At 35.9% G+C, this 57,671-nt stretch carries 51 protein-coding genes, 2 pseudogenes and 2 other annotated features (2 of these 55 cut by a window edge); of the genes and pseudogenes, 5 read left to right on the forward strand and 48 right to left on the reverse strand.

Annotated features, from left to right (window positions below; translation table 11 throughout):
- Positions 1-870, reverse strand: the 5' portion of a protein-coding gene (nadB, locus tag AC6CHR_RS04480; protein WP_498247313.1) for an L-aspartate oxidase. Its footprint begins 693 nt before the window's first position; the window shows 870 of its 1,563 coding nt (coding positions 1-870); it begins with the start codon at positions 868-870; the stop codon falls past the left edge of the window.
- A gap of 114 nt (positions 871-984) precedes the next feature.
- Between nadB and AC6CHR_RS04485 the strand changes: the two genes are divergently transcribed.
- Entirely contained in the window at positions 985-2,130 is a 1,146-nt protein-coding gene (locus AC6CHR_RS04485; protein ID WP_498247314.1) for an IscS subfamily cysteine desulfurase, read from the forward strand.
- Between the two features lie 34 nt (positions 2,131-2,164).
- On the forward strand, positions 2,165-2,707 hold the full coding sequence (locus tag AC6CHR_RS04490; protein ID WP_498247315.1) for a transcription repressor NadR: 543 nt from the start codon (positions 2,165-2,167) through the stop codon (positions 2,705-2,707).
- A 190-nt stretch (positions 2,708-2,897) separates the two neighbouring features.
- Here the strand turns inward: AC6CHR_RS04490 and AC6CHR_RS04495 are convergent, their stop codons facing one another.
- From AC6CHR_RS04495 to AC6CHR_RS04550, 12 genes are all read right to left on the reverse strand, one after another.
- Complete coding sequence (locus AC6CHR_RS04495) at positions 2,898-3,617, reverse strand: YebC/PmpR family DNA-binding transcriptional regulator (protein WP_498247316.1); 720 nt, start codon at positions 3,615-3,617, stop codon at positions 2,898-2,900.
- Between the two features lie 202 nt (positions 3,618-3,819).
- A complete protein-coding gene (gene pheA, locus AC6CHR_RS04500; protein ID WP_498247317.1) occupies positions 3,820-4,716 on the reverse strand; it encodes a prephenate dehydratase in 897 nt (298 codons plus the stop codon).
- Positions 4,717-4,730: 14 nt separating this feature from the next.
- Positions 4,731-5,174, reverse strand: coding sequence for a transcriptional regulator ThrR (thrR, locus tag AC6CHR_RS04505; RefSeq protein ID WP_498247318.1), 444 nt, complete (start codon positions 5,172-5,174; stop codon positions 4,731-4,733).
- Between the two features lie 162 nt (positions 5,175-5,336).
- Complete coding sequence (gene obgE / locus AC6CHR_RS04510; protein WP_498247319.1) at positions 5,337-6,620, reverse strand: GTPase ObgE; 1,284 nt, start codon at positions 6,618-6,620, stop codon at positions 5,337-5,339.
- Positions 6,621-6,636: 16 nt separating this feature from the next.
- Positions 6,637-7,188 (reverse strand): Spo0B C-terminal domain-containing protein, encoded by a 552-nt coding sequence (locus AC6CHR_RS04515; RefSeq protein ID WP_498247320.1) that lies wholly within the window; start codon positions 7,186-7,188, stop codon positions 6,637-6,639.
- 372 nt (positions 7,189-7,560) lie between these two features.
- The gene (rpmA, locus tag AC6CHR_RS04520; protein ID WP_498247321.1) at positions 7,561-7,851 is read right to left on the reverse strand and encodes a 50S ribosomal protein L27; all 291 of its coding nucleotides are present in this window, start codon (positions 7,849-7,851) and stop codon (positions 7,561-7,563) included.
- A gap of 16 nt (positions 7,852-7,867) precedes the next feature.
- Positions 7,868-8,203 (reverse strand): ribosomal-processing cysteine protease Prp, encoded by a 336-nt coding sequence (locus tag AC6CHR_RS04525; RefSeq protein WP_498247322.1) that lies wholly within the window; start codon positions 8,201-8,203, stop codon positions 7,868-7,870.
- Positions 8,204-8,214: 11 nt separating this feature from the next.
- Positions 8,215-8,523, reverse strand: coding sequence for a 50S ribosomal protein L21 (gene rplU / locus AC6CHR_RS04530; protein ID WP_498247323.1), 309 nt, complete (start codon positions 8,521-8,523; stop codon positions 8,215-8,217).
- A 12-nt stretch (positions 8,524-8,535) separates the two neighbouring features.
- Positions 8,536-8,614: a sequence feature (ribosomal protein L21 leader region), on the reverse strand.
- Positions 8,615-8,805: 191 nt separating this feature from the next.
- Positions 8,806-10,257 (reverse strand): Rne/Rng family ribonuclease, encoded by a 1,452-nt coding sequence (locus AC6CHR_RS04535; protein ID WP_498247324.1) that lies wholly within the window; start codon positions 10,255-10,257, stop codon positions 8,806-8,808.
- A 183-nt stretch (positions 10,258-10,440) separates the two neighbouring features.
- Entirely contained in the window at positions 10,441-11,307 is an 867-nt protein-coding gene (locus AC6CHR_RS04540) for a M50 family metallopeptidase (protein WP_498247325.1), read from the reverse strand.
- On the reverse strand, positions 11,300-12,094 hold the full coding sequence (locus tag AC6CHR_RS04545; RefSeq protein WP_498247326.1) for a peptidoglycan DD-metalloendopeptidase family protein: 795 nt from the start codon (positions 12,092-12,094) through the stop codon (positions 11,300-11,302). The genes AC6CHR_RS04540 and AC6CHR_RS04545 overlap by 8 nt, the downstream gene beginning before the upstream one ends.
- A gap of 449 nt (positions 12,095-12,543) precedes the next feature.
- Positions 12,544-12,990 (reverse strand): S1 domain-containing RNA-binding protein, encoded by a 447-nt coding sequence (locus tag AC6CHR_RS04550; protein ID WP_498247327.1) that lies wholly within the window; start codon positions 12,988-12,990, stop codon positions 12,544-12,546.
- A gap of 214 nt (positions 12,991-13,204) precedes the next feature.
- On the opposite strand from AC6CHR_RS04550, the gene AC6CHR_RS04555 reads away from it, so the two are divergent.
- Positions 13,205-13,330, forward strand: a complete 126-nt coding sequence (locus AC6CHR_RS04555) for a hypothetical protein (protein WP_498247328.1) — start codon at positions 13,205-13,207, stop codon at positions 13,328-13,330.
- A 43-nt stretch (positions 13,331-13,373) separates the two neighbouring features.
- On the opposite strand, the gene minD is transcribed toward AC6CHR_RS04555, so the two are convergent.
- The 15 genes and pseudogenes from minD to AC6CHR_RS04630 form a co-directional block, all read right to left on the reverse strand.
- Positions 13,374-14,177, reverse strand: coding sequence for a septum site-determining protein MinD (minD, locus tag AC6CHR_RS04560; protein ID WP_498247329.1), 804 nt, complete (start codon positions 14,175-14,177; stop codon positions 13,374-13,376).
- 2 nt (positions 14,178-14,179) lie between these two features.
- Positions 14,180-14,860, reverse strand: coding sequence for a septum site-determining protein MinC (gene minC, locus AC6CHR_RS04565; protein ID WP_498247330.1), 681 nt, complete (start codon positions 14,858-14,860; stop codon positions 14,180-14,182).
- A 207-nt stretch (positions 14,861-15,067) separates the two neighbouring features.
- Positions 15,068-15,586, reverse strand: a complete 519-nt coding sequence (mreD, locus tag AC6CHR_RS04570; RefSeq protein ID WP_498247331.1) for a rod shape-determining protein MreD — start codon at positions 15,584-15,586, stop codon at positions 15,068-15,070.
- Positions 15,583-16,530: a rod shape-determining protein MreC gene (gene mreC, locus AC6CHR_RS04575; RefSeq protein WP_498247332.1), complete on the reverse strand. Its 948-nt coding sequence runs from the start codon at positions 16,528-16,530 to the stop codon at positions 15,583-15,585. The genes mreD and mreC overlap by 4 nt, the downstream gene beginning before the upstream one ends.
- Before the next feature lie 99 nt (positions 16,531-16,629).
- The gene (locus AC6CHR_RS04580) at positions 16,630-17,652 is read right to left on the reverse strand and encodes a rod shape-determining protein (protein WP_498247333.1); all 1,023 of its coding nucleotides are present in this window, start codon (positions 17,650-17,652) and stop codon (positions 16,630-16,632) included.
- A gap of 352 nt (positions 17,653-18,004) precedes the next feature.
- A pseudogene (locus tag AC6CHR_RS04585) lies at positions 18,005-18,145 on the reverse strand (JAB domain-containing protein); the annotation flags it as partial.
- 312 nt (positions 18,146-18,457) lie between these two features.
- Positions 18,458-19,828 (reverse strand): reverse transcriptase/maturase family protein, encoded by a 1,371-nt coding sequence (locus AC6CHR_RS04590; protein ID WP_498247334.1) that lies wholly within the window; start codon positions 19,826-19,828, stop codon positions 18,458-18,460.
- Positions 19,829-20,397: 569 nt separating this feature from the next.
- Positions 20,398-20,946: pseudogene (gene radC, locus AC6CHR_RS04595) on the reverse strand (RadC family protein); the annotation flags it as partial.
- A 111-nt stretch (positions 20,947-21,057) separates the two neighbouring features.
- Positions 21,058-21,630: a Maf family protein gene (locus tag AC6CHR_RS04600; protein WP_498247335.1), complete on the reverse strand. Its 573-nt coding sequence runs from the start codon at positions 21,628-21,630 to the stop codon at positions 21,058-21,060.
- A 394-nt stretch (positions 21,631-22,024) separates the two neighbouring features.
- Positions 22,025-23,080 carry a hypothetical protein gene (locus AC6CHR_RS04605; RefSeq protein WP_498247336.1) on the reverse strand — a complete coding sequence of 352 codons (1,056 nt, stop codon included), beginning with the start codon at positions 23,078-23,080 and terminating at the stop codon, positions 22,025-22,027.
- A 445-nt stretch (positions 23,081-23,525) separates the two neighbouring features.
- Positions 23,526-24,296, reverse strand: a complete 771-nt coding sequence (locus AC6CHR_RS04610) for a prepilin peptidase (protein WP_498247337.1) — start codon at positions 24,294-24,296, stop codon at positions 23,526-23,528.
- Positions 24,286-24,666 (reverse strand): prepilin-type N-terminal cleavage/methylation domain-containing protein, encoded by a 381-nt coding sequence (locus tag AC6CHR_RS04615; RefSeq protein WP_498247338.1) that lies wholly within the window; start codon positions 24,664-24,666, stop codon positions 24,286-24,288. The genes AC6CHR_RS04610 and AC6CHR_RS04615 overlap by 11 nt, the downstream gene beginning before the upstream one ends.
- 119 nt (positions 24,667-24,785) lie before the next feature.
- Positions 24,786-26,489, reverse strand: coding sequence for a sensor domain-containing diguanylate cyclase (locus tag AC6CHR_RS04620; protein ID WP_498247339.1), 1,704 nt, complete (start codon positions 26,487-26,489; stop codon positions 24,786-24,788).
- Positions 26,490-26,576: 87 nt separating this feature from the next.
- On the reverse strand, positions 26,577-27,881 hold the full coding sequence (locus AC6CHR_RS04625) for a bifunctional folylpolyglutamate synthase/dihydrofolate synthase (protein WP_498247340.1): 1,305 nt from the start codon (positions 27,879-27,881) through the stop codon (positions 26,577-26,579).
- Between the two features lie 65 nt (positions 27,882-27,946).
- The gene (locus AC6CHR_RS04630; protein ID WP_498247341.1) at positions 27,947-30,595 is read right to left on the reverse strand and encodes a valine--tRNA ligase; all 2,649 of its coding nucleotides are present in this window, start codon (positions 30,593-30,595) and stop codon (positions 27,947-27,949) included.
- Between the two features lie 71 nt (positions 30,596-30,666).
- Positions 30,667-31,015, reverse strand: a binding site (T-box leader).
- A 305-nt stretch (positions 31,016-31,320) separates the two neighbouring features.
- Between AC6CHR_RS04630 and AC6CHR_RS04635 the strand changes: the two genes are divergently transcribed.
- Positions 31,321-31,512: a YszA family small membrane protein gene (locus tag AC6CHR_RS04635; RefSeq protein WP_498247342.1), complete on the forward strand. Its 192-nt coding sequence runs from the start codon at positions 31,321-31,323 to the stop codon at positions 31,510-31,512.
- A 184-nt stretch (positions 31,513-31,696) separates the two neighbouring features.
- Here the strand turns inward: AC6CHR_RS04635 and ysxE are convergent, their stop codons facing one another.
- From ysxE to hemA, 8 genes are all read right to left on the reverse strand, one after another.
- Positions 31,697-32,728, reverse strand: a complete 1,032-nt coding sequence (gene ysxE / locus AC6CHR_RS04640; RefSeq protein ID WP_498247343.1) for a spore coat protein YsxE — start codon at positions 32,726-32,728, stop codon at positions 31,697-31,699.
- A 114-nt stretch (positions 32,729-32,842) separates the two neighbouring features.
- Positions 32,843-34,117: a stage VI sporulation protein D gene (gene spoVID, locus AC6CHR_RS04645; protein ID WP_498247344.1), complete on the reverse strand. Its 1,275-nt coding sequence runs from the start codon at positions 34,115-34,117 to the stop codon at positions 32,843-32,845.
- Positions 34,118-34,468: 351 nt separating this feature from the next.
- Positions 34,469-35,755 carry a glutamate-1-semialdehyde 2,1-aminomutase gene (gene hemL, locus AC6CHR_RS04650; RefSeq protein ID WP_498247345.1) on the reverse strand — a complete coding sequence of 429 codons (1,287 nt, stop codon included), beginning with the start codon at positions 35,753-35,755 and terminating at the stop codon, positions 34,469-34,471.
- A 39-nt stretch (positions 35,756-35,794) separates the two neighbouring features.
- Positions 35,795-36,790, reverse strand: coding sequence for a porphobilinogen synthase (gene hemB / locus AC6CHR_RS04655; protein WP_498247346.1), 996 nt, complete (start codon positions 36,788-36,790; stop codon positions 35,795-35,797).
- Positions 36,791-36,803: 13 nt separating this feature from the next.
- On the reverse strand, positions 36,804-37,592 hold the full coding sequence (locus tag AC6CHR_RS04660; protein ID WP_498247347.1) for a uroporphyrinogen-III synthase: 789 nt from the start codon (positions 37,590-37,592) through the stop codon (positions 36,804-36,806).
- Positions 37,592-38,524: a hydroxymethylbilane synthase gene (gene hemC / locus AC6CHR_RS04665; protein ID WP_498247348.1), complete on the reverse strand. Its 933-nt coding sequence runs from the start codon at positions 38,522-38,524 to the stop codon at positions 37,592-37,594. The genes AC6CHR_RS04660 and hemC overlap by 1 nt, the downstream gene beginning before the upstream one ends.
- 14 nt (positions 38,525-38,538) lie before the next feature.
- On the reverse strand, positions 38,539-39,369 hold the full coding sequence (locus AC6CHR_RS04670; RefSeq protein ID WP_498247349.1) for a cytochrome C assembly family protein: 831 nt from the start codon (positions 39,367-39,369) through the stop codon (positions 38,539-38,541).
- Positions 39,370-39,388: 19 nt separating this feature from the next.
- Positions 39,389-40,744, reverse strand: coding sequence for a glutamyl-tRNA reductase (hemA, locus tag AC6CHR_RS04675; RefSeq protein ID WP_498247350.1), 1,356 nt, complete (start codon positions 40,742-40,744; stop codon positions 39,389-39,391).
- Between the two features lie 571 nt (positions 40,745-41,315).
- On the opposite strand from hemA, the gene AC6CHR_RS04680 reads away from it, so the two are divergent.
- Positions 41,316-41,804, forward strand: coding sequence for a LiaF transmembrane domain-containing protein (locus AC6CHR_RS04680; protein WP_498247351.1), 489 nt, complete (start codon positions 41,316-41,318; stop codon positions 41,802-41,804).
- 104 nt (positions 41,805-41,908) lie between these two features.
- On the opposite strand, the gene yihA is transcribed toward AC6CHR_RS04680, so the two are convergent.
- The 12 genes from yihA to ilvB form a co-directional block, all read right to left on the reverse strand.
- Positions 41,909-42,493: a ribosome biogenesis GTP-binding protein YihA/YsxC gene (gene yihA / locus AC6CHR_RS04685; RefSeq protein ID WP_498247353.1), complete on the reverse strand. Its 585-nt coding sequence runs from the start codon at positions 42,491-42,493 to the stop codon at positions 41,909-41,911.
- A complete protein-coding gene (gene lon / locus AC6CHR_RS04690; protein WP_498247354.1) occupies positions 42,490-44,814 on the reverse strand; it encodes an endopeptidase La in 2,325 nt (774 codons plus the stop codon). Before lon ends, yihA begins: the two co-directional genes overlap by 4 nt.
- 438 nt (positions 44,815-45,252) lie before the next feature.
- The gene (gene lonB, locus AC6CHR_RS04695; RefSeq protein ID WP_498247355.1) at positions 45,253-46,935 is read right to left on the reverse strand and encodes an ATP-dependent protease LonB; all 1,683 of its coding nucleotides are present in this window, start codon (positions 46,933-46,935) and stop codon (positions 45,253-45,255) included.
- A 465-nt stretch (positions 46,936-47,400) separates the two neighbouring features.
- Positions 47,401-48,666: an ATP-dependent protease ATP-binding subunit ClpX gene (gene clpX, locus AC6CHR_RS04700; protein WP_498247356.1), complete on the reverse strand. Its 1,266-nt coding sequence runs from the start codon at positions 48,664-48,666 to the stop codon at positions 47,401-47,403.
- Positions 48,667-49,162: 496 nt separating this feature from the next.
- The gene (tig, locus tag AC6CHR_RS04705) at positions 49,163-50,452 is read right to left on the reverse strand and encodes a trigger factor (RefSeq protein WP_498247357.1); all 1,290 of its coding nucleotides are present in this window, start codon (positions 50,450-50,452) and stop codon (positions 49,163-49,165) included.
- Positions 50,453-50,822: 370 nt separating this feature from the next.
- A complete protein-coding gene (locus AC6CHR_RS04710) occupies positions 50,823-51,833 on the reverse strand; it encodes a tetratricopeptide repeat protein (protein WP_498247358.1) in 1,011 nt (336 codons plus the stop codon).
- 178 nt (positions 51,834-52,011) lie between these two features.
- Positions 52,012-52,608 carry a 3-isopropylmalate dehydratase small subunit gene (gene leuD, locus AC6CHR_RS04715; RefSeq protein WP_498247359.1) on the reverse strand — a complete coding sequence of 199 codons (597 nt, stop codon included), beginning with the start codon at positions 52,606-52,608 and terminating at the stop codon, positions 52,012-52,014.
- 137 nt (positions 52,609-52,745) lie between these two features.
- Positions 52,746-54,173, reverse strand: a complete 1,428-nt coding sequence (gene leuC, locus AC6CHR_RS04720; protein WP_498247511.1) for a 3-isopropylmalate dehydratase large subunit — start codon at positions 54,171-54,173, stop codon at positions 52,746-52,748.
- Between the two features lie 178 nt (positions 54,174-54,351).
- Entirely contained in the window at positions 54,352-55,461 is a 1,110-nt protein-coding gene (gene leuB / locus AC6CHR_RS04725) for a 3-isopropylmalate dehydrogenase (RefSeq protein ID WP_498247360.1), read from the reverse strand.
- Positions 55,462-55,674: 213 nt separating this feature from the next.
- Positions 55,675-56,706: a ketol-acid reductoisomerase gene (ilvC, locus tag AC6CHR_RS04730; protein ID WP_498247361.1), complete on the reverse strand. Its 1,032-nt coding sequence runs from the start codon at positions 56,704-56,706 to the stop codon at positions 55,675-55,677.
- A 123-nt stretch (positions 56,707-56,829) separates the two neighbouring features.
- Positions 56,830-57,348, reverse strand: coding sequence for an acetolactate synthase small subunit (ilvN, locus tag AC6CHR_RS04735; RefSeq protein ID WP_498247362.1), 519 nt, complete (start codon positions 57,346-57,348; stop codon positions 56,830-56,832).
- Positions 57,345-57,671, reverse strand: the end of a protein-coding gene (gene ilvB, locus AC6CHR_RS04740; RefSeq protein ID WP_498247363.1) for an acetolactate synthase large subunit. The gene runs 1,407 nt beyond the window's last position; 327 of the gene's 1,734 nt are visible here — the last part of the coding sequence; its start codon lies beyond the right edge, outside the window; its stop codon occupies positions 57,345-57,347. The genes ilvN and ilvB overlap by 4 nt, the downstream gene beginning before the upstream one ends.

The raw sequence follows: 57,671 nt of genomic DNA on the forward strand, positions 1-57,671 counted from the left end.
AAGAAACACCTTATTTCCCTTTTTCATCTCATAAAAAATAGCTCGACTGACAACATCTCGCGGTGCTAAATCACCTTGTGGATGGAGATCATTCATAAAGGCAACACCATTTTGATTTTCTAATGTTGCTCCTTCACCTCTAACTGCTTCTGAAATTAGCCCAACACACTTGCCGTCTATTTGTAGCATTGTTGGATGAAATTGAATGAATTCCATATCCGCAATTTCGGCACCTGCTCTGTAAGCCATTGCAATGCCATCGCCTGTTATAACATCCGCGTTTGAAGTATGGCCATAGACTGCCCCACAACCTCCACTGGCGATAATTGTTTTGCTTGCTATATATTGTTGGATCTGTCCTTTATCATTCTTTGTATAAACACCGTGGCAAACTCCGTCTCTAACAATTAACTCTGTCGCCATTTCATTTTCGACTATTTTAACGGAAGACTTTATGGCTTGAAAAATAAACTTTGTTACTTCTCTCCCAGTTGCATCTCCACCTGCATGGATGATACGGTGGTTACTATGTGCTCCTTCTTTACCTAAAAGAAATTCCCCTTGATTGTCACAGTCAAAGGTCATACCCCTTTTACACCATTCAAAGATTTCATTTGGACCCTCTTGAACGAGGTGCTCCACATTATCTGGATGGTTATGGTGACAACCAGCAACTAATGTATCATGATAATGACTTTTCCAAGAATCCGACTTATGAACTGAAGCAGCGATTCCTCCTTGGGCTAACATCGAATTACTCTTAAACCACAAAGATTTTGTAACAATTATGACCTGTTTATGACGTAAATGATAGGCAGCTGAAAGGGCTGCAATTCCACTTCCGATTATTATGACATCTGTTTGAGGCATAACAAATATCCCTCCTGTAAATTTACACCTGTCTTGACACCTATATTTACATATAATTAAAATAATGACAAGAGTTTTTTATTGTCAATTTAAAAGACTACGAAATAACTAGGAGTGAACGAATTGATCTATTTAGATTACGCAGCAACAACACCAATCAGTGATCATGCACTATCAATTTATATGAAAGCCGCGAAAAACGCATATGGAAATAGTAGTAGTCTCCATGATGTTGGCGGACTGGCCCATCGAACATTACAGGCTTCAAGAAAGCTAATTACAGAGATGATTGGTGGACATGAAAAGGGACTATACTTTACTAGTGGTGGAAGTGAAGCAAATATCCTAGCTATTCAGTCACTTTTAAATGGGATAGATCTATTTAAGAAACATATTATTACAACGCAATTTGAGCACTCTTCACTCTATACATTTTTTCAAAAGCTATCTAAAGAAGGATATGAAATTAGTTATTTAAAACCTGATCATCAGGGTCATGTTTCGCTAAGTAAAATAAAAGAGGCACTTCGTTCTGACACTGCCTTAGTTTCGATCCAACATGGTAATTCTGAAATTGGATCTGTCCAGCTAATTGAAGATATTGGTCCATTTTTAAGAGAACAAGGGGTTTTATTCCATTGTGATTGTGTTCAAACCTTTGGAAAACTACCAATAAATGTAGAAGAAATACAAATTGACTCTATTTCAATATCGAGTCATAAAATATATGGGCCCAAAGGTATTGGTGCAGCTTATATTAACCCTTCTGTATATTGGAAACCAGTTATTGAAGGAACAACTCATGAATCAGGATTTCGCCCAGGGACAGTTGATGTACCGGCAATTGCAGCATTTGCAACTGCTGCAAGCGATATCTCAATGAAAATGAAGGAAAATAATGAAAAAATACGTGCGCTAAGAGACTTATTCATTGACTTACTCCAACCTTATAAGGATACAATAACGCTATTAAATGAAAAATTTGATCCTACTCTTCCTAATATTCTACCTTTGCTGTTAAATGGAATTGAAGGTCAATATATGATGCTAGAGTGCAATCGATTCGGTTTTGCCATTTCAACAGGAAGCGCCTGCCAAGTAGGCATGCAAGCACCTTCCCGTTCTTTACTTGCACTTGGGCTTGACGAGCAAAGAGCAAAGCAATATATTAGAATATCATTAGGGATTCATACAACACCTGAAGATATTAAATCCTTTACACAAATTCTTATTAAAGCTATAGATGATTTTAAGAAATAAGGTCCAAATGATTGCAGTATAGATAGGAGTGGTGATGATGACTTCAGATAAAATATTAGGGAAAGAACGAAGAAACCTCTTACTAGAGTTACTTTCAAATGCAGACATGCCCATTACAGGCGGAGAACTAGCGAACAAAACAAATGTTAGTAGACAAGTCATCGTTCAAGATATTTCTCTTCTCAAAGCGAAAAACCATCCAATTATCGCTACAAGTCAAGGGTATTTGTTTTTGAACAACCAACATGATCAAGGGAATCATGTTGAGCGAATTATTGCATGTAAACATGCTCCGTCGCAAACGAGAGAGGAATTATCAATTCTTGTTGATCATGGTGTTTTTGTAAAAGATGTTATTATTGAACATCAAGTATACGGAGATCTTACAGCTTCCATCATGGTGGGGAATCGAAATGACGTAAATGAATTTATTACGAAAATAGAAAATAATCAAGCAGCCTATTTGTCACAGCTTACAGGTGGATTACATTTACATACCCTTCAAGCAGACAACGTCGAAAAACTAGATCGTGCTTGTGAAGAGCTTAATAAAAAAGGATTCCTAGTTAGAGACTAAATACTTAAAAAATTATTCAAATTCATATCTAATTATCATTATTTTAAAATACTAAACAGTCGACATCTAATGATGTATCAACACTTTATCATATGAGTAAAGACTGCTTTTAAAAAAGTTCGGGGCCAGCCCTTTAAAGTCCGTAAATGGAATCAAAAAGTGGCTGACCCTGATTGATAACCTTGGTTCATTATTCGCCAAGGTCAACATTATGGTATACCTGTTGAACATCCTCTAAATCTTCTATTGCATCAATCATTTTTTCAAATTGTACATGATCATCTTCTGGAAGTGTAACGTCATTTTGTGCTAGCATTGTTAATTCTGCAACAGTAAAATCAGTTATACCTACATTTTTAAATGCCTCTTGAACCACATGAAATTGGTCAGGCTCTGCATAAACAATTACTACTTCATCTTCTTCCAATATATCACGTACTTCTATGTCTGCTTCCATTAAAAGTTCAAGAACTTCATCTGCTGTTTTACCTTCAAGTCCAATCACTGCTGTCTTATCAAACATATAGGTGACAGATCCACTTACCCCCATATTCCCGCCATTTTTACCAAAGGCTGCACGAACATCGGATGCCGTACGATTCACATTATTCGTTAATGCATCAACGATAACCATAGAACCATTTGGTCCGAAACCTTCATAACGAAGTTCGTCATAGCTTTCTTCGGAACCACCCTTTGCTTTTTCAATTGCACGGTCAATAATTGCTTTAGGAACACTATAGGTTTTAGCTCGTTCTAAGACAATCTTTAATGCCTGATTCGCTTCTGGATCAGGCTCTCCCTGTTTGGCTGCAACATAAATTTCACGACCAAACTTTGCATAAATACGACTTGTATTTGCATCCTTCGACGCTTTTTTTTCTTTAATATTATTCCATTTACGACCCATTATGAACACTCTCTTTCCACGTTGAATCTTCTAATTCAATCTTATTGAGAGCAGGTTTAGTTAACAACCAACCTAAAGCATTTACTTCTAAGAGACATGCTTTCTCACTCCACTTCATATTATACCTTAATTCTTTTAGTGGCAAAACAAAAAGCAATCCCCATATAGAAGAATTGCAATCGTTTGTGATGTTTTACTTTTATTAAATACAGTCCTCACCATCTTTTTGGCTATTTTGGCCAATTGAATATGCTTCATATGAACCTAATAATTTGACACTGCAACCTAGTGCTTCTAATTCAGAAATAGCCCCTGGAATTAGCACCGTGTCAATTAACATATCAATATCTATAATAAAAAAGTAGTTACCTAGACCTGTTTTCATCGGCCGTGACTCAATTTTTGATAAACTTAATTTTCGCCAAGTAAATGCAGAAAGCACTTGATGCAATGCCCCAGATTGATTTGATGGGAGAGTGATCATTAACGTTGTTTTTTCTTTATTTGGATGTAGAAATTGGCTTTTATATTCAGCATTTACACTTGGATGCAATATAGCAAACCGTGTATGATTGTAGTGAAAATCATGGACATTTGCTTTTACAATTTCCAAACCATATTCTTTTGCTGCAATTTCATTTGCAATTGCTGCTACAGGCTCTACAGGGTGCTCACTGACGTATTTTGCTGCAGCACCGGTAGATGTAGCAAAATCGTATTTAATCCCTCTAAATCTGCTATGTAGAAACTTATGACACTGAGCAATTGCATGTGGATGAGAATAAACTCTGGTTATGTTCTCCCACTCATTCTTTCTAGATGGATGTACCATAAAATGTTGTTTAATTGGAGAAACAATTTCTCCGACTATGTATAATGGTTGTTCATGTATTAAGTAATCAAATGTTAAATTAACAGAACCCTCTAACGCATTTTCAGTTGGTACGACTGCATAATCAATTTCACCTTCTGCTACTGCATCAATACACTCTGGAATAGTCGTAAAGGCTATATTCTCAACCTCTTCCCCAAAGTATGCTTGAACTGCTAGATGAGTAAATGTTGCCTTTGGACCTAAATAACCTATTCTTGTTGTCAACAAACTCCAACTCCTTATGCACCTTGACCTAATATTTCTACCTTCTCAACAAATTCTAATCTGCGTAATTTAGTCATTAATCGATTAATATCCTCAGTCATTCCATTCGTATTAAGCGAGAGCGTTACATTAGCACGACCTTGGATTGGAATGGATTGATGAATGGTTAAAACATTGCAGCCGGCAGTCGCAACGACTGCTAACAAGTGGGAGAGTGTTCCACTTTGATCTTCTAAATGAAAAAAGAGAGTGATTAATTTTTCTTTTACCATTGTATGAAACGGGAATACAGCATCACGATATTTATAAAACGCACTACGACTCATATCCACTCGTTGAACTGCTTCTGCTACAGAATCTGCTTTCCCTCTTTCAATAAGTTTTTTCACCTCAAGCGTTTTTTTCATCGCTTCAGGTAGAATATCCTCACGAACTAAAAAAAACGTATCATCCTTCATGCTTTTCCCCCATCTTTTTTCTTTGATGTAGATAATTTATCACAATATTAGCTAAATTTCTTCTATTTTCGGTTAGAATTGTCAATATAATATCATTTGGTAGAAAAATGCATAAAAAAGAGAGCCATTTTTTATCAGCTCCCATAGCTTTATCAACACTTTTTATTCAACAAATTCAAATTCATAATCAAGTAATTTAATGATATCTCCGTCCTTAGCTCCTCTTTCTCGTAAAGACTCATCTACACCTAGTCCACGAAGCTGTCTAGCAAAACGTCTGACTGATTCATCACGTGAGAACTCTGTCATTTTAAAGAGCTTTTCAATTTTTTCTCCAGTAAGAACAAAGGCTCCTTCACTGTCACGTGAAATCGCAAAGTTTGGTTCTTCCTTCTTGAATTCATACATAACTCGATGTTCTGCTGGCTCTTCTTCGAATAATGGAAATTCTGGTGTCTGTTCAATGGCATCAGCTACTTCATACAATAACTCACGAACACCTTCTCGAGTTATCGATGAAATCGGATAGATTTTCACATCATCTTCAAGCTTTTTCTTAAACTCAGCTAAATTTTCTTCCGATTCTGGCATGTCCATTTTACTAGCAGCAATAATTTGCGGTCTTTCAGTTAACCGTAAGTTATATTCTTTTAATTCTGCATTAATTGTTAGATAATCGTCGTACGGATCTCTACCTTCTAATCCTGACATATCAATAACATGAACAATTACACGTGTTCTTTCAATATGTCTAAGGAATTGATGACCTAGACCAACACCTTGGTGTGCTCCTTCAATTAATCCAGGAAGATCTGCCATAACAAAACTTCGACCATCTTCTGTTTCAACCATTCCTAAATTTGGTACGATTGTCGTAAAGTGGTATTCAGCAATTTTTGGCTTTGCAGAGGACACTACCGACAAGAGTGTGGATTTTCCGACACTTGGAAAACCTACTAATCCCACATCAGCTAATACTTTTAATTCTAAAACAACATTCTTTTCAATCCCTGGTTCACCGTTTTCTGAAAGCTCTGGTGCTGGATTAGCTGGAGTAGCAAATCTAGAGTTACCTCTTCCGCCACGACCACCCTTTGCAATCACAGCTTGTTGTCCATGCTCGGTTAAATCAGCAATAACTTTCCCCGTATCTTCATCAGATACAACAGTTCCAGGTGGAACTTTTACAATCATTGGCTGTGAATTTTTCCCGTGTTGATTTTTAGACATCCCATGTTCACCACGGGGAGCTTTGAAGTGACGTTTGTAACGGAAATCCATTAATGTCCGTAAACCTTCCTCTACTTCGAATATAACGTCTGCACCATTACCACCATCACCACCAGCAGGTCCCCCTTTTGGTACATATTTCTCTCGACGAAACGCAACCATACCGTTACCACCATCGCCGGCTTTTACATAAACCTTGACCTGATCGACAAACATTTGTCTTCCTCCGTTCTTAAGTCCGCAGTGAAAACACTGTGGTTAACTCGTATGTATCAACTTGTATTTCATCCAAAATTAATTCTGAATGATCAACAGCTTTTAACCAATCTATTAATTGATCTGTATCCTTTATTATGCCATTAAAGTCAAAAAAGAAACGAATTTCTTCATCATATGAACGGATATCAATAGTAATTCCTAAGTGATTCTCACTACTAATATCTACAGCTTGATCTAATAGTTCAAAAAAGGCTGTACACCATTCTGTTACTATTGTGTCATACGTTTCTAATGATAGGCTATCACCTAATATTTCATATTCTAATACGAAATGATGGTTAGACCAATTAAATGTCATCAGATAACTAGCAAACAAAGACATCTTTAAATTACAAAGCTTAGTTTCTTGCTGAGCTTCGATAATAACTTCTTTAATAATATCGTTCACACGATCATATTTTTGTAATGACAGATTTCCCTTAATCAATTGCAATTTGTTCATCCAATCATGACGTGAATGATTTAATATATCAACAATATTCCATTCAATAGGTTTCTTTTTCATACTTATTTTCCCCTAGTTACTAAATAATTTCCATTAAGGATTTAAACTAAAAAGGCTGTATAAGAATTATAACAAACATTGTTTTCGAACATAAGGGTAATTGGGAGATTACTGAAAGAAAAGCGCAAGCCCTGTTTGGCCTCGACAAACATAAGACGCTTAGGAATAGAAGGTGTTCTTTACCTTCAATTCCTAAGTGGCTTATGTCCTAGGAAAATAGGGTTTAGTATTTTCCTAAGGAAAAAGGTATTTTGCCTCTTCCCTCGAGGGGCTAGTCGCTCGAGCTAGACACCAAACTACGTACAAAACATATAAATTCGAAAGCCATTAAAAAAACTCTAACCTAGGTTAGGTTAGAGTTCTCAAATGAACTTATGCCTCTTGTGCTACTGGGTATACACTAACTTTTTTGCGATCGCGACCGTATCGTTCAAATTTAACGACACCATCAACTTTTGCATATAGCGTATCATCACCGCCGCGGCCAACGTTTTCACCTGGGTAAATTTTTGTACCACGTTGACGGTAAAGAATTGAACCACCAGATACTAACTGTCCATCTGCACGCTTTGCACCAAGACGTTTTGAGATAGAGTCACGACCGTTTCTTGTCGATCCTACCCCCTTCTTAGATGCGAAGAACTGAAGATCTAATCTTAACATGAAGTTCACCTCCTGTTTAGTTCATTATTAAAACCGAAATGTATTGTCCATAGTCTCTTTCGATTGTTTGAAGTGAAACAAGCATACCTTCTAACAGCAATTGAACTTTATCACTAGTTGACTCGTCAAGATGTTCAGGCAATTTAACACGTAAATACCCTCCATCTCCACCTTGATCAATTTGTGGTTCAATATGAGTTAGACTAAGTACTGCATTAACAGCACCAAAAGTAACTGCTGAAGCTCCAGCGCAAACAATGTCCATGCCATGTTCATCGAACTCGGCATGTCCAGATAGAATGAACTCTTTTATAAGTCCCTCATTTGAGCGATAAATTTTTGCATTTATCATGTCAAACAGCCTTACGCGTTGATTTTGTCAATCACAACTCTTGTAAATGGCTGACGGTGACCTTGTTTTTTATGGTAGTTTTTCTTAGCTTTATATTTGAAGACAGTGATTTTCTTTTGACGACCATGTTTTTGAACTTGAGCAGTCACAGTCGCTCCGTCAACAGTTGGGCTACCAACTTTAACGTTGTCTCCACCTACAAATAAAACTTTGTCAAAAGTAACAGATTCACCTTGATCAGTATCAAGCTTCTCAATTGTGATGACTTGACCTTCTTCAACCTTGATTTGTTTTCCACCAGTTTCGATAATTGCGTACATTCCTTGCACCTCCTATAAACTCAGACTCGCCAAAACTAGGTGAATGCTTGTAACATTGCTTAAACCTAATTTTGAGCGGTTGTAGCACGGGTGCGCTACAAACCATAACATTAAACATAATATCAAAAAATCGAATAATATGCAACATCTTTATTGTTGCAATTGAACTTACCATAGCATTGTTTATGAGAATACTACAGAATAAAATTAAAATAGACACATATAGACTATAACGGTGAATTTGTGCTCTATTTGAATGATTCATTTCGAGAACAATCTATTTTAAACTCTTTTCATGATGGCATTGGTATCACCAATTTGTTTAATGTGATAACAAGGAACCGGATTTGAAATCTCAGAACTAATCACTTTAAATTTTAATGCCTCTTCAAGTTTCTTGAGATGTTCACCATCTCCACCTTTTAACAGAGCAATTACATCTGCTGTAGCTTCGATCCACACAGCTTCATCATCCATATACTGATATTCCCACAGCTCTCTTTCTAGGTTATATGCAATCGATTCTGCTGAAGCTACTCTACCAGTTCCCTGACATGTTGGACACCTTTCTGTAAGGCTTACTATAATTGGTTGACGGACCTTTTTTCTTGTGAGTTGCAATATATTTAATTCAGTAAATCCGATGATCTTATGTTGGACACGATCTTTTTGCATTTCCTGAGTTATTGTTTCGATTATCATCTTTTGATCCTCTTTATGCTTCATATCAATAAAATCAACCAGTATAATACCACTTATATTTCGTAATCGAATTTGTTTGGCAATTTCTTTGGCTGCTACTTGGTTTGTTTTTAGCACTGTATCACGCATAGATAACTTTCCGGAAAATTTAGCCGTATTAACGTCAATGACCGTCATCGCTTCAGTCTGTTCAATAACAATATTTGATCCATTCTTTAACCAGACGATTTGCTTTAGAAGCTTTTCGATTTCTTGATTTACTTTATAAATAGAAAATATTGCTTCCTTTGCATCATGGTATAAGATTTTTGTTTCTGGAAATTGCTGTCTCAGCTTTTGTACGCGATCAAATTGATCACTAATGATTATATCATCTGCTTTAATCGCTAGTTCATTTAAGATTCGATCAACAAAACTTTTCGCCTCCAAAACACATATAGGTTTTTTACTGTTTTTCTTTTGCAATGATTGAAACTGCGATTTTAGACCTGCATATTCTTCCCTAATTATTTCCTCTCGTTGATCTAAACTAGCTGTACGAAAAAGAAGCCCCTCTTTTTCTTTACGGAGCTCATGAGCGATATGTAGTAATCTGCTTCTTTCTTTATCATCTGACAATTTTTTCGAAACAGCAACATAATCGCCATAAGGCATGTACACCATTAATTTTCCACCAAATTCAATATTTGTTGTTAACTTAGGGCCCTTTTGATCTGTCCCCTCTTTTACAACTTGAACAACCAGCAACTCACCTTCTCTAATATAGTGTGAAATAGATGTTTTTGAGCCGCTGGTACCATTCCATTGAAAAGAAATGAGATCATTACGATGAATGTACCCATTTTGTTTTAAACCTAGATCAACAAATGCAGCCTGCATACCAGGAAGTACCTTTGTTACACGTCCAATATATATATTGCCTACAATCTCATCTTCAAAAGAATAAGTTTGGTGTATTTCACTGAGTTGATCATTTTCAAGAAGTGCACAACGCCCTTCCTTTGTTTTTTCATTTATAATTATTTTACGCACTCATATACCCTCTTTCTGTGGAAATGTACATGCTTATCACGTCCACTTAGATACCATTTTTACTATAACATAGAACTAGTACTAGATTAAATTTGGATTATATGAGTGTATTTATGTTTAATGTACCAACAAGAGTTCATGAGGTTTACTATCATAAGCTATTAAAAAGAGCCAAACAATTTCTTAATAAGTATAGACTAATTCTCCAACTTTCGATCCAACAAGCTTGTTTGCAAAATATGCGTGAAGTAACTCATTTTCATCCATCTCCGTTATTTTCGAGCCATTACTCTCAATCACAATTAAATGCTTACAACCTCTTTGGAATTTAAGCATGACATTATAAACTAACTCTGATTCATCGACAATGATCGGTTTTAACAATTTAAACGTATCTTGTTTCCCATAATAACGCTCCATTAAAAATCGTAAACACCCATACATTCTGTTTTTGTATTCGTGATATAAGCTATATATAAGAAATGTTGTAATGATCCAGATATTCATCTGACTTGGAGAATAGATCAAACTCACTACTACGTATAAGGATAAGAGTATAATCGAAGTGTAGATCATATACGAGTGTGCTTTCTTATACGACCAAAAATGAGAGTACAGAATAAATAATAATTTACCGCCATCTAAAGGCCACACTGGTAGCAAATTAAATAATAATATAGAGACATTATAAAAAGTAAATAACTGATAGTCAGCGACAGAAGCTACATTTCCGATGTAGAGTAAATAAGCTACCCCTTGAAGCCAAAAGTGCTGAATCGGCCCTGATATTACAACAATCAACTCTTGTTTCAATGAGCGATTACCATACTCATCCACCTCTGCCACACCACCAAAAGGAAGGAGCATAATCGATTTAATTCTCCAAGAAAAAAAATGAGCACTTATTGCGTGGCCCATTTCATGTATAAAAACAATTACCATTAACAAAATTAATGTTTTAAAGTTTGCAGTAATAACACTTATTCCAATCATTAACCACAACAAAGGATGAATATGGACTTTTTGTAATAGCGTAAAATATCTATTCAAATTGGATCACCTGAATTGGGTCAATAAAATTATCCCCTTTTTTAATCGCGAAATAATAGGTACCCTTTTGGTTTTCACTTAATTTCGTTTTACCAAGCTCTTTCCCCTTTTTAACAAAGTCATAGAGAGTAACATCGATTTTTTCTAAATTTCCATACCATGACTTCGTTCCATCCCCATGCTGTAAAACAATCGTTAGTCCAGTATCTGCCTTTTCCCCGGCTTCAATGATGATTCCTTCATTCATTGCCTTTACAGAAGGCTGATCTGTTTCCACCATTATACCTTGTTCACTATCTTCAAATGATTCTAAGACTTTACCAGTAGCGGGTACAGCGAACTCAGCAATCTCTTCCTCTTTCACACTACTCTCTGTTTCGGGAGATGTCTCACTCTTCGGCTCAAATAGTGCAAGTGGTTCCCCAAACTGATCGCGATACCAGGTCGATACGGCAGCAAATTGGAATTCTTCTTCAAGCGAATATGAAATAACAGATTTAGGTTGGTCAAAAATCGGTGAACCATTTTTAAAAATAATTGCAGTGACAAGAACAATGATGGCAGATAATAATATCTTGAACATAAATACTTCAGCACGAAACAGTGGATGTCCACCTTTCCCTTTATCGGGAACACTTTCAAAAGTAGGTGGGGAATAAACGCCATATCTTTCTTCATCACTCAAGTGGAGCGATGTCTTCTTTGACGTCGTATATGTCTCTGACAACCCTCTTTCACGTTTCCTTTTTTCAATCCGTTTTCTAATTTCATCCGCTCTATGACTCATCCCCATCAATCCCTTTAGTCAGTTTGTAAAAGTTTATGCCTTGTCCCTCTAAGTTATGATTATATTTTGCGGAAATGCACCTATAAGCAACGTACTATTCATAGGTTTAGTTTAAATATCATTCACTTCAAGTAGTGGGAGTGAGCGCGAGAGTGGGCCATAGCACACTACTTATGTCACTAAGGGATAGGTAGTTGTTGTCAAAGATCAATCACCGTTTAGCGTTGGATGAACTGGTGCACTGCATATGAGATAAAAGAAACCATGGAGTGACCAGCGATTCGATGTTGAGTTATTGTAAGGATGAGGGTGAAGTGCACTTGAGCTGGCTATCAAAGCGATTATCAACAGTACCAGAACTTTACTATTTCTATACAATAAAAAAGGTAAGCTCGTCTTGTACGGGCTTACCTTTATCTATAGGATTTTGTGATTAAAAACGCAGCAAGTTAGCCACGTCTTCCGCCTCTACCGCCTCGTTTTGTTTCTGTACTACGTTTGAGGGTAGATAAATTTTCTTCACTAGTCTTTAAAAACCGAGCCATTTTGTCCTCAAAGTTTTCCTTTGGTTGGAAATTACCTTTTGCACGAAAGTCCTTGGAACGGCTATCTCTTCTTTGGCGTGGCGGGTGTTGAGAATTAGAAGCAGTTTGTCCTTCAGGTCTATCTATCGCTTTTTTGATAGATAAGGCTATCTTCCCTTCTTTCTCACTAATCACCTTTACTTCAATTTGGTCGCCGATTTTAAGATGGTCATTAACGTCTTTTACATAACTATCAGCTACCTCACTGATATGCACAAGACCTGTTGAGCCTCCTGGTAATTCAACGAATGCTCCAAAATTAGTAATCCCTGTTACTTTTCCTTGTACCTTGCTGCCTACTTCGATTGACATAAAAAAGTGTTCCCCCTCGATAATGTTAAAAACACCTCATTATAACCAAATTGCGGGATAATATCAATTAGAGTTCCCCACACAATTCTACATTTATTAAAAAATGGAAACCCTTAGACCCTATTCCCTTCTCACTTTGAGTGAAAAAGTAAATGAAATATTTTTTCGGGAATTTATTTTCCAAACTCTAAAAAACGCTTAAATACACTTACTCATGACAAACTTCAAAGTTGCGCAATTGAAGATTGATCAAAAAATGAATAAACCATTAAACAAGAACAAGCCTAATTTACCAGCTCTTAAAAATGAAGTGATTCCATCAAACTTATCAATCTATTAATTTTAACTTTTCTATATAAAGAACAACTGTTGAAAAAGCTAACCTAAACTCTCACACCAAAAAATTTCTTTAATTTAGTTAATACGCCTTTGTTCTGTTCATCTAGTGATTGTAATGGAACTGATTCACCAAGAATACGTCGGGCAATATTTCGGTATGAAATAGCGGCACGATTATTTGGATCCATTGCAATAGGTTCTCCATTATTAGATGCTTTAATGACATCATCATCATCGGCAACAATACCAATTAAATCAATTGAAAGATGGGTAACTATTTCATCTACATCCAACATGTCCCCATTTTTCACTAAATGATTTCGTATACGATTAATCACTAATTTTGGTGGTTCTATATCTTCTTGTTCTAATAAACCGATGATTCGATCTGCATCACGAACAGCTGATATTTCTGGTGTCGTCACAACAATTGCTTTATCTGCACCAGCTACCGCATTTTTGTAGCCCTGTTCTATACCAGCTGGGCAATCAATAACGATATAATCATAATCCTGTTTTAATTCATCTATAAGCTTCTTCATTTGATCTGGATTAACTGCTGTTTTATCACTAGTCTGAGCAGCCGGTAATAAATATAATAAATCCTCAAAGCGCTTATCTTTTACAAGAGCCTGATGTATTTTACAGCGTTCTTCAATTACATCCACTAAATCATAGATAATTCTATTTTCCAATCCCATGACAACATCTAGGTTTCGAAGACCGATGTCTGTATCTACTAAGCAAACACGTTTGCCTAATATAGCTAAAGCTGTCCCTAAATTTGCCGATGTTGTTGTTTTACCAACCCCACCTTTACCTGAGGTAATGACTATTGCTTCACCCATAGTTAGATTCCTCCTTCAAACCTGTTTAAATTAGGTCGTAAATGAGTAAGTTGCTGTAATCTCTCAATTATCATTTCATCATGCTCGAGATAAGCACACTCCATATCAATTCCTACATTTGGAGTATGGTCAGGTGCTCGATTAATGAATCCACTTATGCGGAGCTGTGCTGGTTTCAATAAGGACGCAGCGATTACAGCCTGTTTATTACCCTCTGCACCTGCATGAGCAATACCTCTCAACGAACCTAAAACAAATATATTTCCTGCAGCAACGACGGTACCGCCTGGATTCACATCACCAATTAAAAGTAAATCGCCTTGCACCTTTAACACTTGTCCAGAACGAACAACTCTTGCGACAGTATATACTTCCGTTTCTCGTTTTAATCTAAGGGCTTCATCTTTTGTGATGACATTGCTTTCAATTGACTCTACCACTAGATTGCGTTCTTTCTTAATTATAGATTCTAAGTTTTCGCGCTGAAGCTTATTTACGAAACGGTTACCGACTTTAACATTCACACCTATAACCGGTCCTACATCTTGTATATATTGTTTCAAAGATAACATTTCCTCGAGTTCATGAAGTAATTGGTCAAAAGAACATGAATCATCGAGATGTAACGTTAAGCCATCTTTTGTACCTTTAATCGTAACATATTGTGGTTTTTGGACCTTCACGACGTTCACCTCAACGATTTTACTATTCGACAGAAATGTTGAAAATCCTTTTTAATTGAACTAGTATTAAAAAGATTTATTTTCTCATTTAAGTTCAAGGCACTCCTATTAGATTGCTACCAATGAAAAGAATACATATCAACATCTTTTCTAAAAAAGCTGTGAGGCAATCGTAATCATCTTATTTTAAAAGAGAATTAGTTAATTTTAATCATCAGATTTTTCATTTTTGATCTTTAAAAGGAATTTTTTTATTGGATAAAATAACAGAATAGCCACAACTAAATTCAAACCAAGTGTAGGCAATAATCTTAATGTTGTAAAATGATATAATGTCATCTTTGTTGTACCAATTAAATAATTTATTCCATAAACATAAAATTCAAGCAATGCTGCAGCTAATACAGTAAGAAACAAAACAATCAATGCATGTTTATAAAGAACTCTCATAGCTTTTGAAATCAGATAAGCAATTAAAGCATAAGAAAATAAATAAATTCCAATTACTTCAATGTAAACTATATCATGCAGTAAACCGAAGAAGAATCCCAACAAGATACCTTGCCAACGACTTAAATAAACTGTAATTAAAATGACGATGATCAACACGAAACGAGGTATGTATAATTGATCTTCAATTGAGAAAGGGATATGGACCAAGTCAGAGAAGATGCTTTCACTAATAAAAATAAAAAAGACAAGAAAAGGAAGAATGAAACGTCTCACGATTCCTCCTCCTTGTTTACCTCTTTAACAGGGTCTTCTGATTCAGCTTCACGCTTTGCTACCCATAAGCGGTCAATATCATAAAAATTTGCTGAAGGTTTCACATAGGCCATTTGCTCTAACCCATATGAATCTGGCTCAACTTCAATTATTTCGCCAATAATAATTCCCCCTGGTAAAACCTCACCCTTACCTGACGTGGTTACTTTTTGTCCTGGTACAAGTTTTACATCTGATTCGATGCGTCGGAGTAATAATGCACCCTTATCCTCGTCATAACCTTCAATTAACCCCATTACCTTATCAGTGCTTATCTTACTGTCATCATTCGTTTTATTATCATTTTCAACTTCTTTATTATCGTTATTTACTTCTGGAGGTAAAACTTCAGCTGAAATTCTATTTTTAAGATCAGTTGCACTTAAAAGTTGAACCGTACTAGTGAACTGTGAAACAGATTTCACTTTACCAATAAGTCCTTTTGCCGTGATGACAGCCATGTCATGTTCTATACCGTCTTGTGCACCTTTATCAATAGAAATATAATCATACCATCTATCTGGATTTCGCCCAATAACAGTAGAAAAGATTGGACTATAGTCTCTAATGTTTTCTACATTGCCAAGCTCAGCTAATAACTTATCATTTTCTAATTTATATTCTTGAAGATCTGCTTCCAGTTGCATGTATTCATCAAGTCTGCTTTTTAGTAATTCGTTTTCTTTATACGTGTCTTTCAAATCAGCTATATTTTCAAAAAATCCAGAGACATACATTGCTGGTTTATGAATTATTGATTGAAAGACACTAACTGTATCCTGTAAAAATTGCTCAGGCCAAGTCAACTTCCGATCTTCCTTTATTGAAAAACCAATCAATGCCACTAAAAAAATAACACTAACTAGTAACAAGATAAGGCGTTTATTCAGGAAAAACTGTGGCATCATGAACACCCTCTTAATAATATTTCCGATTCAAGATTAACACCTTTGTCTGATTAAAAAAATTTAATCATTCTTTCTACAAACAAAGGCAAATGTAAATTAGCGACTATCTTTTGCTTTATTTTTAAATAAGTTAATATGCTCAAGAGCTTTTCCTGTACCGATCGCTACACAATCTAGGGGGTCTTCTGCAATTAGTACAGGCATATTTGTTTCTTCACCTATTACCTTATCAAGATTTCGTAGCAAAGCTCCCCCTCCAGTTAAGACGATACCTCGATCCATGATATCTGCAGCAAGCTCAGGAGGAGTTTTTTCCAACGTATTCTTAACAGTATCAACAATTGTATATACAGCATCTTTAAGTGCATCAGCTATTTCTTCAGCTGTAATTGCGATTGTCTTCGGTAATCCAGTTAATAAATCTCTACCACGTATATCCATGTTATCTACACCATCAGGAGATCCAGCTGAGCCAATTTCCATCTTAATTGCTTCTGCAGTACGATCACCAATCATTAAATTATAAGTTTTTCTTATATATGTAATAATTGCTTCATCCATTTCATCACCAGCTAATCGTATTGATTGACTTGTGACAATACCACCAAGCGAAATAATCGCAACCTCTGTTGTTCCACCACCAATATCTACAACCATACTACCTGTTGGTTCCCAAACAGGCAGATTAGCTCCAATTGCAGCTGCAAAGGGCTCTTCAATTGTATAAGCATCCCTAGCCCCTGCTTGTCTCGTTGCATCAATTACAGCTCTTTCTTCGACAGCAGTAATCCCTGAAGGCACGCAAATCATTACATAAGGCTTATTTGAGAAAACACCTTTTGTTTTTACTGCTTGTTTAATATAGTATTTCATCATTGTTGCCGTTGTTTCATAATCGGCAATAACTCCATCTTTCATAGGACGTAGTGCAACAATATTACCAGGTGTACGACCAATCATGTTTTTTGCATCATTACCGACGGCTACAATTTGTTTAGTATCTGTTTGTAAAGCAACAACCGATGGTTCCCTCACAACTATTCCTTTACCTTTAACAAATACTAATGTGTTTGCAGTCCCTAAATCTATTCCAAGGTCTCTTGTACCAATACCGAACATAGGGTGTATCTTCCTTTCTGAAACGAAATATAAACTGTTAATTTTTATTTAGGAAAATTGATTACAACTTTCTTCATTTTTGAGGATTAGACTACTTTCAGTATGAACTGTTCATGGTTTTAATCAAAGGCTGTTTTCGCAAAGAATGTCGTTTTTCTAAAAAGTACTATGATACGTATCTAGCCTGGCATCGTGTTCTTTTCGATTAAACAACGAACTTTTAGAAAAAATCCTAATCAAATGAGGTTAGTTTTCCAATTGGTTTCATCATTTCCTTTTTCTAATCTGAGTTAAATAAAACTAAAAAAACCCATAAACATTATTATATCGTAATTTTGTAAAAAAAAAAGTATTAGACGTAGCCTTTTTCTTTTAAACTCACATATTTTTGTTCCCCGATAATAAGATGGTCCAAAAGTTCTATGCCTAACATCTTGCCACATTCAACGAGACGCTTTGTTACATCAATATCTTCTCTACTTGGTGTTGGGTCGTAGGGTAGGGAGTGTGCGCCTTGCCATCAATCACAAACAGGTCTCACATCCCTCCCTCAGAACCGTACGTACACCTTTCAGCGTATACGGCTCGCCAGCTGACTATTCGAAATTGGCTTCTGATATTTCTCTCATCATGATTTTGCCTAAGTATTATTACGCAAGCAATTCGGATCACTCAAGGTCTTTTTATGCCGCAATCATTTTAGTATTTATGTCACCTTGGTAAGAATAACCCCAATTCAAGTTATGCTTCAAAAAGGTGATCCACCAAAAAAATTCACCAATTTGACATAGTTTCTACAACTGGTTCAACTTTGATGGCCTTTTACTTTGGGGATATCTTTGAGCTTTAAAAAGATATGAAGCGTTTGAGTGCCCTTGCTATCCTTATTTGCCAAGCATAAAACTCCTTGTTTGCGTGTCCTCAAGGAAGTGACAACTTTTTTATAGGTGCTTTTTCGTTTATTTGCAATTGTTTTAATGAAGCTTCCTTCAGCAAGATAAAATAATCGTTTTAGATGGTGATAATTATCAGCTAGTGTGTAGAAATTTGCAAATTCACGTAGTTCAGTGTTAAAGATCTCCAAAATGTCTAGCTCATTATAGTTTATCAGCTTTGATCGATATTTCGATTTAACCGTCTCAGCATTTCCATATCCGTTCGCTTTAACAAAGTCTTTTATTTCCTTTTCGGGAATGTTTAACTTCATTACATTTGAATGAAGTCGCCTTTTAGATGCTTGAATGTATCGGTTACTATAATCTTTTTTTCCCTTTTCCTTACGTCTATGCAAATGATAACCAAGGAATTCAATTGGATGATCCAAATGAACTAGTACCTTTTTTTGAACGTCTAAATCTAGACAGAGCTCCTCCTTTAGAAACCTTACGATCAAATCCATCGTATGAAGAGCACTTTGTTTAGAACTAGAAAATCCAACCACAAACTTATCTATGTGACGTACATATTTCATACTATTCCCTGTCATTTGCCTTTCCATGAAACAGTCTAATTCGTGAAGATAAATATTAGCTAACAAGGATGTAAGACAACAATTTTGTGGCATCAAACAATTATTATATTGATGATAATATTTAGAAAGTAATCCAGAAGAAAGAGACTGATGGATAAGAAGTAAGAAGCGGTGGTCTTTCACTCTTTTTGAAATAAGTTTTAGCAATATTGAATAGTTTATACCCGAAAATAAGTTTACAATATCTCCTTTAAGACACCATGTTGAGGTGTACAATGATGTTTTTAACTGGGTTAAAGCTGTATGACAACTCCGCCTTTTTCTGAAGCCATGTGAGTTTTCAGAGAATATTGGTTCATAAACATTTTCTAATATCATTCTTACTACTTCCAATGCTAGCTTATCTCTTAAGTTAAAAATCTCTAGAGGTTTCTTTTTTCTATCAGTTGTTGGTTTAACTATTTTACCTACTAAAGTAAAACGAAAGCTTCTGGACTTTAGTTGCTCAATAACATCAAGGCATATGTCATCGATTGTTTCGTTTACATTTCCCTTATTCCAAGCATTAACATTCGGATATAGTTTTGCATAAGCTTTAAGCCATAATTCTTTTTTATACATTAGGCGGTAACAATCTTTAATGATGTTTCCTTTATGAGAAGCATTCCTTATAACGTCCAACTGATGAAATGGATTTTTCGCCATATTCATGACTCCTTCCACATTGACGTTAACATCAACCTGTCTCCCTTTCCCATGCTAAACTCATTACAAGTAAACGTTGAGTAATATGAAGACTCCGTTACCTTATGCAACTTCCATAGACGATGTCTATTAGCCTTTACGGCATTACACTTAGGCAATCCCTGCATTATGAGATAATTTTAGTTCGCAATGATTAGGTATCCCTTTCGACGGTTTCCTTTGAATTGAGGATTGAAGGTCAAACCTTACTATGGCAAGGGTTAGTAATCCTACAGACACTCTGAAGATATGTCTCCCATTTTGACCACATTGCCTTTTAGCTATCGTAGACAATGGCGCATCCATCGCTCATTCGTCTAGGATTCAAGCAGTCTAGCTTTTACCATCCATCGCTTGATCTGAAGAACTGACTCGACATTGATAGCTTTTGTCGTCTTTTCTCCTTTTCACATCATGCTTTTTTCCCTATAATTGAGTTTCCTCTCAAGGTAAGATGCTGACCATAGAACATTGTAAGGAGTTCTAGATTTCAAATGAAATCGCTAAAATTACCCACCTTACAGGCGCACTCCAGAAGGATGGTTATGAATACAAATAATTGATGCTGCAGAGCGTTTAAAAGCTTCTTTGTAGACCTCTCTAGGATGTACGATCGATGCATTTAAACTACCAATGAACACCGTTTGTTTGTGAAGTACTTGATTTTTCGTATTTAGGTACAAACAGACAAAGTGCTCCTGGCTTAAAAAGCGCATTTCTTCCATCACATAATTAGCCCCATCTTGTGGAGAACGAATGACATATCTATCATCATACGTTAGTCGATTGATTCTTCTCCCAAGTTCAAGTGCAGCTAAAATTTGTACAGCCTTTGCATTTCCAATCCCCGAAATTGTGGTTATTTCTTCTACAGATGCATCCTTTAGCATTCTTAGACCTTCAAAATGTTTTAATAGTTTTTGGGCAAGCTCAAGGACTGATTCTTTTTTTGTACCAGTCCTCAGTAATATTGCCAGCAGCTCATGATTGGAAAGCTTATCTGAACCTTCATTCAACAAGCGTTCTCTCGGTCGTTCATCTTCAGGAAAATCGCGGATTTTAAATGTTGATGCTTCCATTTTTCCTCCTTCGTTTCCCTTCTGCTCACAAACTAACTTATCTTTTTTGATGAATTGATGATCCCTTATTTTTTTCGATTTATAAAACCGAATGGATGCCGAGCATCATCATTATAAGCGTTTAAACCCCATTTTTAATAACTCACGTTTCGTTCGCGCTATAGGCAGTCCAACAACACCGTAATAGTCACCAGTAATTCTTTCAACCAATAACGAACCATATCCTTGTATACCATAGGCTCCTGCTTTATCCATTGGCTCACCAGTTGATACGTACTCTTCAATTTCTTCCTGAGATAGAGAATAGAAGGTCACTTCTGTCTTTTCATAAAAGGAGTGAACGATTCCCCTGTGTATAATGCAAACTCCTGTATACACCTCATGCGTATGGCCTGATAACAGTTGAAGTATTTGAATGGCCCTAGCCTTATCTGTTGGCTTTCCAAGCAACTGGTTTTTATAAACAACCAACGTGTCTGAACCTATGACAAAGGATTCATGATTTGTTTTTGCAACACTTTCTGCCTTTTGCTGTGCTAGTAATTGAACGATTTCCGCAGGTTGAAGTTGCTCGTCTATTATTTCCTCAACCTCACTCACTATCACCTTAAAGGGGATTTGAAGGAGTTCAAGAAGTTCTTTTCTGCGAGGTGATGCTGAAGCTAAAATGAGGTTTGCATTCATGATGTTAACATCCTTTCTACGTTTCAGATTAGAAGATACGACTACATCGTACCAAACGTTCGTATTATCGACAATTCATTAAATTTTCATTTTCATCATTGCAAAAAACAAAACGCAAGCGAACGTTTTGCTCCGTAAGAATTGGATCACTCCGCATACGGTAAAGGACACTCGACGAGCTTATCCACATTACAAGAATATTATAATTTTCTATACAACAAAAAAAGACCGTAAAGGAACATGTTTCACTTCGAGATTCACATAAACGTGAGTGACAAAATGTCCTAGGCATGCTAGTCTCTTTTAATTTGACACTTATCTGTATGTAGTGTTCGAAAATAATGTTGTTTTTCTTTAAAAGAACGATACAAAACTCAATTTGTGAAAGTAGCATTTATTTTATTTTTAATTTACTTATAACATCCATTAGTTGCTGTTGAGCTTTCCAACCATCGTTGCTTTTAAGACTCTCTATAGATTGTAACAAAGTTTCAATTAAAGGTTTTTCGGTATCATTAGCCTTAATACCGTTGAGTGTCGATTCAATTTCACTAATATCATTTTCATTTATGTTAGTTCCGTTAATAGATATAGAAGCTAGTGTTGACAACTCTTGAATTGATTTTACCCATTGGTCAGCAGAAGCAGAAGTCGCTAACGAAAAAGACAATTGCTTTCCTCCCCAAAATTCAATATCAGTAGTGAAATCTTGTTGTTTATACACTTCACTTAGAGCACCTGTTTCAGCCTTTTCTTTACTTACCCCAACAAATACTGTAAAGGTTTCATTGCTTTCCAAGACAATCGCAGCCTGACCTTTTCCTTTTATCTCAGTTGCTACCGAATCAGCTGCTTCCTTCGAAGAATAGACTCCTCCCTGAACAGCAAATAATTGTAAAGTTGCTGTAGTCTCCGCCCCTGGTTCCTCAGTGCCTACCGCTGTTTTACCTTCATCAGTAGCTTTGTCTGGTGTTTCAACCGCTACTCCATTATCATCTGTTTCCCCGCTAGGTGATCCCATCACAGGCATATCATCATTCGATAAAAAGTTTAATAAAACACTCCCAAACATAACTCCTAACGCAATAGCCAATAAGATCATTAACATGATTTTTTTTATTGGAAACAAGGTTTTTTCGTTAATTCGTTTTTGTTTTTTTGGATAGTGAAATGGAGTGATTGATTGATTTGAATATTGCTTGTTTTTCTTTGAAGGTACGACAACTTTTGGATCCTCAAGAAAAATAGAATCTTCATCTTCTGGTAAAAGCCAAGGGAAATCATCCTCTTTTTCAAGGGGTTGTTTTGCTGAAGCCACTTCATTTTTCGCCTCCAACTTCTCATCCCAGCTTGTAATCGGAATTGTTACCTCCGTATTTTCTTCATCTGATAAAGGACGATCCTTGCCATTTATTTTAATTTTTATCGCATCAGTCGTCTGCTTGTCCATTAACCTTGCCACCCTTCGTTAGCCATAACACGTTCAATCATATTGATAACCATGGTAACAGAATAGCAAAAAAAAAGAACAAGACATTTGTCGTCTAGTTCTTAAAAAATTTCGCCAATTAGTAAGATCATTCGTCATTTTCCTCATTCAGATTGGGAAATGATGGGTTATGTCAAAGGGGATTTGTATTTTTCTGATTACATGAGAATCAGGAACAATAATACGCTTGCTTCTACCTTTTAGAGACCTATCAGTACACACCCATCTAGGATTAAAGAAAGTGTATCAGCATTTTTTATTTTCCCATCGGCAATAAGTCCTGCCGGAAGCACTTTTTCTTCAATCTAATGAAAACTGGTTTCCCCTGCTTAATTTCAACCTATCAATAGTATAATCTGTTATCACTATGTTTCCGATTTTACAATTTAATAAAAAAACCATATTATTAAAAACCTCCGACATTTATTCCGATAAGAGATAAATACCATCCTATAATCGAATCTCCAAAAAAATAAGCGATTAATGTTCCAATAATAATTGATGGACCAAATGGAACAGGTTCACGTTTTTTATATTTACCTAATCCAATACGTCTTATTCCATCCAATGTCCCGATAACAGTCGATATAAAAAACGACAAAAGGACAACCTTTAAGCCTAGGACAATCCCTAATAAGCCAAATAATTTAATATCTCCGCCTCCCATGCCACCTTTACTAACATAAGCTATCAGTAAAAGTAAACAAAAACCAACGACTCCACCAAGTAAAGAGTCATACCAAGGATCAAGCGGAAACATCACTCTTTCTCCGATAAACAGCACGAGAAAAAAGAGGAGAATCTTATCTGGAATCAACATATAAGCTACATCAGACACAAAGATGATCATAAACAACGATATTAATGTAAGAGCTATGATCAGCTCACCATTCCAACCAATAATCAGCGGTGAAATCATAAACAAAAGCCCTGTCATTAGCTCGACAAAAGGATACCATAGTGATATTTTCATACTACATCTTTTACATTTACCCTTCTGTAATAGAAAAGAAACTACAGGGATCAACTCCACTGCTGTTAGTATATGATGACACCTAGGGCAAGAAGACCGTGGTGTCATCATTGATTGATTTTTTGGAACTCTAAGGCCGACTACGTTGTAGAAGGAGCCTAGGATAAGCCCGTAAATAAACAAAATTATTTGATTAATTTCCATCGATATAATCAATTAAATCATTTTCACTAACACTTATAGCATCTCCAGTATCTGCTACCCAAACAACCTCATGTTCAGATATGGTAAATACGCTTTCTGTATTGGTAACATCAAAACGATCACCTTTAACATATTCTATAAAAGGAGCCAAAGAAGTTGGATCAACACTAGCTGTATTAGGATTTTCAGTTCTAGCTATTTTAGCAACATCAAGAATTTGTACTACTTCTGAAATTTCAGCTTTAGTATTTTCTATAACATCAACAATGGATGGTATAGAAATCGCCGCAATAATCCCTAAATTAACAATAACTGCAAGTAATTCAACCAACGTTAATCCACGCTGGTTTTTTAAGGTTTTTTTCTTCAATTTTACATCTCCTTTTTATGTATGATTGTTTAGTCCTAGTTTTTGGAACAAGTATTATTAAAAGCCAAAAAATTTATTCCACGGGAAATAATTTTTATTTCTCGTCCATAACAAAGACTCTAACCAACATAACCAGCTACCTTATTGCGACCAGCTTTCTTAGCGCCAATATACATTGCTCTGTCTGCTAAGCGAATGAGTGTAATTGGATCAGCACAATCTTCTGAAGCTGAGGAGACCCCGATACTGACGGTTAGAAAGATAGTTGACGTGTTTATGTTATTTGATTGTAATGAATGCTCAATTTCGAATGGTTTCTCGGAAATTTTTTGACGAATTTCTTCAGCGAATTCTATCGAAGCTTGTTTCTTTAAGTTCGGTAATAATATAACAAACTCTTCCCCACCATATCTTGCGACAGTACCTCGCTTTCCTACAAATGATAATAGTCGTTGTGAAAATTGGCACAACACTTCATTGCCAGAATGATGACCATATGTGTCATTTACAGTTTTAAAATAATCGATATCTAATAAAAGCAGCGATAATCCATTCCGTTCATTTTGTTGAAGAAGTTGGAACTCCCTGTCTAGTTTTTGTTCAATATACCGATAATTATATAAGCCTGTAAGTGGACAATGCTCACTATGTTTTTTTGTTATTTGATAGTTTTTCGCATTTTCAACGGCTACTCCTAGATATGTAGATAATAAGTCGATAATCATTAGTTGTGCACGATCGAAGGCACGTTTTTTATTCGAAGCTAGAATCACAATTCCAACTAGAGCTTGATTTCTCATGACTGGAACCCCAATAACACTTTCAACTGATTTAGGTAGTTGTGAATGTTTAATACCATTCCACTGTTTCCTATCAAGAAACAAAACACTCTCTCTTCGTGTATAAACATATCCAGAAATCCCCTTATCCGTAAATCTTTTTTCTCCAGGGTTATCTATTTGGATTTTTCCATCCTTGTACTTTCTTATAACTCTTAGTTGGTCATCTTCCACATCTATAATATAAGCAACTTCTATTGGGAACATTTTTGTTACCTTTTCCATATATATGTCCAATACTTCATTTATTTGTAAGTTTTCAGTTAATTGGTGCCCAATTTCACTTGCTTGTTGTAAATAGTGATTGGTCCTTTGACTTTTATAATAGAGTGATAGAATCACAGATAATCCTAGTAAAGGTGTTCCTACAAAAAATATTGCCTTCATACCAATGTCTAGGTAGAGGAAATATAAGATAATTGCAAAGGGAAAAACAAGTAGGGAAGTGTAAAATTCCCATAAAAAGTTACTACTATGCACTTTGAATTTCACTTTATTTATGATTGTTTTTAGCGTACTTAATAAAAGTTGATTTATGACAAATACTGTAAACCCATAAGCCATAATAGGTAACAAATGCTCATTTAATGTTAATCGGCCATTAGTTCCACCTAACAAATAATAGACACTAGCGCCCCCCATTGAGATGAGATAAAACATTAAAGCATTTAATGGATATCGATAATGTTCCTTGGAGCTTATCCGCACCTTGAGTAATAAAACAATAACAGATATTTGTGTAAGGAGTATTTCCACGAATAAACCGTAATAAAGAAAGACAACTAATGAAACACCCTGCACATAAAAAATAGGTGTACCATTTATGATAATCGGCCAAAAAGAGACCAGACACATTAAAATAAGAAACGCAGTTAGATCACTTGAGAAATTTATAGGTGAGGAAATATGGTAAGCAATCATTAAGAAAATTGGACTAAGTATAAACCAACAAATCCAAATTATTATTTTTACTTTTTTGTCCAATGAGTTCCCTCCCTATTTCTTTCTGCATGATACATAATTACTATCTTAGCAAATTTTCAAACTATTGTCATAATATTTCACTACTTTTTACCTATTCTTGAAAAAATCACGAATATGCGCAATAAAGTATAGTGATCCAAGGATAACGACAACATCTTCCTTCTTATCTTTATACTTGATAAGAACTTCAGCCAATGTTAATCTCCAATCCTCGCTATACGATTTTTCTTCAGATTTACATACAGAATATAAGTCAATTGCATTAGCTGCTCTAGGAAAGTCAAAGGAGGTAAAATGCATCGACGTTGCAATAAGTGATAGACGATTAATCATCTCTTCATAGTCTTTATCTTTTAACACACTTACTAAAAAATGGATTTTTTTATTGGGATAATGTCTTTTAACCGTTTCAATTAAACTTTCAACACCTTCAATATTATGAGCTCCATCAATAATTACCTCTGGATTTTCATGAACTTGCTCAAATCTCCCTTTCCATAACGCTTTTCTTAATCCACTTCTAATCTGATCCTCTTCAATTTTTAGGTTTTTATACATCACTAAGTAATCAATTGCTATTATCGATAAAGCTGCATTTTTCGTTTGATGTTCGCCTCTCATTGTTAATTGAATATCTTTATATAATTTGTATGGAGTTTGAATCGAAAAAACTTCTCCATATTCATGCAATTTTTCGTTAGTAATAGTGAAATCCTTACCTAAAACCAATAAGTTAGCTTCTCTAATTTCTGCTATCTTAGCTATAACATGAAGTGCTTGATCATTTTCCACTGCCGTTATCGTTGGTACACCATTTTTGATAATTCCTGCCTTTTCATAGGCAATTTCAGCAATAGTTGAACCAAGAATATTCATATGATCATAGCCCACATTCGTAATAATTGATAATACAGGCTCGATTATATTGGTAGAATCTAATCGGCCACCTAAACCTGTTTCTAGTAATAAGTAATCGGGTTTATTATATTTCCCGAAATATAGGTACATCATTGTCGTAATAATCTCAAACTCTGTCGGCCCACCTAGTTCTGTTACTTCAATATTTTCTACCAATGGTTTTACGTCGTTTGCAAGCCTAAGCATTTCTTGATCGGTGATTGGTTGACCATTTACACTAATTCGTTCATTAAATGTTTCGATATAAGGAGATGTAAAACTACCTATCTTATACCCCGCTTCCGTTAACATATGTAGTAAATATGAAATCGTCGAGCCCTTCCCATTTGTTCCTGCTACATGAATGATGGGTATCTCCTTTTCTGGATGATCTAATTTCTCTAGGAGCCATTCCATTCTTTTTAAGCCTGGTTTTACTCCGAATTTCAAACGGCCATGTATCCACTCTAGAGCTTCGCTATAATCAGTAAACATTAGTACCCTCCTCAAAAATAGTGAAAAAGCTCGGATGTCTTAACGCACCACCCGAGCTAAATCAATTATCCTCTTAGTTCTGTAATTCTTGCCAATACAATGTCTCGTTTTTCACGATAGTCGTTCTCTTTTGCCTTCTCTTCTTCAATTACCTTTTCAGGCGCCTTCTTCAAGAAGCCTTCATTCCCTAATTTCTTTTGTACACGTTCTACTTCTTTGTCAAGCTTTTCACGTTCTTTTTCAAGGCGTTTGATTTCTTCTTCAATATTTATTAAGCCGTCAAGTGGTAAGATGATTTCGGCTCCAGTTACAACAGCCGTCATTGATTTCTCTTGAGACGCAAGATCTGTAGCAATTGTTAATGTGCTTGTGTTACAAAATCGTTCTATATATGCACGATTCGTATCGAGCTGCTGGAGAATTTCTTGGTCTTTTGCCTTTATTTGCATGTGAATTTGTTTGCTCATAGGCGTATTTACTTCAGCACGTATATTCCGTACAGCCCGAATGACTTCAACTAACAATTTCATGTCAGCAGCTGCTTTACTATCTGTAAATTCTTTATTAACTGTTGGCCATGCTGCTACAGTTATTGACTCTCCTTGATGTGGTAGTGATTGCCAAATTTCTTCTGTGATAAACGGCATAAATGGATGTAGTAATCTCATCGTGTTATCAAGTACATAGGCGAGAATTGAACGAGTTGTCTTTTTGGCTGCCTCATCTTCACCGTATAAAGGAAGTTTCGCCATTTCAATATACCAATCACAAAAATCGTCCCATATGAAGTTGTAAAGTAATCTCCCAATCTCACCAAACTCATATTTATCTGCAAGTTTTGTTACCTGTTCAATCGTTTCATTTAAACGTGTTAAAATCCATTTATCCGCTACCGACTTTTCACCAGTTAAATCAATTTCATCGAATGTCAATCCATCCATATTCATTAATGCAAAACGAGAAGCATTCCAAATTTTGTTTGCGAAGTTCCATGTTGATTCTACCTTTTCATAGCTAAATCGTAAATCTTGACCTGGAGAGCTACCTGTTGACAAGAAGAATCGCAATGAATCTGCTCCATATTGATCAATGACTTCCATTGGATCTACACCATTGCCTAACGACTTACTCATTTTACGGCCTTGCTCATCACGTACTAACCCATGAATTAATACATCTTTAAATGGTCGTTCCTCCGTGAATTCAAGGCCTTGGAAAATCATTCTAGAAACCCAAAAGAAAATGATATCATACCCAGTTACTAATACATCCGTTGGGTAGTACCGCTTGAAATCAGCTGATTCCTTATCTGGCCACCCCATTGTCGAAAACGGCCACAACGCTGAGCTAAACCATGTATCAAGAACATCGTTATCCTGTTCCCAATTTTCACTATCTGCTGGAGGTTCTTGATTTACATATACCTCTCCAGTTTCTTTATGATACCAAGCTGGGATTCGGTGTCCCCACCAAAGTTGACGAGAAATACACCAATCGCGAATATTTTCCATCCAGCGAAGATATGTTTTCTCAAAACGATCGGGAACAAAATTTACTTTCTCTTCGTCTTGTTGAAGCTTGATTGCTTCATCTGCTAACGGCTGCATTTTAACAAACCATTGTGTTGAAAGATAAGGCTCAACAACTGCACCACTTCGCTCACTATGTCCAACAGAATGTAAATGCTCTTCAATTTTGAACAAAGTGCCTTGTTCTTGGAGATCCTTAACAATTTTCTTTCGGCAGTCAAAACGATCTAGTCCATTATAGATGCCAGCCTTTTCATTCATTGTGCCATCTTCATTCATAACTAGAATTCGCTCTAGGTTATGTCGGTTACCAATTTCAAAGTCATTTGGGTCGTGGGCAGGTGTAATTTTTACTGCTCCTGAACCAAATTCCATCTCAACATAATCATCACCAACGATTGGTATTTCTCGACCAACTATTGGCAACACTACATTTTTACCAATTAAATGTTTGTACCTTTCATCCTCAGGGTGTACGGCTACCGCTGTATCACCTAGCATTGTCTCAGGACGTGTTGTCGCAATTTCTATTGAGCCAGAACCGTCTGCCAACGGATAACTCATATGGTAGAAAGCACCTTGAACATCTTTATAGATAACCTCAATATCCGAGAGTGCTGTTTTCGTTTGTGGATCCCAATTTATAATATATTCTCCACGGTATATAAGATCCTTCTTGTAAAGCGTCACAAATACTTCACGGACTGCCTTAGATAATCCATCATCAAGCGTAAATCGCTCCCTTGAATAATCTAAACCGAGACCAACCTTGGACCATTGTTCTCGAATATGGCTAGCATATTCTTCCTTCCACTTCCAAGTTTCTTCAACAAATATTTCACGCCCTAAATCATAGCGAGATTTACCCTCTTCACGTAGCTTTGCTTCTACTTTTGCTTGAGTAGCGATTCCTGCATGATCCATTCCTGGAAGCCATAGGACATCGTAGCCTTGCATTCTTTTCATACGTGTAACAATGTCTTGTAATGTTGTATCCCAAGCATGACCTAGATGAAGCTTACCTGTTACGTTTGGAGGGGGGATAACCATTGTATATGGCTTTTTTGTTTCATCACCTGTTGCCTCAAAATATTTCCCGTCTACCCAAAAAGAATAACGATTTTCTTCAATGGACTTGGGATCATACTTAGTCGGTAATTCATGTTGGTTCTCTTGATTGCTCATACTTGCTTCCTCCTTAAGATAAATGCAAACTGACACTTTTCTTCTTCAAAATAAAAACTCCTCTCATCCACTAAAAGGACGAAAGGAGAATAATTTTCGCGGTACCACCTTTTTTCATAGACAAATAAAAAGTCAAACAACTCTTGCTACATCATCTAAATAGCCACGTATAACTCCCATTTAACGGAAACGCTACTCTGACTATTTAACATACCAAGAACTGACTTCAGGGATGAAACTCACTCCCTCTTGCCTATGCACTCAAGAATTAATAACGGTTTGCACCGGCTTCTCCTACTATACTTCAAAGAAGCAACTCCTGGGCGACCTTCCAATGTATCTACTTAAGAAGTCTTACAGCTATTGACTTCTCTCTCTGTAAAGAGATAACAAAGTACTCTTCCCATTCAACGTTTATCTGTTATGTAATTAATCTCTTTTATATTACTAAAAAAAACTCTTTTTCGCCATTATTTTCGCCATTTTTCTATTTTTTCATACTGGCACCCATCATGATTGTTTTGCATACCTTATCTTACCTCATATATCTAATGAAATGGATCGATCAATAAGATTTTTTAAATGTCAAAGCGTTACTCATATTTTATTTTTACTTAGCTTAAAAAGATTGGAGCTATTTATAAAAAGTTGTTGCACATAACGATTGATCATTTGGTTTAAAAAATGAGTGACTAAAATAATGAAAAATAAGGAGGGGTTGTACCATGAAGAAACGGTTTAATCCTTATACACTTCCGCCCTGGGTAAGGCAAATTCGTGAGGTAGGAATTCAAATCATTGTCCCTTTAACAATCTTTCAGGGGATTCGAACAGTTTTCTTTCCAACATCCTTTGACGTTTTATTGTTAGCATTGTTAATTCTATTAGCAATTGCTTTTCGGTACGATATGATTTAGAAAAGCGCAAGACGCCCGACTATCGGTGAAAAGCATAAGACGAGCCGGCTGGAAGGGTGATCTTTAACCTTCTTGACGGATTGGCTTATGCCTCGAGCCGATGGCGTCTGGAGCTTGACACTAAAACTTAGTAGAAAAATGTTATACTCTTAAAGAAACGTGGTCTAACATATCAACAAATAACTTATTCTGATGGTGATTCAGATTGAGCCTTCTTTTTTTCCTCAATTTCTGATACCTTCAAAACCATATATTCAACGTTTTTAAAATGCCAATAAGCCTTTATTAGTTGGTTATTTCTTTCAAGCTCAGTCTGTTTGTTTTTACTTTCTACATAGCTTCTAATAATTCGACAAATTCGTTGAGGATAGGCTAAATAGCTGATAAATAAAAGCATCTCTTCTTTCGTATACGGATATCCACTTTGATACGTATAAAACCAGTTTACACAGTCACTAAACTGTGTTGGGTATGTTTGGGCTAATCGATTCATGAAGATCAGGAAATCATCTATTGGTGCAGCATATTTAGCTTGTTCAAAATTGGTTAGGTAGCCCGTTCCTTTTTCATCATATAAAAAATGATAGGCAGAAACTTTCCCATGATTTAAAACAATTCTCGTATTCTCTTTCTCCTCCATTGCCTCAGACCATTCCTTCAGTTTCTTAATGGAGAAATCAATAGCACGACTCACCTCAATATAATAAGTAACAGCTTGTAATTCAAAAGGAGATAAATATAGTTTCTGTTCACAATGATCTACAAAGGTTTCATACATCAGCTTTGTCTCTTCCCAACGTTTTGATAATACTTCATAATGATTCATTGCTTCATTGCCAGTTATTTTAATTTCTTTTTCCGTACGACTATGCAATTTTGCTATTTCTTTGAATAAATATTGGTGACGTTCATCCAGCTCTTCGTTTGTTTCATTTGGTAACCAAGGCATCACATAATAAAAATCACGGTTATGTTGTGAAAAATATTGTTGATATCTGTTTTTAAGGATTGGTACATAACTTGAAAAACGCAGCTGATTAATCATCGTTAAGAAATCAGCAAAGCCAGGATTATAAGAGGTTGGGAGCCTTTTTACAACATAGGTACCAGTATCTGCTCGGACTTTAATTGCCTTTCGACTTATTGCTTCTGTGTACTCTGGAATAATATCATAATGCTTTAATAAAGGTTTTATATCCTCCACCTGTATCGCCAATTTAAGAAACACCTCGTATCTTTGGTAAGACATTTTTTAAATAACAACAATTAGAAAATACCCTTAAAAAAACAGCTGAAGGAAAGGACCCTCCGCTGTCATTAAATCGTCAAATTACTTGCTTGTTGAATAAGCAGGAATATACAGAATTTGCCCTTCAAATACATCTTGATCTGCCCTAAATTCATTTACGCGCAATAGTTGTTGAACGGTAATATCATATCGTTCGCAGATTTTTTCGGCAGTATCTCCTTGTTGAACAATACACATTTTCAGTCTAGTAAAATCCTCGTCATCATCTCGTGCAAAAAGGCTAGTAAGGTAATGTGAATCCTTTGGATCGCTTTCTTCTCTTTCATTTTCTACTTTCTCTACCTTTACAGGATCCTCATTATCTTCATTTTCCTCTGTTTTGGAGAAGAAAGAGTATTGAACTTCCCTCGTTTTTTCTAGTGCATTATCTAGTTCTTGTTCTTTCCGTACTTCAACTATAAATGGGTCATATGCTTTTTCATTTTCAGATCCTTTGTCTTCTAATTCATTAGAATCAATAACCTCATTATTTACCTCTTCTAAAATGGTATCCTCTGATGCATCGTTAATTTCTTCTTTTCTTACCTCTTCAACTTGTATTCGTTCCTCTTCTATTTCAGTTTCGGTAGCAACTTCCTCCGCAATCTCTACATTAGGTGAAGGTATTTCAACTGCAGTTTTAACTTCATTCTCTATTTCCTTCTCAGGGATATTTTCAATTTCATTTCCTTCTAATCTTTCCTCACTAGTTTCTACTCTGTCGTAACCATCATAAAATGAAGAGAATGGTTGTACTTGATGCGGCTGGATGTCAGTAAAAAGTTCACTTTCATTTTCAATCGGATCTTGCTGTGAAGTTCGATAAAGTGGTTCAAGTTCTTCAACTACTTCTTCCTCTGCCTCATTATCACGTTGTGGGATTTGGACTTCTTCATTGGAAATACCGCTAATAGATAAATCAGCAACTAATTTTAAACATTTTAATTCAGGAAGTTCATAATCAAATGATTCGATTGACACATATACTTCCTCTAAGTTTTCAATTCGATTATTCGGAATCGTTATATCTACTGGAAAACGATGATGGAGAATACTAACACCATCTTCACTTGTACTAACCTCGTTAATATACCGCACATTTGCATATTCATATCTTTCTTCGACATTTGCGTCTTTATCTATTTTGTATTCACCCGTAAGTTGAAGTGCTCCGCGAATTGAAATGTACTGGTCATGCTCATGAATGGAGATATCAGGATCTAGAGCAATTGAAATAAGCTCAGCTACTTCCTGTCCCCTTTGAAACCATACCGACTCTTCTACAGAAAAACGTAGTTGTTGTTGTTCCTGTGACAAAAATAATTCCTCCCCTCAAATAGCCTAACAAAATTACTATGACATTACAGATGTATGTTAGAAGGGAGTAATATATGATCAATTAACAACTTTTTTTAAAAGATTAATCAAGGAAAGAGGTTTTAATTAGATTTAAATCATCTATTTCCAAAAAAAAGCCTAACATATTTTATGTTAGGCTTTTTTTGTACTATCAGGATATCTATGTAACTTTGTACTAAGTCTTAGTGTCTTGCTCCAGAGGCGTTCTACTTGAGGCAAAAGCCAATCCGTCAAGAAGGTTAAAGAGCACCTTCCTGTCAGCTCGTTTTTTGCTTTTCGGCGATAAGCGGATGCCTTGCGCTTGTTTGTTTATTTTAACTTCGAAAATGACTTTCTAGCAGCTTCAATTGTATGATCAATATCTGTTTCAGAATGCACTGTTGAAAGAAACATGCCTTCAAATTGTGAAGGTGGTAGGAAAACACCTTCGTTTGCCATACTTCTATAGTAACGAGCAAAATAATCTAAATTAGCTGTTTTTGCTTGATCATAATTTGTAACTGGTCCATTGGTAAAAAAGAATCCAATCATTGACCCCGCACGGTTAATCGTATGAGGAATCTCGTATTCATTTGCAGCCTGTGACAAACCTATCTCTAATCGATCTGCCTTACGCTTAAAGTCATTATATGACTCTCTAGTTAAAAGCTTTAATGTTTCATAACCAGCTGTCATTGCAAGGGGATTTCCCGATAAAGTACCCGCCTGATAAATTGGTCCGCTTGGTGCAATTTGTTGCATAATTTCTGCCTTACCACCATAGGCCCCTACAGGTAAACCACCGCCAATCACCTTTCCTAAGCATGTTAGGTCTGGTGTTACACCAAAGTAGTCTTGAGCACAACCATAGTCAACACGGAAGCCTGTCATAACTTCATCAAAAATAAGAAGTGTTCCGTATTGTTTTGTTACTTCACGTAAGCCCTCTAAAAATCCTGGCTGTGGTGGAACTACTCCCATATTACCGGCAACTGGTTCAACAATAACACCTGCAATATCCTTACCATATTGTTCGAAAGCAACTCGAATGCTGTCGAGATCATTATATGGAACAGTAATCGTATTTTTAGCAACACCTTCGGGAACTCCAGGACTATCAGGTAAACCTAATGTCGCAACACCAGAACCTGCCTTTATTAATAAAGAATCTCCATGTCCATGGTAGCAACCTTCAAATTTAATGATTTTATCGCGACCTGTATAGCCTCGAGCTAAACGTAATGCACTCATTGTTGCTTCTGTACCTGAACTAACCATTCGAACAACTTCAATTGATGGGACACGCTCAATTACTAGACTAGCCAACTCATTTTCAATTAAGGTAGGTGCTCCAAAACTTGTTCCAGATTCAACAACCTTTTTAATAGCCTCTACAACTGTATCATGTGAATGTCCATGAATAAGCGGCCCCCAGGATAACACATAATCAATATATTCATTGCCATCAATATCGACTATCTTTGATCCCTTTCCGTGATCCATAAAAATTGGTTTCATACCAACAGACTTAAAGGCACGGACAGGACTATTAACTCCTCCAGGCATTAACTGTAATGCTTTTTGAAATGCTTCTTCACTTTTAACATAGCTTCTCATTTGTTTGCCCCTTTCTAAAACATGTACTGAACAAAAGGTTTATTTATTCGTGTTTTCTTCATGTAACCAGCGAGCAACATCTTTTGCAAAGTACGTAATAATTAAGTCGACTCCAGCACGCTTCATTCCAACTAACATTTCCATAACAATTGCTTTTTCGTCGACCCAACCATTTTGAGCAGCTGCTTTAACCATCGCATATTCACCACTAACATTGTAAGCAACAACCGGAACATTGAAGTTATTTTTCACATCACGAATGATATCTAAATATGATAGGGCTGGCTTCACAATTAAGAAGTCAGCTCCTTCTTCAATATCCGATTGTGCTTCTCTTAATGCTTCCTCACGGTTAGCTGGATCCATTTGATAGGTTTTACGATCTCCAAATTGTGGTGTGCTCTGTGCAGCATCACGGAATGGTCCATAAAAAGCACTTGAGTATTTAACTGCATACGACATAATAGGAATATTTTCAAAGCCTGCTTCGTCCAAGCCATGTCGAATAGCAGCAACAAAGCCATCCATCATATTTGAAGGGGCGATAATATCAGCTCCAGCTTTTACTTGACTTACAGCAGTTTGCGCTAATAATTCAAGAGATTGATCATTTAATACTTTACCATTTTCAATAATTCCACAATGTCCATGATCTGTAAATTCACAAAGGCAGGTATCTGCAACAACAAGTAAGTCTGGATACACCTTTTTCACTTGTCTTGTAGCTAGTTGAACGATCCCGTGATCATGATAAGCCTGTGTTCCTACTTCGTCTTTATGATTCTCGTCTGGAACCCCAAATAAGATGATAGATTTGATCCCTAGAGATACCACCTCATCTATTTCTTCATTTAATAAATCTAATGATAACTGATAAACTCCTGGCATTGAAGAGACTTCATTTCTTTTCTTTTCTCCTTCAACGACAAATATCGGATAAATAAAATCTTCTACTCTAAGATGATTTTCACGTAACATCTCTCTCATATTCGCGCTACTTCGTAAGCGACGATGTCTTGCAAATTGGATATCCATTACAAAATCCTCCTTATTTCTGTTCAAGATTAACCATTAGATTTACCATATCTTCAATTGTATAAGTAGCAGGCATAATTCCCTTGTAGCCATACTCCAACAATGTATTGTTTGTGATGGGACCAATACAAATAAAAGAAACATCTTTTAACTGGGTATGCAACTCGTCCTGCTTTAATACACTCATAAAGCTATCAACAGTTGAAGAGCTTGTGAACGTGATATAGTCAACTTCCTCATTTATCACATAGTTCCTTAGCTTTTCAGTCTCTTTCATATTATGTATCGTTTCATATACAACGAGGTCTTTTATATGAAAACCATTTTGTTTTAAACTTGCTACCAGTTTGGGCCTTGCAAGGTTACCACGTACCACTAATATACGTGAGTTGATTGGAAGATTATCAGTTATACTTTCTGCTAACTTTTCAGCGATATACTCCTCAGGAATGACTGAAACAGATAGTCCTAGCGCTTCCATTTGTTTACTAGTCTTTCGACCAACGGATGCTGCCACTAAATGGTTTAAATTGGAATATAGGATATTCCATTTGTCTAAATAGTCTTTAAAAAATGAGACACCATTAGTACTAGTAAATACAATACAGTCATATTCATTAAGGCTTTCAAGTGTCCTTTTTATTTCCTGTTCGTTGCTATCATTTGCTTTTATTTCTATAAGAGGAGCAGTCAACGCTACTCCACCAGCTGCTTCAATTTGGTCAATAAACGCCCTTACTTGCGGTTTAGCCCGTGTTATTAAAATTCGCTTTCCTTGTAAAGGACTATTTACTTTAGCCATTATTTATCAAGCTCTGCTTTCACTCGGTCTATTAATGCTTTTGCTCCTTGCTCAGTTAGTGTAGCTGAAACACCTTCACCTAATTGTTTTGGATCTGTCCCATGTAATTGTTGTTTATACACTTCTTTACCATCTGGAGAAGCAATTAAACCTGTAAATGTAATCTCTTTCTGTTCATTAACTGTTGCAAAACCTGCAATAGGAACTTGGCAGCCACCCTCCATTTTCGTTAGGAAGGTCCTCTCTGCTTCAATAGCCAAATAAGTTGTTTCATCTGTAAACTTGGCTAATAAATCGAGTAACTCCTGATCATTTTCGCGACATTCAATTGCTAATGCTCCTTGGCCAACCGCTGGTAAACACACTTCTGGTTCTAGGAATTCAGTAACAACTTCCTTACTCCATCCCATCCTCGATAAGCCTGCAGCTGCTAAAATAATCGCATCGTAGTCTTCTGTCTTAAGTTTTTCAAGTCGTGAATCGATATTACCTCTGATCCATTTGATTTCTATGTCTGGTCTTTCAATTAATAGCTGTGCACTTCTTCTAAGGCTGCTAGTTCCAATAATTGACCCTTTTGGGAGCTCAGCTAGCTTTTTATGGTCCTTTGATATTAATACATCTCGAAAATCCTCACGTTTCGGAACACAACCAATTGTAAGGCCTTCTGGAAGCACTCCTGGCATATCCTTCATACTATGTACAGCCATATCTATTTCACCATCGATCATCGCCTGTTCTATTTCCTTAACAAATAATCCTTTTCCACCTACCTTGGATAAAGTTACATCTAAGATACGATCACCTTTCGTAACAATTTCTTTGACTTCAAATTCATACGGTAATCCAAAACCTTTTAATTGATCAATGACCCAATTTGTCTGCGTGAGTGCCAGCTTACTTCGTCTTGAACCTACAATAATTTTCCGCATAATATTCTCCTTTTTTATGAATCCCAAAAATGAAATCTAGATAAACTTCCAAACAAGAAAAAGTTGATTAACAATACAAGGAAAGACGCAATATTTAATAATGCCACTGATTTCCCTTGTAATTCTCTAACAAGCCTTGTATATAAATAAAAACTATATGTGATCATAACTAACACTGACCCTATTACTTTTGCATCTAACCAATAAAATTTATCAACTTTTATATAGGCCCAAATACTCCCGAGAATGAGACTTAATAACAGCATAGGCACACCAATGACATTTAACACATACGACATATGTTCAAGTTTCGATAGATCTTCTAGACGTAGAAGACGTTTTCCCCACTTCTTTTTTTTCAACAAATTATATTGTAGTAAATAGAGAATTGAAAATACAAAAGAAAGCGAGAAGGCACCATATGAAAGTATTGCCATCGTTATATGAATCAATAACAATTCCGAAACTAATTGACTCGATACAGCTGCAGACTGGTATTGCGCAGGCGCAAACGTATGTAGTGCCATCATGATAAAACCAATCACATTTGTGAAAAAGATAATGAACTCAGCTTTTAAAAGTTTATTTAAAACAACTGATAAAGTAACCAATACCCATGTATAGAAATATAAACCTTCAAATACATTTAATACAGGGAACCTTCCCATTTCAAACATACGTGCAAATAAAAAAATTGTTTGCAAAAGCCAAACAATAGAAAGTAACCAGAAGGCAGCTTGTTTCGCCTTCCGGTTATGATTAAGAAAATCTATGAAATATAAAAGGACACATAAAGCATAAAGGATAATCGTTAATTCATTAATTCTTGTTAAACTCATGTCCATATAGAAAAGTTCCTCTCACTTACGATTGAAGTGAAACACGTTGTTCCGCAATATGTTCTGTCGGAAGTGATTGCTGCCCCGCTCTCTCATTAATCACTTGATCGTCCACAGCTTCTTCAATATTAAATATTTTCTTGAACAATTCTAAAGATTCTTGAGCATTTGGTTCAGCTGACAGTTCCTTCACTTTTACAATCGGATCTTTAAGCAACTGATTTATGATGCTTTTCGTATGCTTGTTTAGCACTTTTTTCTCTCGATCTGTTAAATTCGGCATCTTCCGTTCAATACTTTGCATAGTTTCAGCTTGAACAGTTAATGCCTTTTGACGAAGTGCTGAGATTACTGGTACAACCCCTAGCGTGTTAACCCATTGCTTAAATTGAACAATTTCTAACTCTATCATAAGCTCAATTTGCTCAGCTGCAACCTTACGTTCCTGCAAATTCGCTTCAACAATGCCTTGTAAGTCATCAATATCATATAGAAATACACTTTCTAACTCAGCTAGCTTAGGATCAAGATCTCGAGGAACAGCAATATCAACCATAAATAATGGACGACCTTTTCTCATTTTTTCAACATGTATCATCATTTCCTTTGTTATAACAAGGTCCTTAGCTCCAGTTGAACTAATAAGAATATCTGCTTCAACCAACCCACATTGAAGTTCATTTAGGTCTTTAGCTGTACCGTCAAAACGATTGGCAAGCTCTTCTGCCTTTTGTAGAGTTCTATTCATTACAGTCACTCTGCCGACACCACTACCATGCAGGTTTTTCGCAGCTAGCTCGCCCATTTTTCCCGCGCCTAAAATGAGGACATGTTTGGTTCTTAAGTCACCAAAAATTTTCTTAGCTAATTCAACTGCAGCATAACTAACTGATACAGCATTTGCTCCAATGTCAGTTTCTGAGTGTGAACGTTTAGCTAGTGTGATAACTTGCTTAAATAATTGGTTAAAAATTGTTCCGACTGTTTGATTTTCTTGAGCCAATAAGAAGCTCGTTCGAACCTGTCCTAGTATTTGTGTTTCCCCAAGTATCATCGAGTCCAATCCGCTTGCAACTCGATAAAGATGTTCTAGGGCACCATCCTGTTCTAAGATTGATAAATACGGTGAAATTTCATCTTTATCTAACCCGAACCAATCTGCTAAAAACGCTTTTATATAGTAACGTCCTGTGTGAATTTGATCAACAACTGCATAAATCTCCGTCCGATTACATGTGGAAACAATCACGTTTTCTAGGACGCTTTTTTTAGTTTTCAACTGTTTCATCGCTTCAAAAAGCTCATCAGGTTGGAACGTAAGCTTTTCGCGAATTTCAACAGGGGCAGTTTTATAATTTAAGCCGACTACAATTATATACATGTTCCCTTTACACCCCCAAATGCAAAGATCTCTTTAATTTTAGTATATCATCAAAACCTTATATTCTCTTCTATAAAATGTGAACAGAATACGAAACTCTATGGTATGATAAGTACGATTATTTTTTCTTAAGTATATGTCCATTTAACTACTATTATTCTACACGTTTAGACACGATTACTATTCTCTCAGTACAATACCAAAAAATAAGATGTTAATCAAGTTATTGGTTTAGCTATGTTCTTTGATTTCTTTCTCATTCTAATATTAAATATTAGGTAGTGCATGCTTAGACTGAGTACTTAAAAGAATTTCCATTTAGACCTACATAACACTAGTTAATCAGATTTTTTATTTATTTTACTGCGTACACGCTCACTAACTACATAGTAATATAGCACCTAATGATTAAGCGAAATACGAGTAATATGTATTTGGTTTTCACTATAGCAATTGAACTATTTTAAAAGAAATGCCAAAGTATTTAGCAATTAGGCACACGAAAGGCTATATTTTGTTTTTTACGGCAACAAACAATCTTCGCGATTTCAATAAGATAAAGAGGTGTACAATGAAACGAATATCTTTATTACCTGGAATTATTCTTCTAGGTATCGGTTTTTTTTATTTTACCCGAAATTTAAATATACATTTATTCGAATATCAAAATAGTTGGCAATTTTTACTTATTTTATTAGGTGCTGCCTATTTGATTAGTGGACATTTTGAAAAGGATAATACAGCTATTCTACCAGGAACTATATTGGTAGGTATAGGACTACACTTTATCTTTCATGTAAAAGTCACCTCTTGGCCGGATCACCCAGCTTCGTTTCTCTTTATATTAGCACTAGGAATGATACTTACTGCGGTTAAAACGAAATCTGGTTACTTCCAGGGGATTTTACTTTTAGCAATTGGATTATTTCTTCACTTTTTCCAATCAATCTTTCAATCCTTACCAATAAATGAGAGCCGAATACAACTTATAAAAACTTATTGGCCAATAGGAGTAATTTTAATAGGAGGGTATTTACTATTTATTAAACGAAAAAAATAGAAGAATGATAATCTTCCAAAAAAATATACTAATTTAGATATTCATAACCTTTGAACTAGAAAAAACCGCCCAAGATTTTAAACCAAAATCTTGGGCGGTTTTTTTTATGAGGTATAATCTTGAATGAGTTTCCAAGCTTCATCTTTACCTTGACCTGTTTCCGATGAAAATAATACCAACGAATCTGTCTTTACCATGTCTAATGATTCTTTAATAACCTTAATATGTTTTTGCCATTTGCCTTTTGGAATCTTATCAGCTTTTGTCGCTACTACGATCGTAGGTATTTCATAATGCTTCAAAAATCCGTACATAATGACATCATCTTTTGATGGTGGATGTCGAAGATCTACTAACAATACGACGGCACGAAGTTGTTCTCGTGTCGTAATATAGGTTTCAATCATTTTACCCCAAGCTTCACGCTCTGATTTACTTACCTTTGCATAGCCATAACCTGGAACATCAACAAAGTGCAACACTTCATTTATAATATAAAAATTTAACGTCTGTGTTTTACCAGGCTTAGATGATGTTCTTGCTAAGTTTTTCCGGTTAAGCAATTTATTAATAAATGATGACTTTCCAACATTTGAACGGCCAGCCAAAGCAATTTCTGGAAGATCTACTGCTGGATATTGATCTGGCTTCACAGCACTTATAACGATTTCGGAACTAGTTACTTTCATTGTTTCTCCTCTGCTAGTGCATGTTTTAGTACTTCGTCAAGATGTGACACAAGCATAAAGGTCAAATCACTACGAACACTTTCTGGAATGTCATCTAAATCCTTTTCATTTTCCTTAGGTGCAATAATTGTTGTCAAACCAGCACGGTGAGCACTTAATGTTTTTTCCTTTAATCCACCGATAGGAAGGACTCTACCACGTAACGTTATTTCCCCTGTCATGCCTACTTCTTTACGGACTGGTTTTCCTGTTAATGCTGAAATTAGCGCTGTTGCCATTGTTATTCCAGCTGAAGGACCATCTTTTGGCACAGCACCTTCTGGGACATGAATATGAATGTCAGTCTTTTCATGGAAATCCCGATCAATCTTAAGCTCTTCTGCACGCGAACGAATATAGCTTAGTGCTGCTTGTGCAGATTCCTTCATCACATCACCTAATTGCCCTGTAAGAATAAGCTTTCCTTTTCCTGGAGTAACTGAAACTTCAATCGATAAGGTATCTCCACCTACTGTTGTATATGCTAATCCAGTTGCAACTCCTACTTGGTCTTCAAGTTCAGCTTGTCCATACCTAAAGCGATTTTTACCTAAATACTCTGCAATATTTTTGTTCGTTATGACAATTTTCTTTCGTTCTTCCTTAACAATTAGTTTTGCAGCTTTACGGCATACTGTTGCCAGTTGTCGTTCTAAACCACGTACCCCTGCTTCTCTTGTATGATAGCGAATAATACTTAAGATAGCGTCTTCTCTAATCTGCAGATTAGATTTCTTTAATCCATGTTCTTCTAACTGCTTTGGCAGAAGGTGTTCCTTGCCTATATTCACTTTTTCAATTTCAGTATACCCAGCAATATTAATGATCTCCATACGATCGCGTAATGGGCCAGGCACTGTCGCTAAATTGTTCGCTGTCGCAATAAACATGACTTTAGATAAATCATATGTTTCTTCAATATAGTGGTCACTAAAATTCCGGTTTTGTTCAGGGTCTAATACCTCTAGTAATGCAGAAGAAGGATCACCTCGGAAATCACTAGACATCTTATCAATTTCATCTAGTAGTATGACCGGATTAATTGTACCAGCTTTTTTCATCCCTTGAATAATTCTTCCAGGCATTGCCCCTACATAGGTACGGCGATGTCCACGAATTTCAGATTCATCTCTTACACCACCAAGTGATATTCGAACGAAGTTACGATTTAATGATTTAGCAATTGAACGAGCTAACGATGTTTTACCAACACCAGGCGGTCCAGCTAAACAAAGAATTGGTCCTTTAAGAGATTTAGTAAGCTGTTGTACAGCCAAATATTCAAGAACTCGTTCTTTTACTTTATCAAGACCATAATGGTCCTCTTCAAGGATTTGTTCAGCAATATTAATATCTAGACGGTCTTCGGTAGCATTTGTCCAAGGTAAGGAGAGCAACCAATCAATATAATTTCTAATCACTGCACTCTCAGCAGAGCTAGCAGGAATTTTTTCGTAACGATCTAATTCCTTCAATGCTATTGCTTTAATATGATCAGGCATACCTATTTCTTCAATTTTGTCAGTAAGGGATGCTACCTCTCCACCTTTACCCTCTTTTTCTCCAAGCTCTTTTTGAATAGCCTTCATTTGCTCGCGAAGATAATATTCCTTTTGTGTACGTTCCATTGAACGCTTAACTCTCTGTCCGATTTTCTTCTCCAGTTGCAGAACTTCTCTTTCATTATGGATAATTGAAATTACTTTGTTTAGTCGTTCTTTTACATCAAGCGTTTCAAGTACCTCTTGCTTTTCTTTGAGCTTTAATGGTAAATGAGAAGAAATAATATCAGCCATTCTACCCGGCTCATTAATATCTGATACAGTTGCATATGTTTCTTCTGATACCTTATTAGAAAGCTTTATGTATTGTTCAAAGTATTCAAGCATTGTTCTCATCAATGCCTCTTCTTCAACGGTCTTTCCTTCTGGATCATGAAATGGCGATACTTCTACAGTATAGAATTCATCGTCATCGATAAAGCGTTTAATTTCTCCACGTTCTATCCCTTCAACTAACACACGAATGGTGCCATTCGGCAATTTTAACATTTGCTTTATTTTCGTCAAAGTTCCAATTTCGTAAATATCTTCTTTTTTTGGCTCATCTATCGCAATCTCTTTTTGAGTCGTTAAAAAAATGATATGGTTATCCATCATTGCTTTTTCTAACGCTTGGACAGATTTATCTCTTCCTACATCAAGGTGTAGTACCATCGTTGGATATACTAGCAAGCCTCGGAGCGGTAGGAGGGGGACGATTTGAGTATTTGATTTCGCCATGCGCTTACACCTCCATGACATAATAGTTAGTTCTTTGTTCAATTCTATCTTATTCTTTTACAAGTGTCTAATTGTATCCTTTAATCTCATTTAGGTAGTATACCCTATTCTAATGAATTTCGTTAAACAAATCTTTTGTTTTTTATCATTTTTTAAGCACCTTGATACCAAAATAAAACTACAATTATGGCTATTTTCTAATTTACCTTTACACGATTACCACCTAGCATGCTTAAACAGCTATTAATTAGACACGTGGTTAGAAATTATATACGACAAAACCTGCAAAAACAAGTATTTATTACAAGGAAAAAAGCCTTTTAATTGTACAACCTCAATATGATGAGAGGTTGTACATTAAAAAGACTTTAGATCATTTTATTTCCGAAGAATTCAACAATTCTTATGAACTTTTCTCACATTTTCAAAATATTCTTCTTATACAGATTCTTTATGCGATGGAAATGCTTGATTTTTATTCTGAAGCAACGGGTTACTCTTCTCTGTTGGTGGATTGACAAGTGCAACATCAAATACTTCTTGTAAGTTTGTTACCGGAATAATTTTAATTCCTTCTATATTCTTTATGATAGACTGCATATTTTCTGCTGGAATAATCACTGTATTTGCACCAGCCTTTTTAGCTGCTTTAATTTTCGCTATGACTCCGCCAATTGGCTTTACATTTCCATGAATACTTATTTCGCCTGTCATTGCTACCATATTATCAATGGCAATTTTATGAATTGCAGAAAAAATCCCTGTTGCCATCGCAATACCTGCAGATGGTCCGTCTATAGGGGTACCCCCAGGAAAGTTTACATGGATATCGTAATTCTCGGCATGAATCCCCATAGACCTAAGCACAGTAATGACATTTTCTATAGAACCTTTTGCCATGCTTTTTCTTCTGACCGATTTCGAACGATCACCAAAACTCTCTTCTTCAACAATTCCAGTTATATTGATAGTCCCCTTATCTTTCTCGGCAGGGATTACAGTCACTTCTATTTCCAATAACGCCCCGGTATTAGGTCCGTATACCGCTAAACCATTTACTAAGCCAATCCTTGGAGCATTGTAAATCTTCTTCTCGAACCTCGGAGATAATTGGCTAGAATGAATGACCCATTCGATATCTTCAACGGTTATTGCTTCACGATCTTCTGACATAGCCATTCCAGTTGCAATTTGCATTAAATTAACAACCTCTCGCCCATTACGGACATAAGATGTCAACATATCGATGCCTTCATCACTAACGTTCATTGTGACCTTAGTTGCTGCTTTTCTTGCAATGATTGCCAATTCATCCTGTTCAAGATCACGAAAAAACACCTCAAGACATCTCGAGCGAATCGCTGGGGGTATTTCATTCGGAGTTCTGGTTGTAGCTCCTATTAAACGAAAATCAGCTGGTAAACCATTTTTAAAAATATCATGTATATGTGTTGGGATTTGAGAATTTTCTTCATTATAATATGCACTTTCAAGAAATACTTTACGGTCCTCTAAGACCTTTAAAAGCTTATTCATTTGAATGGGATGTAATTCACCTATTTCATCAATAAATAATACACCACCATGTGCATGAGTAACCGCTCCTTGTTTCGGTTGCGGTATTCCTGCTTGCCCCATTGCACCAGCACCTTGATAGATTGGATCATGGACTGATCCAATAAGGGGATCTGCTATTCCCCGTTCATCAAATCTTGCTGTAGTGGCATCTAGTTCTACAAAAACAGCATTCTCCTTGAATGGAGATCGTACATTTCGTTTCGCTTCTTCCAAAACAAGTCTTGCGGCAGCTGTTTTACCCACACCAGGTGGTCCATAAATAATCACATGCTGAGGATTAGCTCCACAAAGAGCAGCTCGTAAAGAGCGGATACCATCCTCTTGGCCAACAATATCATTGAAGCTCTTTGGTCTAACTTTTTCAGCTAAAGGTTCGGTTAATCGAATAGCTCTTAGTTTCCGTAATTGTTCCATTTCTTTCTTGGATTCACGGTCAATCGATACTTTTTGCGTCCTCTGATTCTTTAATAAATTCCAAAAATACATGCCGATAATAATTCCGAAAAACAACTGGATAAATAAAGCGATACTTGTCCAACTCATAATGGTCCCTCCTACTTCGGTGTCTTAATTACCGCTATTAATAAGAAAGAAGATGTCTCCTACCTTATTTATTCTACTAAACCTATTAACATCTAAGCCTGCAAATTATGTACTAACGAGAGAACGTTTCATCTCAACTGGGCAAACAAAAGGCAAGCCTTTGCTTGCCAATGTTAAGGCGAATTATTTAGCTGCCCTGATGCAGCGGTTATTAATAGCTAGTATCTCCGACCCAAACAGGGAATAAACATATTTTTATAGGGCTTTTATAAAAGTTTAATACGTTAAAACCATAGGAGAATGTTTTACTATGAAGGACAGTATGATTTTATCCAATTGTTGATCCACTTAACTCAATAGAAATGCCTAGCTACCAAAGCTTTCTTTATCCCATCAAAACGCTCATCACACAAATAAAAAAAGGAAACTGACTGTGTCAGCTTCCTTTTTTTATTATACCTTACTTTAAGCAGATGTCTTTTTATCTTCTTGAATAACAGTTCCATCATTTAAAACAAGTTTAGGAGGTGTATCTCCAGTAACGGTTTCTGCTGTAATGATTGTTTTTGAAATATCATCTCTAGAAGGTAAATCAAACATCATATCTAGCATAATACCTTCAATGATCGAGCGAAGACCACGGGCACCTGTTTTTCTTTCAATTGCCTTTTTGGCAATTTCTACTAATGCGTCGTCTTCAAATTCTAACTCAACCCCATCTAAATCAAGCATCTTCTGATACTGTTTAACAAGAGCATTTTTTGGTTTAGTTAGAATTTCTACTAATGCACCTTCATCTAACGGTTCTAAGCTTGAAATAACTGGTAGACGACCGATAAACTCTGGAATTAAACCGAATTTAAGTAGGTCTTCTGGTAATACCTGAGAAAGTAACGCTTTTTTATCTAATTCAGCATTTTTATTATCTGATCCAAAGCCAATTACTTTACTACCTAAACGACGCTTAATAATTTGTTCAATACCATCGAACGCTCCACCACAAATAAAGAGGACGTTTGTTGTATCTATTTGAATGAATTCTTGATGTGGATGTTTTCTACCCCCTTGAGGAGGAACGCTTGCCACTGTACCTTCAAGAATTTTCAACAGTGCTTGTTGTACACCTTCTCCAGATACATCACGAGTAATTGAAGGGTTCTCAGACTTTCGAGCAACTTTATCGATTTCATCGATATATATAATTCCTTTTTCGGCCTTTTCTACATCGTAATCAGCTGCTTGAATTAGTTTTAATAAGATGTTTTCAACATCTTCCCCAACATAACCTGCTTCTGTTAATGAAGTAGCATCAGCAATAGCGAAAGGAACATTTAAAATTCTAGCTAATGTTTGTGCTAGTAACGTTTTACCGCTTCCAGTTGGTCCAATCATTGCAATATTACTTTTTGCTAGCTCAACGTCATCAATCTTACTATTGGAATTAATCCGTTTATAGTGATTGTATACGGCAACCGCTAACGATTTCTTTGCTTGATCTTGCCCAATAACATATTCATCTAAAATTTCATCAATTTCTTTTGGTTTCGGTACATCTTTAAATTCAACTTCCTCTTCAGTACCAAGCTCTTCCTCAACAATTTCAGTACATAACTCAATACATTCATCACATATGTAAACTCCAGGGCCTGCTACAAGCTTACGTACTTGATCTTGAGTTTTACCACAAAATGAACATTTTAATTGTCCTTTTTCGTCGTTAAATTTAAACATTTGTTTCACCCCTTGTATCTTTATCTCAACCTAATTGTTTCTAACCCCACCTATAGAAGGTAGCTTCAACTTCAAATTAGAAAAAAAGATTGTAAAACAGTATGTATTGCATTTTACCATAAGTAACATTGGGAAGGGTAACGATACTACTTCAAATAGCTCAGAAAAGGATTTGAATTTTAATTATTCCTTTTCAGTCATTTAGGTTACTTACAGTGTATGTATGAATCTGCTTTCTTATATCATTCCCAAAGGAATATAAATAAAACATGATTATGTAAGGTCATCGAAGAACAACAATCTTTGACTTAAATTCGAATCTGATCGAAAAAAGACGGTCGAAAAGTAGTAGAACCCATTCTAGTAGGAAATAAAAGTACTTTAATTTGTACAAAACAAGGCACGATCCAATCGCGCCTTGTTCTATAATTTAGGCTCTTTTCTTTTCTTGTTACCTGTTACTAGTCATCAAGAAAGAGAGAGACAATCTTACATATTAAGCAATAACTTTGCTATTATCTACAAGAAAATCAATTGCTTTACGAACTTTTAAATCTTCTTTAAGACCATCAGCAGATCCGCCCAATGCTTGTTTAACATTTTCAATTGGCATATTGTACATTTCTGCCATTTTTGTTAATTCTCCTTCAACATCTTCATCAGTTACATCGATGTTTTCAGCCTTAACAATAGCTTCAAGTGTTAAATTATATTTCACACGTTTTTCTGCATCTTCTTTCATTTGAGCTTTTAAAGCCTCTTCATCTTGACCAGAGAACTGGAAGTATAACTCAAGATTCATACCTTGCGCTTGCAGACGTTGTTCAAATTCTTGCATCATACGAGAAATTTCATTCTCAATTAGTACATTTGGAATGTCAACTTCTGCACCTTCAGAAGCTTTGTCTACTAATGTGTCACGTAAATGATTTTCAGCTTCAGTCTTTTTAGCTTCTTCAAGACGTGTTCTTGTTTGAGCTTTAAGTTCTTCAAGCGTCTCAACGTCCTCACTAGCATCTTTAGCAAATTCATCATCTAATGCTGGTAGTTCTTTTGCCTTGATTTCATGAATTTTCACTTTGAATACTGCTTTTTTACCAGCTAAGTTTTCAGCATGATATTCGTCAGGAAATGTTACTTCAACTTCCTCTTCAGCACCAGCTGCTAAGCCAATAAGCTGTTCCTCGAAGCCCGGGATAAATGAACCTGAACCAATTTCTAGTGAATAGTTTTCAGCTGCTCCACCTTCAAATGCTTCTCCATCAACATAACCATCAAAGTCGATAATTGCTGTATCTCCGTTTTCAATAGCGCCTTCTTCTTTTATTGCTAATTCAGCATGGCGTTCTTGGAGTTGCTTTAATTCACTTTCTACATCTTCTTCTGTAACAGTTTCATCAATTTTTTCAACTTCTAGACCTTTATATTCACCAAGCTTCACTTCTGGTTTAACAGTAACCTTTGCAGTGAAAATTAAGTTTTTACCTTTTTCTACTTGCTCAACATCGATTTCAGGGCGATCAATTGGATCAATTCCCGCTTCATCAATTGCATTTGGATATGCAGTTGGTAAGATGATATCTAATGCATCTTGGTATAAAGATTCTACACCAAAACGTTGTTCAAACATTCCGCGTGGGATTTTACCTTTACGGAATCCAGGAATAGACACCTGCTGTGATACCTTTTTAAATGCTTCATTAAGCGCTACTGTGAAGTCCTCTGCTGATACTTCAACCGTAAGAACGCCTTCGTTCCCCTCTAACTTTTCCCATTTTACTGACATTTCTGTTCCCTCCAAAAATCTATCATAATTGTGCGAATAAGTGATAGGTATAGGTAAATTGTGGCTGTTTGTCCATTTTAAACAATCATCCATGATGATATACCTGTTTTATGTACATATAAAGAACTAAATACTTACTATGCTAAAGGATTTCGCATAAACTGAAAATCACAATTGTAAGATCTCTTCACCCACACTGATCGTTCATTTCACCTATCTAGGTTCTAACTGTAGATGCTTTTATCTGACAGGTTTAGAATGGATAAAAAAGCTCCGTTTTACTCCAAACTAAAAAGACCTTACATACGATGATCACTATTTTGCAACCATTTTATTATAACATAGAAATGTTTCCTTTCAACATATAGCCTCATATTTGCATATAAGAAATTTCTTCTATTTCATATATTTTTTTACATGCTGCTTGTAGAGCTGGTAAAGAATGCTGATGGATAAGTTCAATCTCTTCAAGTTCGATCGTGATACCATGCATTTCATGCCCAACTACATGAAGTGCAGCAGCCCATAAGTGAGCGTCTACAGGCTGGGGAAGGACTGGGTATAAAACGTATAAATGTCTTAACCAAAGCTCCTTAACTGCTTCATAAAGCGTTGGATTTTCATTACCTAATGTATCATCTAAAATAGTAAGTACCTTTTTAGTAAAAGGAAGATCAGAAATATCATCTAGTTTAGCAGGAACAACAGTTATTAATTCACCAAATTTATTGACAAGTACTTCTTTTTCAACTTCATTTTCGATCATAAGATGCAATATCATTGATTTTATCATCGGGTGACATTTCGGATTTTCTAGAAGGATCTTTAGTGATGAAAAATGTTTACTTAAATTCCGATCATGTAACGATTGAATATAATCGATTTGTTTATTTGTGTCTTCGAGTACGTCCTCAATATACATGCTTTTCTCTGTATCGTCATCAAAGTCTTCAAGTTCAATCTCTTGATTTTGTGTCATTTTCCGACTGAAATCTAATAATTTGTAGAAATGCTCTGCACTTTCTGCTGGCAGATGATTCTCCTCAAGAACTGCTTCAATCGTGGATTGGACTTCTTGGTATTCCCGCAATTGAATTAAGATCGTTAAATAAATTTGTAAAACAGTGAAGTAATGTCCAATATCTTCTAGTAGCATTTTTTTACATATTTTCTTCGCTTCAACTAGTTCGCCAAGTTCCATGAAACAAATAGCCATACCTAAATGGATTTCTGCTATGTCTTCATTTACCTCTTTTGCAGCGGAGAACATTTCTAATGCTTCATTGTACTTTTTTTCTTTTAATAAGACCATTCCCTTATCAATGTATCGTTCCTTTAAATTTGGAAAGGGAATGACGTTCGAACGTTTTTTCTTTTCCATATGTTGGTCAACTCCAGCAGCCAATCTTTTGCCTTTTAGTTTACCAATCCAACTCTTGGAAAACAAGCAGTTACTAATGGCTCTTTATAAAAACTTTGTTAGTAAGACTTATTATTATATTAAAATCATGAAAATTATCATCTATTACGTGAAAATGACAAAAGAAAAGAGCTAAACATTATAAAAATGTCGCTCTTCTCTCAGTTTCAAACTGTTGAATTCGTTCATTGAAATTTAACGTTATATCTATTTCATCTTTCCCGTATAACAGCATATCTTTCCAGTAAGGATCTACATTAAATGATTCTGATAAGTTATCATTATCTGTAAGCTTTTGCTCCTGTAAATCAACCTTAAGCTCATAGCCTTCTATATATGACTTTTCTCGAATCATATCTAACACAGGTTGGTCTAAGACAATTGGCAACAGACCGTTTTTCAAACAATTTTGATGGAAAATGTCTGCATATGATGGGGCAATTATTACTTGAAATCCAAAATCTGAAAGGGCCCATGGTGCATGTTCACGTGATGAACCACATCCGAAATTTTCGCCTGCTAGTAAAATAGATGCACCTTTACTTTTCTCTTTATTAAGTTCAAATTCAGGATTGTTTGATCCATCTGGTAGATACCTCCAATCAAAAAAGGCAAATCGTCCATATCCTGTTTTTTCAATTCGTTTAAGAAATTGCTTAGGTATGATTTGATCTGTATCAACATTAGCTCTATTTAAAACAGCAACTTTTCCAATATGTGTAGTAAATGGTTTCATTTTACCCCTCCTATTATAGATATTGTTTTCCCGTCTAAAATGGAATAGGATGATCAATGCATTTACAGAGTAAATCATCCTACTCTCAAGATAAAAATGTAAAGTCGTTTCATCTCAGCATAAAGCATCTAAATCAATTAGTTTGTTGGCACAAGTTCATCGATATGTCGGACATCTACAAATTTCCCGTGAAGTGCTGCTGCCGCGGCCATTGATGGACTTACAAGATGTGTTCGTGCTCCTTTACCTTGTCTGCCTTCAAAGTTACGATTAGAAGTTGAAGCACATCTTTCGCCTTCTGGAACAACATCGTCATTCATACTAAGACACATACTACAACCTGATTCTCTCCATTCAAATCCAGCTTCTTTAAAGATGATATCTAATCCTTCTTCTTCAGCTACTTGTTTAACTGATTGAGATCCTGGTACAACTATTGCTCGAACCGTTGGAGCTACTTTTTGCCCTTTATGAGCTTTAATTACTTCTGCAGCAAGTCTTAGATCCGTCAAACGTGAATTCGTACAAGAACCAATAAAGACATGTTCTATCGTAATATCTTCAATATTAGTGTTAGGCTTTAAACCCATATAACTAAATGCACGCTCTGCTTCTTCTGCTTCTTCACTATTTGGGTAATCGTTTAAGTCAGGAGTCTTTTCATCTACACCTACTGCCATTCCTGGATTAGTCCCCCAAGTGACCATTGGAGCGATTTCTTCACCTGGCAATGTAATCATCTGATCATACTCTGCACCATCATCAGTTTTTAATGTTTTCCAGTATTCAACCGCCCTTGTGAATTCTTCACCTTTTGGCGCATACTTCTTGCCTTTTATATAAGAAAATGTCGTTTCGTCTGGTGCAATAAGTCCTGCTCTTGCTCCAGCTTCAATCGACATATTACAGATGGTCATTCTCTCATCCATTGATAAGTTTTCAATAACTTCACCCGTATATTCGATAATAAAACCAGTACCAAAACGGACACCATACTTACCAATAACAGCTAAAATAACATCCTTAGCGGTCACACCCTTTTGTAATTTACCAGGAACATGTATGTTAAGTGTTTTAGGAGGGTTTCTCCATATCGTTTGTGTCGCTAAAACATGTTCAACTTCACTAGTACCAATACCAAATGCAATCGCGCCAAAAGCACCGTGTGTTGACGTATGGCTATCACCACAAACAATCGTTTTTCCTGGTAGTGTAAGTCCTAATTCTGGTCCAATAACATGGACAATCCCTTGGTCTTCACTATCAAGGTCAGCTAAACGAATACCAAATTCCTTACAGTTTTTCTCTAAAGCACCAATTTGAAGCTTAGCCACTTCATCTTTAATGACATAACGATTCACTGTTGGTATGTTGTGATCCATCGTCGCAAACGTTCTTTCTGGTTTTCTTACTTTACGACCTTTTTCTCGTAATCCTTCAAATGCTTGAGGGGATGTAACTTCATGAATGAGATGTAAATCGATATATAACAGATCAGGTTTCCCCTGTTCTCGTTGAACAACATGCTCTTCATATATCTTTTCTATAATTGTTTTTGGCTTAATGGTCATATTAAACTCCCTTCTATAGATGGAAAAATGAGGGGCTGACTAAAATTATTGTCAGACCCCTCAAACACAATATAATGATTATCATGTAAATAGAGAATCAAATATTGGTCTCTATGATTAGAACCAAACCACAAATAGGTCAGTCCTATTGTCTAAAATTCAGGCTCCAGTTTTAAGAATAAGCATCTATAATATTTAATAATGCGTGGTCATCTGCTAATGCATTTTTTATTTCTTCACCTAATTGTTCTGTTGATACAGATTTTCCATCTTTAGCTAGATCTGCTGTAAGCTTACCAGTATTTAAAACATTATCTACAGCTTTCTCAATTGCCTTTGCCTCTTCTTCTAAACCAAAGGATTGGCGTAGCATCATCGCTGCTGATAAGATTGTTGCTATTGGGTTGGCAATGTTTTTGCCCGCGATGTCTGGTGCCGATCCATGGACTGGTTCATATAAATGTAACCCACCTGAAGACAAGCTAGCAGATGATAGCATTCCGAGTGATCCAGTAATGACAGATGCTTCATCACTTAAAATATCACCAAACATATTCTCTGTTACAATGACATCAAATTGTTTAGGTGAACGAATTAATTGCATGGCAGCATTATCAACTAACATATGTTCAAGCGTAACATCAGGATATCTTGCAGACACCTCTTCAGCAACTTCTCTCCACATACGGCTGGATTCTAATACGTTCGCTTTATCAACAGATGTAACATGTTTACGCCGTTTCTCAGCGATTTCAAAAGCTGAAACAAGAATCCGTTCAATTTCATAGCGCTTATAATGCAATGTATCAACAACAGCTTCTTTACCTTCAGAAACAATGCGCTCACTAGGTTTCCCAAAATATAAACCGCCTGTTAGCTCACGAACGATGATGAAATCCACACCATTAACGTACTCTTTCTTCAAAGGGGACGATTCTATCAAACTTTCAAATGCTTTGATTGGTCGGATATTTGCAAATAAATCAAGCTCTTTACGTAAACCTAAAAGTCCACGTTCTGGTCGAAGTTCAACAGGATGATTATCCCATTTTGGTCCTCCCACTGCTCCTAATATAATCGCATCTGCTTCTTTACAAACTGTTATTGTTTCTTCAGGCAATGGAGTACCTTTTTGATCAATTGCGTCTCCACCGATCAGACCATAATTAAATTGAAACTGATGATCAAACTGTTCAGCAATAGCTTTAAGAATATCAACTGTCACATCGACTACTTCTTTACCAATACCATCACCTGGTAGTAATGCAATTTTCTTTTTCATGTCTATCCCCCTTTGATTGATTTATTTAATGGTCTTGCTTCAAAGGTACTTTCAGTGGCACTGCTAGAATCGTTTAAGTGCTACATGATTTGCGCCAGTGTCTACCGTTATTTTTTGATTCAACTAAAACATTTACAGGGCAAGAGGTTTCGATCACTACTAGACACATTTTTAGGTTAGTTTGTGAATTGAAACCCCTACACAAATTAAAATTTAGTTTTGTGCACTTGCGCCTACAGTTTCTTTTTGTTTTTGTTTTGATTTTACAAAAGGCATCATTGCACGTAGTTTTTTACCAACAACTTCAATTTGATGCTCATTTTCATTGTTATTAATTGCGTTGAATTGTGGACGATTAGCTTGGTTCTCTAAGATCCATTCTTTTGCAAATTTACCAGATTGAATATCTTTAAGTACTTCTTTCATTGCTTCTTTCGAGCTGCTATCTACTACACGTGGTCCTGATACGAAGTCACCCCATTGTGCAGTATCAGAAATAGAATATCTCATACCAGCCATTCCATCTTCATACATTAGATCTACGATTAGTTTTAATTCATGTAAACATTCAAAGTAAGCAACCTCAGGTTGGTATCCAGCTTCTACTAATGTTTCGAAACCAGCTTTAACTAATGATGTTAATCCACCGCAAAGTACTGCTTGCTCTCCGAATAGATCTGTTTCTGTTTCTTCTTTAAATGTTGTTTCTAATACTCCTGCACGACCTGCTCCAACACCTTTAGCATATGCAAGTGCTTTTTCTTTTGCTGTCCCTGTTACATCTTGATAGATTGCGAATAATGCAGGTACACCAGCGCCTTCTTCATATGTTCTTCTTACTAAGTGTCCTGGTCCTTTTGGAGCTACTAGGAATACATCAACATCAGCTGGAGGAACGATTTGACTGAAATGTACGTTAAATCCATGAGCGAAAACTAATGAATTCCCTGCTTCTAAGCCAGCTTTAATTTCTTCTTCATAAACTTTTGCTTGTTGCTCATCTGGTAACAATACCATTACTAAATCACCAATTTTTGCTGCTTCTGCAACAGTAACAACTTGATGACCATCTTCCACAGCTTTATTAAATGAACCACCTTGACGTACACCTACAACTACGTCTACTCCACTTTCTTTTAAGTTTAGAGCGTGTGCATGACCTTGTGAACCATACCCAATGATTGCTACCTTTTTCCCTTTTAATGCTGCTTCGTTTACGTCTCCGTTATAATATACTGTTGTCATGTATAATCTCTCCCTCAAAATGTTTTTAGAATAATAGTGTATTTATAGCATTTATATGAATCTTTTAACCTGTATTTTGTCAGGTAAGATTACTAAAAAAGGAATTATATATAAGAAATTAGGTTAAACAATCGAAATTGGCTTAATTTCTTTTGGTGTTCTTTGAGTACCACGTGTAAACGCAGTAGTACCAGTACGAGCAATTTCTTTAACCCCATATGGTTTCAACAAATCAATCAGCACTTCAATTTTCTCAGGTTCTCCTGTTACTTGGACAACAACACTTTCGCGACTAACATCAATTACTGATGCACGGAAAGGTTGAATTAGTCCCTGAAGTTCCATTCTAGTAGCAGGGGTAGACATTACCTTTATTAAAGCAAGCTCTCTAGCGACAATTGATTGTGTCGTTATGTCAGTAACTTTAAGAACGTCAATCTGCTTATTCAATTGCTTTGTGATTTGCTCTACTTCTTGTTCCTTTTGCACATTTACAACTAGCGTCATCCGTGAAACACCATCTGTCTCAGTTTGACCTACTGTAATACTTTCAATGTTAAAATGTCTCTTTGAAAATAATCCTGTAATTCTATTTAGAACTCCAGATTGATTAAGAACTGTTAGTGAGATCACTCGTTTCATAACTTAACACCTACCATTTCATGGAGACCTTTTCCTGAAGCTACCATTGGGTAGACATTCTCATCCTTGTTTACTAGGATGTCTAATAAAACTGGTTCACTTGAAGTAATAGCAGCCTTTAACTTTTCTTCCCAATCTATACTATTTTCAATTCGAACAGCGTTAATTCCATAAGCTTCTGATAATTTCACAAAATCTGGCTGCGTTACGAATTTCGAATGCGAATAGCGTTCTTCATAAAATAATTGTTGCCATTGTCTTACCATACCTAATACACGATTATTTAAGATAACTACTTTAATTGGTAAGTTTAATTCATGGAT

The sequence above is a fragment of the Metabacillus sp. GQ13 genome, assembly GCF_059758525.1.

Bases quoted from the DNA above. Each gene is read 5' to 3' on its own strand.
- AC6CHR_RS04490 (WP_498247315.1), top strand. From the start codon at position 2,165: ATGATGACTTCAGATAAAATATTAGGGAAAGAACGAAGAAACCTCTTA.
- AC6CHR_RS04495 (WP_498247316.1), bottom strand. From the start codon at position 3,617: ATGGGTCGTAAATGGAATAATATTAAAGAAAAAAAAGCGTCGAAGGAT.
- thrR (WP_498247318.1), bottom strand. From the start codon at position 5,174: ATGAAGGATGATACGTTTTTTTTAGTTCGTGAGGATATTCTACCTGAA.
- obgE (WP_498247319.1), bottom strand. From the start codon at position 6,620: ATGTTTGTCGATCAGGTCAAGGTTTATGTAAAAGCCGGCGATGGTGGT.
- AC6CHR_RS04515 (WP_498247320.1), bottom strand. From the start codon at position 7,188: ATGAAAAAGAAACCTATTGAATGGAATATTGTTGATATATTAAATCAT.
- rpmA (WP_498247321.1), bottom strand. From the start codon at position 7,851: ATGTTAAGATTAGATCTTCAGTTCTTCGCATCTAAGAAGGGGGTAGGA.
- AC6CHR_RS04525 (WP_498247322.1), bottom strand. From the start codon at position 8,203: ATGATAAATGCAAAAATTTATCGCTCAAATGAGGGACTTATAAAAGAG.
- rplU (WP_498247323.1), bottom strand. From the start codon at position 8,523: ATGTACGCAATTATCGAAACTGGTGGAAAACAAATCAAGGTTGAAGAA.
- AC6CHR_RS04545 (WP_498247326.1), bottom strand. From the start codon at position 12,094: ATGAGTCATAGAGCGGATGAAATTAGAAAACGGATTGAAAAAAGGAAA.
- AC6CHR_RS04550 (WP_498247327.1), bottom strand. From the start codon at position 12,990: ATGTCAATCGAAGTAGGCAGCAAGGTACAAGGAAAAGTAACAGGGATT.
- AC6CHR_RS04555 (WP_498247328.1), top strand. From the start codon at position 13,205: ATGACAAACTTCAAAGTTGCGCAATTGAAGATTGATCAAAAAATGAAT.
- minD (WP_498247329.1), bottom strand. From the start codon at position 14,177: ATGGGTGAAGCAATAGTCATTACCTCAGGTAAAGGTGGGGTTGGTAAA.
- mreC (WP_498247332.1), bottom strand. From the start codon at position 16,530: ATGCCACAGTTTTTCCTGAATAAACGCCTTATCTTGTTACTAGTTAGT.
- AC6CHR_RS04580 (WP_498247333.1), bottom strand. From the start codon at position 17,652: ATGTTCGGTATTGGTACAAGAGACCTTGGAATAGATTTAGGGACTGCA.
- AC6CHR_RS04590 (WP_498247334.1), bottom strand. From the start codon at position 19,828: ATGGCGAAAAATCCATTTCATCAGTTGGACGTTATAAGGAATGCTTCT.
- AC6CHR_RS04600 (WP_498247335.1), bottom strand. From the start codon at position 21,630: ATGAATGCAAACCTCATTTTAGCTTCAGCATCACCTCGCAGAAAAGAA.
- AC6CHR_RS04605 (WP_498247336.1), bottom strand. From the start codon at position 23,080: ATGGACAAGCAGACGACTGATGCGATAAAAATTAAAATAAATGGCAAG.
- AC6CHR_RS04610 (WP_498247337.1), bottom strand. From the start codon at position 24,296: ATGGAAATTAATCAAATAATTTTGTTTATTTACGGGCTTATCCTAGGC.
- AC6CHR_RS04625 (WP_498247340.1), bottom strand. From the start codon at position 27,881: ATGTTTACTGATTATAGCGAAGCTCTAGAGTGGATACATGGCCGTTTG.
- AC6CHR_RS04630 (WP_498247341.1), bottom strand. From the start codon at position 30,595: ATGAGCAATCAAGAGAACCAACATGAATTACCGACTAAGTATGATCCC.
- AC6CHR_RS04635 (WP_498247342.1), top strand. From the start codon at position 31,321: ATGAAGAAACGGTTTAATCCTTATACACTTCCGCCCTGGGTAAGGCAA.
- hemL (WP_498247345.1), bottom strand. From the start codon at position 35,755: ATGAGAAGCTATGTTAAAAGTGAAGAAGCATTTCAAAAAGCATTACAG.
- hemB (WP_498247346.1), bottom strand. From the start codon at position 36,790: ATGGATATCCAATTTGCAAGACATCGTCGCTTACGAAGTAGCGCGAAT.
- AC6CHR_RS04660 (WP_498247347.1), bottom strand. From the start codon at position 37,592: ATGGCTAAAGTAAATAGTCCTTTACAAGGAAAGCGAATTTTAATAACA.
- hemC (WP_498247348.1), bottom strand. From the start codon at position 38,524: ATGCGGAAAATTATTGTAGGTTCAAGACGAAGTAAGCTGGCACTCACG.
- AC6CHR_RS04670 (WP_498247349.1), bottom strand. From the start codon at position 39,369: ATGGACATGAGTTTAACAAGAATTAATGAATTAACGATTATCCTTTAT.
- hemA (WP_498247350.1), bottom strand. From the start codon at position 40,744: ATGTATATAATTGTAGTCGGCTTAAATTATAAAACTGCCCCTGTTGAA.
- AC6CHR_RS04680 (WP_498247351.1), top strand. From the start codon at position 41,316: ATGAAACGAATATCTTTATTACCTGGAATTATTCTTCTAGGTATCGGT.
- yihA (WP_498247353.1), bottom strand. From the start codon at position 42,493: ATGAAAGTAACTAGTTCCGAAATCGTTATAAGTGCTGTGAAGCCAGAT.
- lon (WP_498247354.1), bottom strand. From the start codon at position 44,814: ATGGCGAAATCAAATACTCAAATCGTCCCCCTCCTACCGCTCCGAGGC.
- lonB (WP_498247355.1), bottom strand. From the start codon at position 46,935: ATGAGTTGGACAAGTATCGCTTTATTTATCCAGTTGTTTTTCGGAATT.
- clpX (WP_498247356.1), bottom strand. From the start codon at position 48,666: ATGTTTAAATTTAACGACGAAAAAGGACAATTAAAATGTTCATTTTGT.
- tig (WP_498247357.1), bottom strand. From the start codon at position 50,452: ATGTCAGTAAAATGGGAAAAGTTAGAGGGGAACGAAGGCGTTCTTACG.
- AC6CHR_RS04710 (WP_498247358.1), bottom strand. From the start codon at position 51,833: ATGGAAAAGAAAAAACGTTCGAACGTCATTCCCTTTCCAAATTTAAAG.
- leuD (WP_498247359.1), bottom strand. From the start codon at position 52,608: ATGAAACCATTTACTACACATATTGGAAAAGTTGCTGTTTTAAATAGA.
- leuB (WP_498247360.1), bottom strand. From the start codon at position 55,461: ATGAAAAAGAAAATTGCATTACTACCAGGTGATGGTATTGGTAAAGAA.
- ilvC (WP_498247361.1), bottom strand. From the start codon at position 56,706: ATGACAACAGTATATTATAACGGAGACGTAAACGAAGCAGCATTAAAA.
- ilvN (WP_498247362.1), bottom strand. From the start codon at position 57,348: ATGAAACGAGTGATCTCACTAACAGTTCTTAATCAATCTGGAGTTCTA.